Source organism: Streptosporangium sp. NPDC050148, assembly GCF_055586505.1.
On record NZ_JBVJIA010000031.1, the window covers coordinates 1 to 44888 of the forward strand.

Sequence of the window (44888 nt, forward strand, 5' to 3'; positions counted from 1 at the left end):
CCGCCCGATCGCCGGCACCACATACGCCTCGGCCGTGGACACATCCCCCGCCAGATCGGCACCCTCCATCGCCGGACTGCCCAGCACCCGCTCCAACAACTCGGGCACCGGCGCCAGCGCGGCACCGGAGAACACCCCCGCACGCATCGCACCCCGCTCCCGCAAGTGCCGCGTCAACGCCCGGGTGCCCGCCATCGCGATACCCACCACCCCTTGGTCACGCAGGTAGTCGTCCAGCGACCGCGTCGAGCGCCAGCTGGAGGCCACCCGGGCCGGCTCACGCACCACATACCCCGCCACCCACACCCGCCCCGATTCGGGGTCTTCGTCGTTGACACCGGTGTTGCCGATGTGCGGCGCGGTCATCGCGACGATCTGACGGTGATACGACGGGTCGGTCAGCGTCTCCTGATAGCCGGTCATCCCCGTGTTGAACACCATCTCACCGAAGGTCTCCCCCTCGGCTCCGTAGGGGGTCCCGTGGAAGACACGTCCGTCCTCCAGCACCAATACCGCGGTCATTCACCCACCCCGATCATCTCGGTAACAACACCACAAAGTATGAAATATCCGGCACGCTGGGGAGTGGTCCGTCCGCCATGCGGGACGCTCCCGGATCCCGGCCGGGCGTGCGGGGGCCTCCGGCGCGCCGCGCGGCCGGTCACGGACGCGTGGCGGGCGGCGGGCAGGGCGATCCTCACGTGAGCTTCCCGTCCAGGACGGTGGGCCTGCCGCGCAGGAAGGTCGCCACCACGCGGCCGGGCAGGGTCAGCCCCTCGTACGGCGTGTTGCGGCTCTTGGAGGCGTAACCCGCGGGGTCGACCGCGTCGCGCACCGACGGGTCGTAGAGGGTGATGTTGGCCGGTTCGCCGGCCTCGATCGGCCTGCCGTGCCCGGCGAGGCGGCCGATCCTGGCGGGCGTGCGGGACATGCGCTCGGCGACGCCGGCCCAGTCCAGCAGCCCGGTCTCCACCATCGCCTCCTGCACCACCGCGAGCGCCGTCTCCAGACCGATCATGCCCATCGCCGCGGCGGCCCACTCGGTCTCCTTGTCCTCGACCGGGTGGGGGGCGTGGTCGGTGGCGACGCAGTCGATCGTGCCGTCGGCCAGGGCCTCGCGCAGCGCCATGACGTCCGCGCGGGTGCGCAGCGGCGGGTTCACCTTGTAGATCGGGTTGTAGGAGCCGACCGGGGAGTCCTCGACCAGGTCGTCGGTCAGCAGCAGGTGGTGCGGGGTCACCTCGGCGGTGACGTCCCACCCCTTGGACTTGGCCCAGCGGATGATCTCCACCGAACCGGCGGTGGAGACGTGGCAGATGTGCAGGCGCGAGCCGACGTGGGCGGCCAGCAGACAGTCGCGGGAGATGATCGCCTCCTCGGCGACCGCGGGCCACCCGGTCAGGCCGAGCCTGCCGGAGACCGCGCCCTCGTTCATCTGGGCGCCCGCGGTCAGCCTCGGCTCCTGGGCGTGCTGGGCCACGACGCCGTCGAACGCCTTGACGTACTCCAGCGCGCGGCGCATGAGCACCGCGTCCGAGACGCACTTGCCGTCGTCGGAGAAGACCCGCACCCGCGCGGCGGAGTCGGCCATGGCGCCGAGCTCGGCCAGGCGCTCGCCCTGCAGGCCGACGGTGACGGCGCCCACGGGCCGCACGTCGCAGCGGCCCGACTCCTGGCCCAGGCGCCAGACCTGCTCGACGACGCCCGCGGTGTCGGCGACCGGGTCGGTGTTGGCCATGGCGTGCACGGCGGTGTAGCCGCCCAGGGCCGCGGCCCTGGTGCCGGTCTCCACGGTCTCGGCGTCCTCGCGGCCGGGCTCGCGCAGGTGGGTGTGCAGGTCCACCAGGCCGGGCAGGGCGATCAGCCCCGCGGCCTCGACGATCTCGACGGGTTCCAGGCCCGGACGGCCCTCCAGGTCGCGGCCGACCTCGGCCACCAGCCCGTCGCGGACGAGGATGTCGGCGGGCTCGCCGCCGAGGATCCTGGCGCCCCTGATGAGGAGGCTCTCGCCGCCGGTGCCGTTACGCTCGTCCATCTACTTCTCTCCCCCGAGGTCGGCGCCGCTGAGCAGCAGGTACAGGACGGCCATGCGCGCGGTCACACCGTTGGCGACCTGCTCGACGATCGTCGAGCGCGTCGAGTCGGCCACCTCCGCGGCGATCTCCATTCCCCGGTTCATCGGCCCGGGGTGCATCACGATGGCGTGGTCGGGCATCTTGGCGACGCGGTCGCGGTCGAGCCCGTAGCGGCGGCTGTACTCCCGCTCGGTGGGGAAGAACGCCGCGTTCATCCGCTCGCGCTGCACGCGCAGCATCATCACCACGTCGGACTTGGGCAGCACCCCGTCCAGGTCGTAGGAGACCTCGCACGGCCAGGTGTCGACGTTGACCGGGAACAGGGTCGGCGGGGCGACCAGGGTCACCTGGGCGCCGAGGGTGGCCAGCAGCAGCACGTTGGAGCGGGCCACCCGGCTGTGCAGCACGTCGCCGACGATGGTGACCCTGCGTCCCTCCAGCGGGCCGAGGCGGCGGCGCATGGTGAAGGCGTCCAGGATGGCCTGGGTGGGGTGCTCGTGGGTGCCGTCCCCGGCGTTGACGACGCTGCCGCGCACCCAGCCGGCCAGCCGGTGCGGCGCGCCCGAGGCGCCGTGCCTGATGACGACGGCGTCGGCGCCCATCGCCTCCAGGGTCAGGGCGGTGTCCTTGAGGGACTCGCCCTTGGAGACGCTGGAGCCCTTGGCCGAGAAGTTGATGACGTCGGCCGACAGGCGCTTGGCCGCCGCCTCGAAGGAGATCCTGGTGCGGGTGGAGTCCTCGAAGAAGAGGTTCACCACGGTGCGCCCGCGCAGGGTGGGGAGCTTCTTGATGGACCGTTCCGAGATCTTCGCCATCTCGTCGGCGGTGTCCAGGATGAGGAGCGCGTCGTCGCGGGTCAGGTCGGCCGCGGAGATCAGGTGCCGCTTCACTGCTCGTCCCCCTTCAGCAGCAGGACCGCGTCGCGGCCGTCGTTCTCCTCCAGGTAGACCTTGACGCTCTCGGACTTGGAGGTCGGCAGGTTCTTGCCCACGTAGTCGGGGCGGATGGGCAGCTCGCGGTGGCCCCGGTCGACCAGGGCGGCCAGCTGCACGGCCTGCGGGCGGCCCAGGTCGTTGAGGGCGTCCAGGGCGGCGCGGACGGTGCGGCCCGAGTACAGGACGTCGTCGACCAGGACGATCAGGCGGCCGTCGATGCCGTCCGCGGGCAGCTCGGTGCGGCCCAGCGCGCGGGCCGGTCGCAGCCGCAGGTCGTCGCGGTACATGGTGACGTCGAGGGAGCCGACGGGGACGGCACGGCCCTCGAACTGCCTGATGTGGGCTGCCAGCCGGCGGGCCAGGTGGACGCCGCGGGTGGGGATGCCCAGCAGGACGACGTTCTCGCCGCCCTTGGTGCGTTCGAGGATCTCGTGGGAGATGCGGACGAGGGCCCGGTTGATGTCGGGCTCCTCCAGAACTGCGCGGGCGCCACTGGGCGCACGCGAAACGGCCTCGGCCAAGGGGTGACACCACCTTTCCCGCCTCACGGGACGGGTCTTAAAGGAAGTCGATGCCCTCACGCTACCAGCCGGGTCCCGGTTCGCCCCGGGCGGGGGCGAGGCCCGGGACGGGCCCGACGAGGACACGGGACGAGCCCGGCCGCGGCGGCCCGGTGGGGCCTACCTCTCCGAACCTCCCTCAAAAGTGAACAAATATCCCAATATTCCCTGACTCTCAGTTGCCCGGATGGGTATGCGCCTTACACCCGCCCCACGGCGAAGCACGTCCGGGCGCCCGGGTGATCCCCGGCGACGCCCTTCCGACGCTCTCGTCACCAGCCGAGAAGGAACACACATGACCTTTCACGTCGACTCCGAGGTCGGCCGGCTCCACCAGGTCCTGCTGCACAGGCCCGAGCTCGCCCTGAAACGGCTCACACCGTCGAACAAGGACGACTTCCTCTTCGACGACGTGCTCTGGGTGCAGCGCGCCGTGGAGGAGCACGAGGAGTGGCAGAAGCTCCTGGTCGACCAGGGGGTGACCGTCCACATGCTCTCCGACCTGCTGCGCGAGACGGTGGAGATCCCCGAGGCGCGCAAGCACATCCTGGACGGCGTCACCGACGAGCGCTTCTTCGGCCCGATGGCCGTCGACGCCGTCCGCAACACGCTGGACTCGATGGATTCCCCGACGCTGCAGCGCTACCTCACCGGCGGCATCACCAAGCGCGAGATGGTCGAGATGGGCACCGACCCCAAGAGCCTGGCCTTCCACACCCTGGGCCCGGACGACTTCGTCCTGCCCCCGCTGCCCAACCACCTGTTCACCCGCGACACCTCCTGCTGGATCTACGACGGCGTCTCCATCAACCCGATGAGGAAGAAGGCGCGCCGCCGCGAGACCGTCAACATGGAGGCGGTCTACCGCTACCACCCGACGTTCGCCCCCGGCTACGACCGGCCCGGCGAGGGCGGCTACAACGTCTGGATGGCCGGCACCCCCTCGGCGCCCGCCACCGTCGAGGGCGGCGACGTCCTCGTCCTGGGCGGGGGCGTGGTGCTGGTGGGGATCAGCGAGCGCACCCAGCCGCAGGCGGTGGAGATGCTGGCGCGGAGCCTGTTCGCGCGGAAGGCGGCCACGAAGATCGTCGCGCTGAACATGCCGAAGGCGCGGGCGTTCATGCACCTGGACACGGTCATGACCAACGTGGACGTCGGCGTGTTCACCAAGTTCGCCGGGCTGGGCATGCTGCCCTCCTACACGGTCGAGCCCGGGGACAACGAGAAGGAACTCAAGATCACCGATCATCCCGCCGAGGACATGCACCGGGCCATCGCGCGGGCGCTGGACCTGGACGACATCAAGGTCCTGACCGCCGTCCAGGACGTGTACGCCTCCGAGCGCGAGCAGTGGGACGACGGCTGCAACGTGCTGGCCCTGCGGCCGGGCGTGGTCGTGGCCTACGAGCGCAACACCACCACCAACAACCACCTGCGCGCCAACGGGATCGAGGTGATCACGATCCGGGGCAGCGAGCTGGGTCGGGGCCGCGGCGGCCCGCGCTGCATGAGCTGCCCGCTGGAGCGCGAGGGCGTCTGAGCGAGGGCGTCCGAGCGACGGCCCGGCCACTCCCGGGACACGGCGGATCACCCCGCGACGGCACAGCGAAGCGAAGGAAAGAGAGGACACATGGCTTCGGTAGCCCGCCGGCTGTTGCGCACCAAGCCCACCGAGGAGATCGTCGCCGAGGGCGGCCACGGCGAGGGCGGTGAGCTGCGCAGGACCATGACGCTGTGGCAGCTCACCCTGTTCAGCATCGGCGCCACGCTCGGCACCGGAATCTTCGTGATCCTCGGCCAGGCCGTGCCCAAGGCGGGTCCGGCGGTGGTGGTCGCCTTCCTGCTGGCCGCGGTGACCGCCCTGTTCTCCGCGCTCTCCTACGCCGAGCTGGCGGGCACGATCCCGGTGGCCGGGTCGTCGTACTCCTACGCGTACGCGACCCTGGGCGAGCTGGTGGCGTGGGTGTGCGGCTGGTGCCTGATGCTGGAGTACGCCGTCTCGGTGGCCGCGGTCGCGGTCGGCTGGGGGGAGTACCTCAACGCCTTCCTGAACGACCTGTTCGGCTGGACGCTGCCCGCGGCCCTGACCCACTCCCCCGGCGACCAGGGCGGTGTGATCAACCTCACCGCGATCCTGATCGTCCTGCTGGCCACCTGGCTGCTGCTGCGCGGCGCCTCGGAGAGCGCCAGCGCCAACGCGGTCTTCGTGCTCATCAAGATCGTGGTGCTGGTGTTCTTCTGCGTCGTGGCGTTCACCGCGTTCGAGGCGGGCAACCTGGCGCCGTTCGCGCCGATGGGGATCGCGGGCATCACCGCCGCGGCCTCGCAGGTGTTCTTCTCCTACATCGGCTTCGACGCGGCCTCCACGGCCGGTGAGGAGGCCAGGAACCCCAAGCGGGACCTCCCTCTGGCGATCATGCTCTCGCTGGGCGTCGTCACGCTCGTCTACGTGCTGGTCGCGCTGGCCGCCGTCGGCGCCATGCCCTGGCAGGAGTTCGACCCGGAGAGCACCGAGGCCGGCCTGTCACTGATCGCCAAGCAGGCGGCCGGCGCCACCTGGCCGGGGCTGATCATCTCCTTCGGCGCGGCCATCGCCATCGCCAGCGTGGTCCTCACCGTGCTGTACGGCCAGACCCGCATCCTGTTCGCCATGTCCCGCGACGGGCTGATCCCGAAGATCTTCCAGAGGGTGAGCCCGCGCCGCCGGGTACCGGTCGCCAACACGCTCATCGTGGCCCTCTTCGTCTCGGTGCTGGCCGGGTTCATCCCGCTGGGCCAGCTCGCCGAGGCCACCAGCATCGGCACCCTGTTCGCCTTCGCGATCGTCAACCTGGGCGTGCTCGTGCTGCGCCGCACCCGTCCGGACCTGCCGCGCGGCTTCAGGACCCCGTTCTTCCCGGTCACCCCGATCCTCGGGGTCGTCTTCTGCATCGTGGTGATGGCCGGCCTGGCCGGTGTCACCTGGCTGGCCTTCGGGATCTGGATGGTGGTCGGCCTGCTCGCCTACTTCCTCTACGGCTACCGCCACTCGCGTCTCAACGGGAGCGACCGATGAAGATCGAACACGTGCTCGCCGGGTTCGTCCCCGGGTCGCGGGGCCGGGACGGGCTGGCCCTGGCCCTGCTGCTGGCCCGGCAGGCCGGCGCAAGGCTGACCGTCGCCCACGTGCACGTGCCGGCCTGGACCACACCGGGCCCCGGCAAGGTCGACGCCGAGTGGCGGGCCTACGTCGCCCGGCAGGCCGCCCACACGCTCTCCCAGGCGCGGGAGCTGCTCTCGGACGTACGGGACGTGGAGATCGACCTCCTCTCGCACGGCCACCGCGGCAGCGGGCGCGGCCTGGCCGAGCTCGCCTGCCGGATCGGGGCCGACGTGGTGGCCGTCGGCCCGGCACCGCGCGGCGCGCGCGGGCGCATCAGCCTGGGCAGCACCGCCGACCAGCTGCTGCACGGCTCACCGGTGCCGGTGGCGCTGTCCCCCCACGGGTACGCCGTCACGGCCCCGGACCGGCTGGCCCGGCTGGCGGTGGCCTACCGGCGCGGTCCCGCCTGCGCCGAGATCGTCCGGCAGGCCGCCACGGCCGCGGCCGGGATGGGCCTGCCGCTGCGCCTGATCACCCTGGTGACGGGCGGCGGGCGGCGGACCGGGATCGGCCGGGAGATGCTCGACCGGCTGCGCGAGCAGGTCGCGGCCGACCTGGAGGCCGCGGCCCTGGCGCAGGGGGGGCCGGGGGACGCCACCGGCGTGGAGGTGGAGGTGCTGGAGGGCGGGGACGTGGCGGCGGCGCTGAGGAGCTCCGGCTGGCACGAGGACGCGGTGCTGATCTGTGCCTCCAGCCGGACGGGACCGTTGCGCCGGGTATTCCTCGGCGACATGTCCCTGAAGATCATACGCGCCTCGCCGAGCCCTGTGATCATGTTGACCCGGCTCCCGCGGACGGCGCGGGAGGCGGCCCGGAACCCCCGAAAAACCTGATGTTTCGCGCGACCGCAGGGGACGATTGCGGCGTTTGAGGCGGACCCCACCGGACCGGATTCGACATCTTTTTTCCAATCAGCTTGACCTTAGGCGCCCACCGCTTTACCGTCACTGTCCGTAACCACACCTCGGAGCGTTATCGGATGAACCCTGACGCACCGGTCACCACAGGTGCCTGCCCCGGGCGCCAACCCGGTGACTGGGGCATAAGTTGCGAGGTAGCACAATCAAGTTGAGAGCAGTACATAGAGAGCCGGGGGGCCACACCATGCCGTCTGAGTACGCCAAGTCACTGGGTGCAAGACTTCGTGCCATCCGCACCCAGCAGGGCCTTTCCCTGCACGGGGTCGAGGAGAAGTCCCGTGGGCGCTGGAAGGCGGTGGTCGTCGGTTCCTACGAGCGTGGCGACCGGGCCGTCACGGTGCAGAAGCTTGCCGAGCTTGCCGATTTCTACGGGGTGCCGGTCTCGGAACTGCTGCCCGGAGGGGCCGCTCCCAGCCCTCTCGGCCCGACACCGAAGCTTGTCATCGACCTTGAGCGCCTTGCCCAGCTCCCCAAGGAGAAGGCCGGCGCGCTCGCCCGCTACGCGGCCACCATCCAGAGCCAGCGTGGTGACTACAACGGCAAAGTGCTGTCCATCCGCCAGGAGGACCTGCGCTCCCTCGCCGTGATATACGACAAGTCCCCCAGTGAGCTCACCGAGGAACTGATCGGCTGGGGCGTCCTGGACCCCGAGGCTCGCCGAGCCGTCGAGTCCTTCTGACGGCCTGACCGGTCGTGGGTGCGCCGGATCCGGCGTGCCCACCCCGCCGCCGATAATCCCGCTCTCAGCTGAAGACGTCTTTCCTCCCGCCCCGCCGTCGGCCACTGTGGTAGGAAAAGGCAGACATGCCCTCGGCGAGATGTGGTGGAGATGGCTCCGGGAGACGATCGGCCCGATCGTTCTCGATCGCGCCCTGAAAGCCGCCTTCGCGCCCTCATGGCCTCACTGGGCTCGACCAGGACGCGGGCCTTCCTGCGGTTGCTGACCTCGATCGGCACCACCAGGACGCAGGACACCCTCAAGCTGCTGCCGTTCGTCGTGATGGCCGTCGTGGCTTTGATCGACTTCGGCTCGGGCCCCACCTCCGGCCTCCTGCCGCTGCTCGCCCTGGGCCCGGCCTTCGCCAGCGTGGCGTGCGGGCTGACCCGCACCACCGTGGTCGGGGTGGTCGCCTTCGCCCTGTGCATCATGCTGGGCCTCTACAACGACATCCTCTGGATGCCCCGCACGAACATCACCATGGTCGCCATCCTCGGCGTCACCGTGGCCAGCGTGCTGGCCAGCGCCGGGCGGCTGCGCCACGAGAATCAGCTCGCCGACGTGCGCTCGGTGGCCGAGGCCGCCCAGCGGGTGCTGCTGCGCCCGGTCCCGCGCCGGGCCGGCCCCGGCATCGGCGTGGCCGTCTCGTACACCTCCGCCACCGCCGAGGCCAGGATCGGCGGCGACCTGTACGAGGTCGTCAGCACCCCGCACGGGGTCCGGATCATCGTGGGGGACGTCCAGGGCAAGGGGCTGGAGGCGGTGGAGACCGCGGCCGTGGTGCTCGGCGCCTTCCGGGAGGCGGCCCACGACGAGGGAACGCTCCAAGGCGTGGTGGCCCGCCTGGAGAACGCCCTGACCAGGGAGCTGTCGGGCGAGCAGTTCGTGACCGCCGTACTGGCCGAGATCGGCGGCGGGTCCGCCATCACCGTCGTCAACTGCGGCCACCCGCCGCCCATGGTGCTCGGCGGTGACGGCGGGATCTGGTTCGCCGATCCGCCGGACGAGGCGCTCCCCCTGGGCATGAGCTCACTGGAGACCAGCAGGCCGCAGCCCTACCGCGTCCCGTTCGAACCGGGTGACCAGGTCCTCTTCTACACCGACGGGGTCATCGAGGCCCGCGACGGGGCCGGGGAGTTCTACCCGCTGGCCGAGCGGGCGCACCTGCTGGACGGCGCCGACCCCCAGGGATCGCTGGACGCCCTCCGCGCCGACCTGCTGCGCCACGTGGGCCGGCCGCTGGGCGACGACGCGGCCATGCTGCTCCTGCGCCACCGCGCCGCCCACCGCACCTCCTCGACCTCCTCGGCCGCCTGAGACCGGGCGGGCCCGCCCCGCCGGGGAGCGTGAGCCGATCGGGGATCAAGGCCGGGAATCGCGAGCCGGCCGGTCAGGGGAACGGGGAGCGGCTCGCCTGGCGGAGAGGCGGCCTGCCGGAAGACGCGGCCCGCCGGGAAGGTGTGACCGGCCGGCGGGAAGGCGTGACCGGCCGAGGGGTATGGCCCGCTGAGGGAGTGCGGCCGGGAAGGTGTGACCGGCCGAGAGGGGTATGGCCCGCTGAGGGGGGTGCGGCCGGGGAGCGTGGGCTACCGGCCGGGAAAGGCCATGCCGGGGGTGGACTACCCGGCCAGGGGCACACGGCCGGGGAGCATGGGCTGCGTCGGCACGCCGAGCAGGTCCTCCACCGCGTTGACGAAGCGCTCCGCCTCCGAGATGAGCTCCTCGGCGTCCCTCGACGACACGACGCGGGTCATCCCCGCCTCGGCCGAGGCGCGCTTGGCGGCGCTCATCTCGAAGTAGGGCGCCCAGTCGGCCAGCCGGGGCTCTGCCTCGGGCAGCAACTCCCAGGCACTGCGGAGCCGGCGCCTGCGGCCCTGCATGGGACGGGGGCGCGCGGCCAGGACGGCGGCCGCCGCCCTCAGCGCCGCGAGGTGCGCCGCGACATAACGTGTGGCGGACGTCCGGGCGGCGGCTGCCTCTTCGAGGCAGTCACGCGCGTCTGTGAGGTGCGCCCGCACCGTGGGGGACAACCGGGGCCCGCCGGAATCGCTGAGCCGAGGGGTCATGCGCTTCAGCCTCCTTGGTCGCAAGCGGCTCCCGACGTTTTCGCCGGTGGATACCACACTTTCAGACCCCACCGACAAATTCGCCGGACGGCCGGACGAGGAGCTTCCCCTCTCCCCGCCCGTCCCGACCGGGCCCGATCGTCTCCGCCGACGACGTGGGCCCGCCCGACCGCCCTGGACACGGGCCGCAAGGCGCCGCGTCATTACCATCGAACATAAATTCGACCACTCGCACTGTCAAGTAGAACGGCGAACAAAAGTTCGATCTTCGGTATCCGTTCACGCGCACGAGAAGGCCCCGGGAGGAGGAGAACGGACCTCCCGGGGCCTTCGAAGAGCGGTACCGGATCGAACCGGCGAGCCCTGAGCGCGTCATGGGCCGCGCACCACGAGCGGCAGATCATGAACGGCGGGTCGCGAAAGGCTCGCGATGAGGGATACGTCACAGTCGGCACGTCACCGCGAACCCATCGCGACATGAGTGTCACCACGGGCGCGTCGCCGCGGGCGTGTCACGCGGCCGGCGGGTCAGGGCCGGCCGCGCCGTCCGCTAGCGGACGAACCTGCCGCGTACGTGAACCGGCACCCCCGTGCCGAGCAGGCCGGGCAGGACCTCCGCCACGTGCATCGGCAGCCGGACGCAGCCGTGGGAGGCGGGCGCCAGCGGCACCGACAGCGCGCCGTGGAAGGCGATGCCGCCGTTGAAGAAGATCGGGTTGTAGAGCTGTCCCAGGTAGGAGACGTGCCAGCCGTCGCGGCGCCAGGTGGTCTTGTAGTCGCCGGTGGGCGTGCGGGCGTTCCCGCAGAACCGCTGGGTCCTGCCCTGCCAGGTGGCCGTCTCGCAGTAGGCGATCCCGCTGCCCGAGGAGATGTGGCTGACCAGCTTCACCGCTCCGCCAGCGTAGAGGACCATCACCTGCTTGGTGAGGTCGACCTCCACCCGGGTCGGCTTCCCCCTGGTGACCAGCACCCTGGGCGCCCGGGGCGCCTCCAGCGCGGTCCAGGTCCTGCGTGCCACCGTGCTGGTCGGCCGGATGCCGTTCACCTTCTGGAAGGCCCAGACCGCCGCCAGGGTCGCCCCGCCGTAGCGGCCGTCGATCCTGCCCGGCAGGTAGCCGAGCGCGGCCAGCCTGCTCTGCAGCGTCTTCACCGCGGCGCCCTTGGCGCCGAGCTTGAGCGTCTTACCGGGCGCGGCGAAGCCGGACCCGGCGGACGCCGTCCCGGGCGTCACGGCCGTTCCGGACACCCCGGAGATCCCCGGCACGGCCGAGGTCCCGGACGTCGCCGTCGTCACGGCCACCGCCGAGGCCGCGGCCGGAGCCGTGGCGGCGACCGCCCAGGACGCGGAGGACGCGGAGGACACCGACACCGAGGAGAAGAGCACGGCTCCCGCCGTCGTCAGCGCGGCCGTTCTCAGCCGCCGTCCAACCCCCATTTTCCACCAACTCCTCATATCACTATCGATCGGGTCAAGGGACCATAGCGCACGCCTTCCCCGTGCACGTGGAGCGTCATGTGGCGGCGATGGGCCGTCGATCTGTTTAGAGTGTCCGCGTGTCAGAAAAGTTGCATCCGAACGTCGAGAAGGTCGCCGCGGCACTGCGCGAGCACGGCGTCCCCGGCGAGATCGTCTTCTTCGCCGAAGCCACCCCGACCGCCGCCACCGCGGCCGCGCAGCTCGGCTGCGAGGTCGGGGCCATCGCCAACAGCCTCGTGTTCGACGCCGACGGCGAGCCCCTCCTGGTGCTGACCAGCGGCGCCCACCGGGTGGACACCGCCCTGGTCGCCGGGAGGATCGGCGCGGCGAGGGTACGGCGCGCCGATGCCGCCTTCGTCCGGGCGGCCACCGGCCAGGCCATCGGCGGGGTCGCCCCGATCGGTCACCCCGCGCCGATCAGGACCCTGGTCGACACCTGGCTCGGCCGGCACGAGGTCGTCTGGGCCGCCGCGGGCCACCCGCACACCGTTTTCCCGACCTCGTTCGACGAGCTCGTCCGCATCACCGGCGGCGTCCCCGCCGAGGTCGAGTGAGGGATCGCGCGCGCCCGGCCGGTCGTGGCCGAGCCCGTCCGGCGCGGCGGCTCGGCGCCGCGACCGCCCTGCTAGGGTGCGACGCGTGACCGGACTGCGACGGATCGGCCCCGACGAGTTCACGCTCCGGCTGGACGCGGTCCTCGACGTCTACACCAGGGCGATGAACCCACCGGCCGACCAGCTCCCGGGGCGCAGGGCGATCATGCGCAACCATGCCGCCCACCCCGCCTTCACCTGCCTGTTCGCCGAGGACGAGACCGGTACCCCGGTGGGCGTGGCGTACGGCTTCCACGGGGTCCCGGGCCAGTGGTGGCACGACGTGGTGCGCCGCGCCCTCGTCGAGCGGCACGGCGAGGACCACGCCCGGCAGTGGCTGGGGGACGCGCTGGAGCTCGCCGAGATCCACGTCCACCCCGACCACCAGGGCAAGGGCATCGGGCGGACGCTGGTGGTCGGCATGTGCGCGGGCCGCCTGGAGCGCACCGCCGTGCTCTCCACCCGCGACGGGGGGCCCACGGCCGCCCTGCACCTGTACCGGAGCGTCGGTTTCGTGGACCTGCTCACCCGGTTCGTCTTCCCGGGCGGGCACGAGCGTTACGCGATCCTCGGCGCGGCCCTCCCCCTGGGCGGCTGACCCCGGGGTCCTAAGCACCCGCCGGCCCGGGGCCCCACCGGGCCGAAGCACCCCGCACCGGCCCGCGGCCCCGTCGGCACGGAGCGCTGCCGGCCCGAGGCACCGCGTCGGTCCCCCGGTCCGAGACGCCGCGCGGGCACCCGGGCCTCCCGGGACGGACCTTCCCCGGAAGAACCGGCGACCGGCCGCCGGCCCGGAGGATCCGTGACCGCGGGCTCAGACCTTCGCGGGGACGGCCTGCGAGGTGTGGTCGAGGGCCTGGAAGACCTCGCGGGTCGCGCTGGAGCGGTTGAAGGTGATGAAGTGGATGCCGGGCGCGCCCTCGTCGAGCAGGGTCTGGCAGAGCTCGGCGGCGTGCTCGATGCCCAGGGCGCGCACGGCGGCCGGGTCGTGGGCGACGGCCGCGAACCGCTCGGCCACCTCGGGCGGGAACGGCGCCCCGGAGAGCTGCTCGGACCTGGCGATGGTGCTGATCTGCGTGACGGGCATGATGCCGGGGATGATCGGCGTGTCGCAGCCCGCCGCCGCCACCCGGTCGCGCAGCCGCAGGTAGTCCTCGGCGCGGAAGAACATCTGCGTGATCGCGTAGTCGGCCCCCGCCCGGCACTTGCGGACGAAGTACTCGGTGTCGGTCTCGATCGACGCCGACCGGGGGTGCTTGTACGGGAAGGCGGCCACGCCGACGCAGAAGTCACCCGACTGGCGGATGAGGCGGACCAGCTCCTCCGCGTACAGGACGCCCTCGGGGTGGCGCACCCACTCGCCCGTGACGTCGCCGGGCGGGTCGCCACGGACGGCGAGGATGTTGCGCACCCCCGCGCCGGCGAACCGGCCGATCAGGTGACGAAGCTCACGGACGGAGTGGTTGACCGCGGTGAAGTGGGCGACCGGGGTGAGCGTGGTCTCGTGCGCGATCCGCTCGACGATGTCGACGGTGCGGTCACGGGTGCTGCCGCCGGCGCCGTAGGTGACGGAGACGAAGGTGGGGTGCAGCGACTCCAGCTCGCGGACGGCGCGCCAGAGCTGGCGCTCCCCCTCGTCGGTCTTCGGGGGGGAGAACTCGAAGGAGAACGAGCGGGCACCGGAGGCGAGGAGCTCGCGGACGGTGGCGGCGCGATCGGGAAGAACAGACGGGCGACCCAGAGCCATGGGGCAAGGATACTTGCCCGGCCCGCGGTACGCCCGGTCAGATGATCGACTCGGCACTTGAGAAGATGATGGGAAACAGCCGTATCTCTAGATCGAAATACCCTCTTGGGCGGTTAATCTCGTTATTTGAGCTTCTCCTGCGATCCGAGCCGGGGATTTTCGACCGCCCCAGATCAGGTCCTCATCGGGCCCGGTTGCAGATGTCCCGAGGTGTCATGCCGTACCGCGGTTCCACAGGTGTCCCGACTCTCCGCCGTCCCGATGGGGGAAATCGTGTCGATCATGCGTACGGTGGTCGGAGTGTCACCGTCGCCGGGCGGATCGTCACGGCGCCCGGCACCGCACCGCGCCTTCCCCCCGGAGCCGTAGCCAAGGGTCTCCACACTGGAGGTATTCGATGACCACTTCCGTGGCCGCGCTGGACACGATCCGCTCCGAAGTGGATCGTGCTCTCCGGTGGTTCGTGGATCGGCAGCGCCCCCAGGTCGGTGCTCCGGAGCTGGTCCCCCTGATCTCCGCGGCCGAGGACTTCCTGGCCGGTGGCAAGCGGCTGCGGCCCGCCTTCTGCTACTGGGGCTGGCGCGGCGCGGGCGGGGGCGACGACCCGGCGGTCTTCACCGCCGCCGCCTCGCTGGAGCTGCTGCAGGCCAGCGCCCTCGTGCACGACGACGTGATGGACGCCAGCGACCGGCGCCGGGGCATGCCCTCGGCGCACCGCAGGTTCGAGACGCTGCACCGCGAGGCGGGCTGGCACGGCTCGGCCGAGCAGTTCGGCGAGGGCGCGGCCATCCTGCTGGGCAACCTGCTGCTCATCTGGTCCGGTGAGATGTGGCGGAACAGCGGCCTGCCGGCCGCCTCCCTGGCGGCGGCCCAGCAGGTCCACGACGACATGCGCACCGAGCTGATGTGCGGCCAGTACTTCGACCTGCTGGAGCAGGCGCACGGCGAGGGCACCTTCGACAGCGCGCTGCGGGTCGCCCTGTTCAAGAGCGGGAAGTACTCCGTGGAGCAGCCGCTCCGGCTCGGCCTGGTGCTGGCGGCGCAGGGCAGGCAGCCGTGGATAGACCGGCTCTGCGAGGAGTACGGGCGGTCGGTGGGCATCGCCTTCCAGCTGCGCGACGACATCCTCGGCGTCTTCGGCGACCCGGACGAGACCGGCAAACCGGCGGGCGACGATCTCCGTGAGGGCAAGCGGACGATGCTGGTGGCCCGTACGCTCGCCGCCGCCTCCGAGGCGCAGGCCCGTGTGGTACGTGCCAGACTGGGCGCCCCGGACCTGGACGCGGACGGGGTGGACCTGCTCCGCGAGATCATCGAGGAGACCGGCGCCCTGGTGGCGTGCGAGGACCTGATCAAGGGCTACCTGGAGAACGCGCTCGGCTCGCTGGAGGGCGCCCCGATCCGCCCCGAGGCCCGTACGGCCCTGGCCGACCTGGCGGTGGCCGCCACCGCCAGGCGCACCTGAGCGACCACCGGCCCCGGACCGGGGCCGTTCGGGCGTCCCGGCCCGGCACCTCGCCCGTGGCCCGTTCACGACACCGCCCCGGGGACGTCCGGACGCGGGCCGTTCAGGCGTGGGCGGTCAGCCTCCGCTTGAACTCCGCGGCCGCCGCCTTGGGGTCGTCGGCCTCGGTGATCGCGCGGACGACCACGACGCGGCGCACGCCGTAGGACATGACCTCGTCCAGGTTGTCCAGGTCGATGCCGCCGATGCCGAACCAGGGCCGGTCGGTCCCCAGGGCCGCGGCACGGGTGAGCAGGCCGGGGCCCGGAGCGTGCCTGCCGGGCTTGGTGGGCGTCGGCCAGATCGGGCCGCAGCAGAAGTAGTCGACGCCGGGCTCGACGGCCGCGGCGGCGGCCTCCTCGGGGGCGTGAGTGGAACGCCCGATGAGGATGTCGTCGCCGAGCAGCTCGCGGGCCACCGGCACCGGCAGGTCGCCCTGGCCGAGGTGGAGCACGTCGGGGCGGCACGCGTAGGCGATGTCGGCCCTGTCGTTCACGGCCAGGAGCGTCCCGTGCCGGTCGCAGGCCTCGCGGAAGACGGCCAGGAGGTCGAGCTCCTCGCGCGCCTCCAGGCCCTTCTCGCGCAGCTGCACGATGTCGACCCCGCCCGCGAGGGCGGCGTCGAGGAAGTCCGCGAGGTCCCCCCGGTCACGCCGCCCGTCGGTGCACAGGTACAGCCGGGCGTCAGAAACCGAGCGCCTGGGCACGTCTCTTCACTTCGGTGTGCCGGCCCGCGACGATCGCGTCGACCGGCGACCCCGGCAGGGTGTCGTCGGGCGTGAAGAGCCAGCGGAGCGATTCGACGTCGTCGTACCCGGCGTCGAGGAGGACGGTGAGGGTGCCCGAGAGGCCCTTGACGACCTCCGTGCCGGCGAGGAAGGCGGCCGGGACCTGCGGCTCGCCGCCTCCCCTGCGCACCCCGATGAGCTTGCGGTCCTTGAGAAGTTGCTTGGCGCGACCGGCGCTCAGGTTGAGCCTTCTGGCGACCTCGGTCAGGGTGAGCCACTCGCCCACCAGCTGGTCGGTCTCCCGGTCGATCTGCGCAACAGAAAGCGTCACGAATCCACCACTACCACATCGAGCCCTTCGCCAAACACCCCGCGGCGAGGTTACGCCGCCGTACAGTCGCGCAACGCTATCGCAGGGTCGGCCAGGCGCCCGACGTCCAGGCGCTGCCCGCCCTCGATGAGGCGGCGCCCCTGGACGAGGTCGCGGGGGCGGTTCACCGACAGGACCGCGACGAGCCGGTCCCCGGCGTCCACCCAGCACGTTCCCCACCGGGGTTTTCCCGGGGCGGAGGGGTCGCCGCGCCGGATCGGCCGGGCCCCGTCGTGGTGCCCGGCGTACTGGACCATGTGGCCGAACTGCTCGGACCAGAAGTAGGGCACCGGGTCGTAGACGGCGGCGTCCCCGACCAGCGTGGCCGCGGCCACGTCCGGGGCGCCCAGGGCGGTGTCCCAGTGCTCGACGCGCAGCCTCAGGCCGTAGCGGCGCGACCACCAGGCCGCGCAGTCGCCCACGGCGACCACTCCGGGCAGCGAGGTGTTCAGGTGCTCGTCGGTGACCACGCCGTCGTCGAGCCTGATGCCGGAACCGGCCAGCCACTCGACGGCCGGCCGTACGCCCACGCCGGTGACCACGACGTCGGCCTCGATCGCCGAGCCGTCGGCCAGGGTGAGCCCGCCGTGGTCGACCGAGGCGACCATGGTGCCCAGGCGGAGATCCACTCCCGCCTCGGCGTACCAGGGGACGGTGTGCGCGCCGATCTCGCCGAGCGCGGCGGCCAGCGGGGTGGCGGCGGCCTCGACCACGGTCACCGCGCAGCCGGCCCGGCGGGCGGCGGTGGCCACCTCGGCCCCGATCCAGCCCGCGCCGACGACGGCGACCCGCCTGCCGGGCCCGAGCAGCGAGCGCAGGCCCAGCGCGTCGTCGATGGTGCGCAGCACGTGCTGGGGGCCGTCGCCGCGCAGCCGGATCGGACGGGCCCCGGTGGCCACGACCAGGCCGTCGTAGTCCAGCTCGCCCTCGGTGGTCTCGACCACCCCGGGGTGCAGCCCCTTGGCGGCCACGCCCGCGCGGAAGTCGACCTCCAGCGCGTCGAGGTCGGAGTCGACCACCGTGGAGTCGGTCCCGCCGAGCAGCACCGCCTTGGACAGGGGCGGCCGGTCGTAGGGCCGGTGCCGCTCCTCTCCGATCATGGTGATCCTGCCGCCGAACCCTCGGGCCCGTAACGCCTCGACGCTGCGTACACCGGCCAGGCCGGCACCAACCACCACGACATGATTCACACTTCCTGACCATAAGCGTCAGCACCGCCCTCCTACCAACGGTCGTTGGTAACGAAAGCGGGATTTACCTCACATCTGACGCGCTAAGGATGTTGCCGCAACCCTTAGGGTGGAGGAGAAGACGCGCGGGAGCCCGGAACGCACCGGGCTGAGAGGAGGGCAGCGGGGCGAGGCAGGGCCTTCGTGAGCCACGTGACGTGCGAGGAGGTACCGCTCCGGCGGTGCGGCCCGGCACCCGCGGGGCGGGAGGGACCCACCGGGCGACCGCGAGCGGGCCCTCGACCGCCAGGAACCTGATCCGGGTCATGCCGGCGAAGGGAGCGGAGCACGTATGCCCGACCTTTTCGACCTCGTCGTCGTCGGCGGTGGCGTCATCGGCCTGTCGGTGGCCTGGCGGGCCACCGGCCGGGGGCTGAGGGTGGCCGTGGTCGACCCCGCGCCCGCCGCCTCGCACGCCGCCGCCTCGCACGCGGCCGCGGGCATGCTGGCACCGGTCAGCGAGGTCACCTACACCGAGGAGCCGCTGCTCCGGCTGGGCCTGGCCTCCCTGGAGCGCTGGCCGGCCTTCGCCGCCGAGCTGTCCCGGGCGAGCGGGCACGACCTCGACTACCGCGCCGACGGCACGCTCGACGTGGCCTTCGGAGCCGACGACCTGGCCGCGCTGGACGACCTCGCCGCCTTCACGGCCTCGCTGGGGCTGCCGGCCGAACGGCTCACCGGGCGCGAGTGCCGCCGCCTGGAGCCCATGCTGGCCCCCTCCGTCCGCGGTGGCCTGCTGGCCGGCGGGGACGCCTGGGTGGACCCCAGAAGGGTCACCGCGGCGCTCCTGGCGGCCCTGGGGCGGACGGGCGCCACCCTGGTGCCCGGCCGGGCGACCGGGCTGCTCACGGCCTCGGGCGCGGCCAGCGGCGTACGGCTGGAGAGCGGCGGGCACCTGGACGCGGGCCGGGTGGTCCTGGCCGCCGGCGCCTGGTCGGGTTCCCTGGAGGGGGTGCCGCCCGAGGCGCTCCCCCCGGTGCGGCCGGTCAAGGGCCAGATCATGCGGCTGCGCTCCCCCGAACCGGTGCTGAGCCGCTGCGTGCGCGGCGTCGTGCACGGCTCCCACGTCTACCTGGTGCCGCGCGGCGACGGCGAGCTGGTGGTCGGCGCCACCCAGGAGGAGCTCGGCTTCGACACCCGCGTCACCGCCGGGGGGCTCTGGGAGCTGCTGCGCGACGCGCGCGAGCTCGTCCCCGGCGTGACCGAGCTGGAGGTCACCGAGACGATCGCCGGGCTGCGTCCCGGCACCCCGGACAACCTGCCGCTGGTCGGTCCCACGATCGTGCCGGGCCTCGACCTCGCCACCGGCCACCACCGGGGCGGGGTCCTGCTGGCCCCGCTCACCGCCGACCTGTGCGCCGGCGAGGACACCGGGTCCGTACGGCCCGCGGAGCTGGCGGAGCTCGCGGAGCTCGCGGGGCTGTGCTCCCCGCTCCGCTTCGCGCGGGGCGCCCCGCGGGCGCCCTCACCGCCCGCGCCCGCGCCGGGGCCGTCCCGGCTGCGGGAAGGCGGCCTCGCGGCACGGGAACGCGACCTCACGGAGAACACGACGCGGGAGCATCGATGAACGTGACCATCAACGGCGCCGCCCACGAGCTGCCCGCCGGGGCCACCGTGGCGCAGGCCGTACGGCGGCTGACCGACGCCCCGGGCGGGGTGGCGGTCGCGGTGAACGACGAGGTCGTCCCGCGCGGCGCCTGGGAGTCCACCGCGCTCGGCGAGGCCGACCGCGTCGAGGTGCTGACCGCGGTTCAGGGAGGGTGAACGTGGACGACATGACGGACGACCTGCTCATCGGGGGCGAGAAGTTCTCCTCCCGCCTCATCATGGGCACCGGGGGCGCCCCGTCCCTGGAGATCCTCGACCGGGCGCTCGCCGCCTCGGGGACCGAGCTGACCACGGTCGCGATGCGGCGGCTCGACCCCGCCTCCCGCGGGTCGGTGCTCGACGTGCTGCGCGGGCGCGACATCAAGGTGCTGCCGAACACCGCGGGCTGCTTCACCGCGGGGGAGGCCGTGCTGACCGCCAGGCTGGCCAGGGAGGCGCTGGAGACGAACTGGGTCAAGCTGGAGGTCATCGCCGACGAGCGCACCCTGCTGCCCGACCCCATCGAGACCTTCGACGCGGCCGAGCGGCTGGTCGCCGACGGGTTCACGGTGCTGCCCTACATCGGCGACGACCCGGTGCTGGCCCGCAGGCTGGAGCAGGCGGGCTGCGCCGCGGTGATGCCGCTGGGCGCGCCGATCGGCTCCGGGCTGGGCATCCGCAACCCGCACAACATCGAGCTGATCGTGGAGTTCGCGAACGTGCCGGTGATCCTGGACGCCGGGATCGGCACCGCCAGCGACGCGGCGCTGGCCATGGAGCTGGGCTGCGACGCGGTGCTGCTGGCCACCGCGGTCACCCGGGCGCAGCGGCCGGACCTGATGGCGCGGGCGATGCGCTCGGCCGTGGAGGCGGGCAGGGCCGCGCGCCTGGCCGGGCGGATACCCCGGCGTCGCTACGCGGAGGCATCCTCCCCTCTTCATCGCTAGAAAACGACCACGTCTCGGCATCGGTTTGGGATTCGGGGACCCTGTCGGCGCCAAATCGCCCGTAAACTCGGCCTCGTGGACACGACGCTTACGGATCCCCTGGTCGGGAAACTCCTCGACGGTCGATACCGCGTCGAGTCCCGGATCGCCCGGGGGGGTATGGCGACCGTCTATCTGGCCCTGGACATCCGGCTCGACCGTACGGTCGCCGTGAAGGTGATGCACCGATCCCTGGCCGAGGACCCCGCCTTCGTGCGGCGCTTCATCGGCGAGGCCAAGTCGGTGGCGAGCCTGTCGCACCCCAACGTGGTGCACGTCTTCGACCAGGGGACCGACGGCGACAACGTCTACCTCTCCATGGAGTACGTGCCGGGACGGACCCTGCGCGACGTGCTCCGCGCCCGCGGCAGGCTGCCCGCCCGCGAGGCGCTGGAGGTCATGATCCCGGTTCTCGCCGCGCTGGGCGCCGCCCACCAGTCGGGGCTGGTCCACCGGGACGTCAAGCCGGAGAACGTGCTGCTCGCCGACGACGGCAGGGTCAAGGTCGTGGACTTCGGCCTGGCCCGCGCGATCGAGGCGACCAACCAGACGCGCACCGGCGTCATGATCGGCACCATCGGCTACATGTCGCCCGAGCAGGTGACCGCCGGCGCGACCGACGCCCGCAGCGACGTCTACGCGGCCGGGATCATGCTGTTCGAGCTGCTGACCGGCCGCCAGCCGTACGAGGGCGAGACGCCGATGTCGGTGGCCTACCGGCACGTTCACGACACCGTGCCGGTGCCCTCGGCGGTGCTGCCCGGCTCTCCCCCGCTGCTCGACAACCTGGTGGCCGCGGCGACGGCCCGCGACCCCGCCAACCGGCCGGCGGACGCGACCGCCCTGCTGGTCGCCGCGGTCGAGGCGCACCGGATGCTGCCCCGCGACAGCGTCCCGCATCCGTCCGTGCCGATCGGCGCGCCGCACGCCCACGCCTCCGTGGCGCCCGAGCCGCCCGCCCCGGTCAACCACACGCTGATCCAGCCGCGCACCGACCTGCTCACCGGCCCGGCGGCCGGGACGGGGACGCCCCCGCCCGCCGTTCCCCGGCCGCGCCGTTCGGCGGGCGCCCGCTGGTTCCTCGTCGGGCTGGCCGTGGTCATGGTGATCGCGGTGGGGGTGACCGGCTGGCTGTTCTCGCAGAACACCTCCATCGTCGTGCCCGCCACCCTGGTCGGCAAGAACATCACGGCCGCCACCGACGAGGCCGAGCAGCGGGGCTTCGTCGTCGAGCGGGGCAAGCCCGAGCACGACGAGAAGGCCCCCAAGGGCACCGTGCTCCGTACCGACCCGGTGGCGGGGACCGAGCGCGAGCCGGGCAGCAGGCTGGTCCTCATCGCCTCGGCCGGGCCCAAGAGGGTCGCCGTGCCCAACGTCGTCGGCATGAGCGAGCCGGAGGCCAGGAGCAGGCTCGCCGAGGTCCTGATCACCGTGGACGACGTCAGGAAGCAGGCCAGCGAGACCGTGCCGCGCGGTCAGGTGATGCGGACCGTCCCGGCCGTGGGCAACCTGGTCAAGGAGAACAGCAGGATCGACCTGGTGGTGAGCGCCGGGCTGCTCATGCCGGACGTCAGGGGCATGCCCCGCGACCAGGCCGACGGGGTGCTGCGCGGCGCCGGGTTCACCCCCGAGTTCGTCGAGCAGACCGACAGCGCCCAGCCGTGCACCGTCATCGCCCAGGACCCGCTGCCCAAGGCCGAGATCGACAGGGGCGCCGTGGTCCGGCTGACCCTGTCGCAGTGCAACGGCGAATGGCAGTGGCCGTGGGAGCGGGATCGGCAGCGGGAGGGCGAGCAGCCCGGTGGTGAGGAGGGCGACAACGTCGTGGTCATCCCGAACATCGTGTTCAAGGACTTCAGGGCCGCCCGGGACGAGCTGCGCGCCGCCGGGGTGCGGGTCAAGATGAAGCGCACCCTGGGACGGGGCAGGGTGGTGGCCCAGCTCCCGCCGGGCGGGCAGTCGGTCCCCCCGGGCACCGAGGTCACCATCTGGTACTGACCCGCCGGTGCGGCTCAGGAGCGGCTCGGAGGCCGTGGACGCGGCTCAGGATCGCACGCGGCTCAGGATCGCACGCGGCCTCAGGGCCGGTCGGTGGCGAGGAAGCCGTGCAGGCGGACCCTGGCGAGGCCGCCGTCGGGATGGATGTCCACCCTGGCGTACGCGGCCACGGGCGCGTCCGCGATGCGGAAGCGGTGCCGGGTGTCCGGCAGCAGGCGGGTCCTGGGCAGCAGCGGGAACCAGGTCTCGCCGTCCGCGGTGCCGGTGATCCCGGCCTCGGCGGGGGCGTTGAAGACCAGGTTGGCGGTGTCGATCTCGGCGAGCCTGACGACCCCCGGACCGGCCAGGCGGATCACCATCCAGTCGTTGCCGCCGTCACGCCGTCGGGCGGTCTCCCAGCCCTCGGCCTGGTGGCGGGCGAGCCCCGGTGAGATCGCGTTGTTCGGCGAGGAGTAGAACTCGTCGGAGCAGGCCGTGACCAGGGCGCCGTTCTCCAGCGCGGCCAGGTCCAGGCCGAGCCCGTCGTACACCGACAGGTCGCACCTGACCTCGCCGTGCACCCGGAGCCGGGCGACGCCCCCGTCGGGGAGGATGCTCAGCCGCACGTGCGTGTACCGGCGCTCGTCGGACACCTCGAAGAAGTGCTCGGCGTCCCCCGTCAGAGGGCTGACGGGCACCACCTCCACCCAGTCGGCGGCCTCCAGCTCGGCGGGCGCCGGGTAACCCTCGACCTCGGCGGCCTCCACGCGTGCGCGGGGCGGGTAGTTGCCCTTGAACCAGGCGGTGTCGATCACGACGCCGTGGATCACGCCGGGCATGCCGAGCCGCACCAGGGCCCAGTCGTGGCCGGGCTCGCGCCGCCTGCGGGTCTCCCAGCCGTCGTACACCTGCCCCTTGGCACCGAAGGTGTGCGGCCTGAAGGCGGGACGGCCCGGCCTGATCAGGTTCTCCCGCTCGGCGAAGGACTCGTCGTTGGCCGCGACGACCGAGCCGCCGAGGCTGCGCAGGGCCAGGTCGGGCAGTGCGGTGAACTCGGTCAAGGAAGAGCCTCTCACGTCGGACGGACAGGTGATCGGACGATGCGGGCGGACGGGCGATCCGTAGGAGCGACCGGACGGGCCGAGCGGAGCGGACGAGGTCAGTGGAGTGGGCGGAGTCGGCGGGCGGGTCGGGGCGGGTTCTCCGCAACGCGGCGGGCCCCCTACAACAGGGTGCCCCGGGGTTCCTTCCCCACCTCTCGGCCGCGCAGCCAGGTGGTGCGCACCTCGCCCCTCTGCGTCCTGCCGTGGTAGGGGGTGACCGGGTTGCGGTGGTGCAGCGCGGCGGCGTCCACGGTGTGCACGGCGTCGGCGTCGAAGGCGACCAGGTCGGCGTCACCGCCCACGACGATGGCCCCCTTGCCGCGCAGTCCGGCCAGCGCGGCCGGGTTCCCGGCCATCCAGCGGACGACGTCCTCCAGGCCGTGCCCGCGCCGCGCCGCCTCGGTCCAGACGGCGGTCAGGCCGACCTGGAGGGAGGAGATCCCGCCCCAGGCCGCGGCGAAGTCGGGCACCTTGAGGTCGGGGGTGGACGGCGAGTGGTCGGAGACGACGCAGCCGAGCACGCCGTCGGCGAGACCGCGCCAGAGCTCGTCGCGGTTGGCCGCGGACCGGATCGGCGGGCAGCACTTGAACCGGGTGGCGCCCTCGGGCACCTCCTCGGCCGTCAGCGTGAGGTAGTGCGGGCAGGTCTCGGCACTGAGCCTGACACCCTCCCGCACGGCCCTGGCCAGCGGTTCCAGGCAGAGCGCGGACGAGACGTGCAGGATGTGCGCGCGCACCCCGGTCTCCCCGGCCAGCTCGGCGACCCGCTCGACGGCCCGGCGCTCGGACTCCCCCGGCCGCGAGCCGAGGAACTCGGCGTACCCCGGCCCCGACGGGTCGGCGAGCAGCGCGGGATCCTCGGCGTGCACGATCAGCAGCCCGTCGAACGAGGCGATCTCCTCCATGGCGGCCCGCAGCCCGCCGGTGTCCAGCGGCGGGAACTCCTCCACGCCCGACGGGGACAGGAAGCACTTGAAGCCGCGCACGCCCGCCTCGTGCAGTGCCCGCAACTCGCCGGTGTTACCGGGGATCGCCCCGCCCCAGAAGGCGACGTCCACCGCGCACTGCCCGGCCGCGGCCCTCCGCTTGACGGCCAGGGCGTCGGCGTTCACGGTCGGCGGCAGCGAGTTGAGCGGCATGTCCACGATCGTGGTGACCCCGCCCGCCGCGGCGGCCCTGGTGGCCGTGGCGAACCCCTCCCAGTGGGTACGGCCGGGCTCGTTGACGTGCACGTGGGTGTCGACGAGGCCGGGCAGCAGCGCGACGTCGCCGAGGTCGACCCGCTCGGCGACGTCGAGACCCGCGTAGGGGTCGGCGTCGCGGCCGGTGTCGCGGCCGGTGTCGCGGCCGGTGTCGCGGCCGGTGTCGCGGCCGGTGTCGCGGCCGGTGTCGCGGGGGTGGACCGCGACGATCCTCCCGTCCCGTACGGCGACCGTCGCCGGTCCCTCCCCGGAGGGCAGCACGACCCGGCGCGACCGGATGACCAGATCCGGCCGCTCGCCGGCGCCCGCGCTCATCGCGATTCCCCCGTGAGCCCTCGCCGCACGCGAGCGGTCGACGCCACGGCGGTCACGACGGCCGTCGCAGTGACCGTCGCGGCGGCCATCACGACGGCGGTCGCAGTGGCCGTCGCGATGGAGGCCGCGGTGGCGGTCGCATTGGCCGTCGCGGTGGAGGTCGCGGTAGAGGTCGCAGTCGCGGTGGAGGTCGCGGTGGCCGTCACAGGTGCCGCTCCGCGACCGTGCGGGCCAGCCGCTCCAGCAGCGGCCCGGCCTGGGCCATGCAGACGGCCGGGTCCGGTTCCAGGTCGGTGAGTGCGTAGGCGGCCGTGATGCCCGCCGCCCTCAGCTCCTCGTCCCCCAGGGTGCGGCGCCCGCAGACCGCGACGACCGGCACCCCCGCCTCGGCCGCGGCGTCCGCGACCCCCGCGGGCGCCTTGCCGCGCAGCGTCTGCTCGTCGAGCGACCCCTCGCCGGTGATGACGAGGCGCGCACCGGCGAGGTGGTCGCGGAAGCCGAGCAGGTCCAGGAGGTAGTCGATGCCGGGCCGGAACTCGGCCCCCAGGAAGGCGAGCGCGGCGAACCCGACCCCGCCCGCGGCGCCCGCGCCCGGCTGTCCGGCCACCCCCATCGAGCGGACGATCCCGTCGTGCTCGGCGGCTCCGACCAGGCCGTGGGTGTGCGCGGCGACCGCGGCGAGACGGGCGAGGGCGGCGTCGAGCAGCTTCACCTCGTCCGGGTTCGCGCCCTTCTGCGGGGCGTAGACGGCGGCGGCGCCGTACGGGCCGAGCAGCGGGTTGTCCACGTCCCCCGCCACCACGAACTCCACCTGGTCGATCGCGACGAGACCGGACATGTCGATCTTGTCCAGGTCGGCCAGGGCGGCTCCTCCGGGCGGGAGATCCCGGCCCTCGGCGTCCAGGAAGCGGACGCCGAGGGCCCGCATCATGCCCGTGCCCCCGTCGGTGCAGGCGCTGCCCCCCAGGCCGAGGACGATCCGCCGGGCACCGCGCCGTACGGCGTGGGCGATCAGCTCGCCGGTGCCCTGGCTGGTCGCGGTGAGCGGGGCCGTCTCGACGCCCTCGTGCGCGACCGATCCGGGATCCCGGGCGACCGGCCCGGAGGAGAGGGGCAGCCGCCGCAGGCCGGACGCCTCGGCCAGCTCGACGACCGCCGTCGGCACGTCCGCGGCGACCGGGGAGCCGGAAGCAGCCGGAGAGACGGAAGGAGCCGAGGCACCGGAAGGAGCCGGGGAGCCGGAAAGGGCCGGGGCATCGGAAGCGTCCGGGGAGGAGCCGTCCCGCGCCCCTCCCGGGCGGGCGTCGCGCCAGGCGTAGGAGGCGAGGACCGGAACGCCCACGGGCCCGGTGACCTCCACCTCGACGCGGGTGAACCCGCAGGCCACCACCGCGTCCACGGTGCCGTCACCGCCGTCGGCCACCGGCAGCGCGACCGTGGTGACGCCCGGCCCCAGGCCCGCGGCGACCCGCGCGGCGACCTCGGCCCCGGTCAGCGACCCCTTGAACTTGTCCGGGGCGATCACGACGTGTCCCGACGACTCAGACAACCCTGCTCCCTGCTGGCGAAGGGGACGGCACGCGTTCCCGGCCGGTACGAGCGGACGGGAGGCGGACACCGGACCCGATGAGACGGAGGACCATCTTGGCATCCGTCCCCGCGCGCCCCGACGCCCGGCCCTTTCCCGCCGTCCCGGCTGCCGGGACGCTCATCTTCCCGCCGTCCCGGCTGCCGGGACGCTCATCCGAGCCGCCGTCCCGGCCCCACGCCACGACGCTCACGCGAGCCGTCGTCCCGGCCACCGGAGCGTTCACGCGAGCCCGGCGACGTGCTCGGGGCGGAGCGGCACCCGGTTCAGCGCAAGGCCGGTGGCGTCGCGGACGGCCGCCACGATCGCGGGCGTCGAGGAGAGCGTGGGCGGCTCCCCGGCACCGCGCAGCCCGTACGGGGCACGCGGGTCGGGGTTCTCCAGGATGTCCAGCCGCATCGGCGGCATGTCCAGGATCGTGGGGATCAGGTAGTCGGTGAACGAGGGGTTGAGCACCAGCCCGTCGCGGACCTGGATCTCCTCCATCAGCGCCAGCCCCAGCCCCTGCGCGGTGCCGCCGTGGATCTGCCCCTCCAGCGAGACGCGGTTGAGGATCCTGCCCACGTCCTGCACGGCCGCCAGCTCCACCACCTTGACCAGGCCCAGCTCCACGTCCACGTCCACCACGGCGCGGTGCACGCAGAGCGCGAGCTGGGTGTGCGAGGCGCCCTGCCCGGTGAGCGGGTCCATCCGCTCGGTGGGCGCGTGGTGGTACTCGCGGGTCTCCTCGATCACGGCGTCGCCCAGCACGTCCTCGACGGCGACGCCCGCGCCGCCACCGGCCGGGACGACCTCGCCACCGGCCAGGCAGAGGCCGCCGGGCGCGGTGCCGAGCCGTGCCGCGGCCAGGGTCAGCACCCGGTCCCGCACCGCCCGGCAGGCGGTCATCACCGCGCCTCCCGACATGTACGACTGGCGGGAGGCCGAGCTGGAGCCCGCGTCGCCGACCCGGTTGTCGGCCGGTTGGATGACGACCCGCTCGACGCCCAGTTCGGTGCGGGCGATCTGCGCCTGGACGGTGACCAGTCCCTGGCCGACCTCGGCGGCGGCGGTGTGCACCAGCACGGTGGCCCGGCCGCCGATCACCTCCAGCCGGACGCGGGCGGTGGAGAAGTCGTCGAAGCCCTCGGAGAAGCAGATGTTCTTCAGGCCCACGCCGTAGCCGACGCCGCGCCGCACCCCCTCCCCGCGGGTGGTCTGCGAGGCGCCACCGGGCAGGCCGAGCGGGTCGGCCGTGTCCAGCGGGGCGGGCATCGGCAGCTCGCGGACCCGTTCGAGCATCTCGGCCATGGGCAGCGGGGCGGCGACCACCTGCCCGGTGGCCAGCACGCCCCCCTCGGACAACGCGTTGACCTGCCGTACCGTGAGGGGGTCGAGCCCGCAGGCGTCGGCCAGCCGGTCCATCATCGACTCGTAGGCGAAGCACGCCTGCACCGCGCCGAAACCGCGCATCGCGCCGCACGGCGGGTTGTTGGTGTAGACCCCGTACGCGTCGATCCTGATGTTCGGGATCGTGTAGGGGCCGACGCCGAGCGAGGCCGCGTTGCCGACCACGGCCATCGTCGAGGAGGTGTAGGCGCCGCCGTCGAGGAGGATCTCCACGTCGGCGTACAGGAGCCTGCCGTCGCGGGTGGCGCCGTACTCGTAGCGCATCTCGGCCGGGTGCCGGTGGACGTGCCCGAAGAACGACTCCTGCCGGTTGTAGACCATCTTGACGGGCCGGCCGGTGCGGAGCGCGAGCATGGAGGCGTGGATCTGCATCGACAGGTCCTCGCGCCCGCCGAAGGCGCCGCCGACGCCCGAGAGCGTCATCCGGATCCGCTCCTCGGGCAGGCCGAGGCAGGGGGCGATCTGCTTGATGTCGTTGTGCACCCACTGGGTGGCGACGTAGAGGTCGACGCCGCCGTCCTCGGCGGGCACGGCCAGTCCGGACTCCGGGCCGAGGAACGCCTGGTCCTGGATGCCGACCCGGTACTCGCCGGAGACCACCACCTCGGCCCGCGTCCTGGCCTCGTCGACGTCGCCGACCCTGACGGGCTGGTGGCGGACGAGGTTGCCGCGCGGCTGCACCGGCGGGCAGGACGGGTCGAAGGCCGCCCTGCGGGCGTCGGTCAGCGGCTCCACCACCTCGTAGTCGACCCTGATCATCTCCAGCGCCCTGCGCGCGGTCTCCGGGTGGTCGGCCGCGACCAGCGCGACCGGCTCGCCCTGGTGGCGCACCTCGTCGAAGGCGAGCACCGGCTGGTCCGGGATGTGGTCCAGGCCGAAGTGCTTGCTGCCGGGCACGTCCTCGTGGGTGAGGACGGCCGCCACCCCGGGGTGCGCGAGGGCCTCGGAGACGTCGACGGCGACGATCCGGGCGCGCGGGTGCGGGCTGCGCAGGGTGGCGCCCCACAGCATGCCGTCCATCCACAGGTCGGAGGAGTAGGCGAACTCCCCCCTGACCTTGAGCGTCCCGTCGGGCCGCGGCGGGCTGTCGCCCACTCCTCCGGAGCCGGGGGCCGCGATCTCGCGCGGCGCCCGCGCGGGGGCGGTGCGGGCCCGCGCGGCCGTTCCCGTACCCGTTCCGGCGCGCGTCCCCGTGCCCGGGACCGGTGCGGGCCCGTTCATCGCCCGACCTCCCGGTCGGCGGAGAAGCCCCGCTCGTCGGCCAGCCGGATGAGGCGGCGGTGCGCCTCGGCTCCGGCGCGGCCCAGCTCGTCCTGGGCGACGGTACGCAGCTCGTCGTCCTCGACGACGGTCCTGCCGCCCACCAGCAGCCGGGCCAGCTCCGGCTGCCGGGTGCCGAAGACCAGGGCGCAGACCGGGTCGTCGACCGCGGAGGCGAAGGCCCCGGTCCGCCACAGCGCGATGTCGGCCAGTTTCCCCGCCTCCAGGGAGCCGAGCTCCTCCTGCCGTCCCAGGTTCCTCGCCCCGCCGAGGGTGGCGAGCTCCAGAGCCTGGCGGGCGGTGAGCGCGGTCGGCCCGTACCGGGCCCGCTGGAACAGCAGGGCCTGGCGCATCTCCCCCGACAGCGAGGTCAGCTCGGCCGAGGCGCTGCCGTCCACCCCCAGGCCGACGTTCGCCCCCCTGCGCAGCATCTCGGAGACGCGGGCGATCCCGGCGCCGAGGCGGCCGTTGGAGGTGGGGCAGTGCGCCGAGCCGGTACCGGTCTGGGCGAAGACGTCGATGTCGTCGTCGCTGAGGTGGACGGCGTGCGCGAACCACACGTCCGGGCCGAGCCAGCCGAGCTTCTCCATGTACGCGACCGGACGCTGCCCGACCTGCTCCAGGCAGTGCTCCTCCTCGTCCAGGGTCTCGGCGAGGTGGGTGTGCAGGCGTACCCCCTTGGACCTGGCCAGCGCGGCGGACTCGACCATCAGGTCGGCGCTGACCGAGAACGGCGAGCAGGGGGCGACCGCGACGCGGAGCATGGAGGAGAAGGACGGGTCGTGGTAGGTGTCGACGGCCTCGGCGGTCGCCTCCAGGATGTCGTCCAGCCGCTCGACCACCACGTCCGGCGGCAGGCCGCCCTGCGACCGTCCCCGGTCCATCGAGCCGCGGGCCGGGTGGAAGCGGACGCCGACCCGCCGGGCCGCCTCGATCTCGGCGGCGAACAGGTCCCCGCGCCCGGAGGGGAAGATGTAGTGGTGGTCGCTGGAGGTCGTGCAGCCCGACAGCGCCAGGTGCCCCAGCCCCGCGCCGGCCGCGCCCGCGACCACCTCGGCGTCCATCGCGGCCCACACCTGGTAGAGCGCGGTCAGCCACTCGAACAGGGTGGCGTCCTGGGCGAGCCCCTGGGAGGCCCACTGGTAGAGGTGGTGGTGGGTGTTGACCAGGCCCGGCGTGGCCAGGCAGCCGGTCCCGTCGATCCGGACGGCACCGTCCGCCTCCGGGGCGGGCCCCGCGCCGAGGGCCGCGATCCGGTCGCCCTCGACGTGGAGGTACCCCGACGCGATCTCCGGGCCGACGACCGGGGCGATGTGGACGTTCTCGATCAGGACGGTGCTCATCGGCGCTCCTCGGGCGTGGGGGTGCCGCCGTACGGCACGGGATCGTCTCCGGCCCTGCGCGCCGCGGCGACGCGCACGGCGTCGAGGATCTTCTCGTACCCGGTGCAGCGGCACAGGTTGCCCGCCAGGGCCTCGCGGATCTCCGCGTCGGACGGCCGCGGCACCCGTTCGATCAGGTCGTGCGCCTGCACGACGAGACCGGGGGTGCAGAAGCCGCACTGGACGGCACCGCACTCGGCGAACGCCTCCTGGACCGGGTCGAGCCGGTCGCCGTCGGCCAGCCCCTCGACCGTGCGGACCGTCCGGCCCTCGGCCTGCCCGGCCGCGACCAGGCACGCGCAGACCGGCAGGCCGTCCAGGTAGACCGTGCACGAGCCGCACTCGCCCTGCTCGCAGGCGTTCTTGGAACCGGGCAGGCCGACCCGCTCGCGCAGCACGTACAGCAGGCTCTCGCCCTCCCAGACGTCGTCGGCGGTCTCACTGCGGCCGTTGACGGTGAAGGTGACGCGCATCAGCCGGCCCTCCTCTCGAAGTGCCCGGAGCGCAGCTCGTTCCACGCCCAGGTGAGGGTGCGCCGCGCCATCACCGCGACGGCGTGGCGCCGGTAGGAGGCGGTGCCGCGCACGTCGTCGATCGGCGAGGCGGCCTCGGCGGCCAGCTCGCCGAAGCGCGCGAGCACCCCGGGGTCGAGCCGGGCCTCCCAGTCGAGCTCGGCGGCCAGGAACTCCTCGGCGGCGACGGCGCGGCGCGGCGTCGGGGCGGCCGAGCCGATGCCCGTGCCGACCCGGCGCTCGCCGGGGTGCAGCGCGATCGCGAACGAGCAGACCGCGATCACCATCGCGTTGCGGGTGCCGACCTTGGAGAAGTACTGCGGGCCGGTCGCCGGAACGATCCAGAACGCCCGGATCAGCTCGTCGGCCTCCAGCGCGCTGTGCTTGACCCCCAGGTAGAAGCCGTCGGCCGTGATCATCCGGGTGCCCCGGGCCGCGGACTCGACCTCGACGACCGCTCCGGCGGCCAGCAGCGGCGGGTGGGAGTCCCCGGCGGGCGAGGCCGCGCCGAGGTTGCCTCCCACGGTGGCCCGGTTGCGGATCTGCGGAGAGCCGACCGTGCGGGAGGCCTGCGCCAGGCCGGGCAGCCGGTCGCCCAGCTCGGCGATGAGCCGCGCGTACGTCACGCCCGCCCCGACCCTGAGCCGGCCGTCGGGCTCCTCGCTCCAGTCGGCCAGACCGGCGACCCCGGTCAGGTCGAGCAGCCCCTCCGGGCGCCGCGTGTCGAAGTTGAGCTCGACCATCATGTCGGTGCCGCCCTGGATGGGCGCCAGCCCGGGCCGCTCCGCCTTGGCGGCCAGGGCCTCCGCCCACGTGGCGGGTCGCAGGAAGTCCATGCGTCACTCCCAGCTGAAGCGGGCCTCGGGGGCGTCGTCGCGCAGTACGGCCCCCTCGATCAGCCCGTAGGGACGGTCGGCGGCGTGGAACACCTCGTTGGGGTTGTCCATCCCGAACGGGGTGAGGTCCACCGTGAAGTGGTGCCTGTTCGGCAGGGCCAGGCGCACCTCGCAGATCTCGTCACGGGCGTTCAGCACCCGCTCGCCCATCGCGTAGAGCGTCTGCTGCAGCGACAGGCTGTAGGTCCCGGCGAACGCCTCGACCAGGTGGCGGCGCACCTCGTCGTAGGACTCACCGTACGACGCCGCCCTTCCCGGCCCTGCGGGCAGGTGCCGCCAGCGGGCCGAGACCTCGGTGGCCAGGACGCGGTCCGCGGTGGGCCGCAGGGTGGTGTACTCGTCCTCGGCGAACCCGGAGAACTCCGAGTCGGTCGAGTTGAGCACCACCAGGTCCTTGAGCCCGGAGACGACCGTGGTCGTGCCGTCGGCGTCGTGGTGGACCAGGCAGGTGCGGGTCTCCCGTCCCGAGCGGACGAAGGAGTGGCGCCGGTCGCCCGCCCCCGGGCCCGCGGCCGAGGCCGGCACCGGGATGCGGTCCCAGAAGTGCTCCTCGACCGACACCCGGGCGTGGTGGACGGCCGGCTGGGACCCCACGTAGTGGCGGGCCAGCAGGATCGCGAAGTCCTCGATCTCGGCCACGCCGTGCTTCCTGGCGAAGGCGTACACGGTGTTCTTCTGGGTGTCGGTGGGCAGCACCGCGGTGTTGTCGCCGGTGAGGTGGACGGCCTCCATGTCGCCGGACAGGGCCGTGGAGACCGTGAGGTCCTTGAGGTGGTGGACCCCGCCGTCCCTGACGACGCGGACCAGGCGGACCTCGGCCTTGCCGTAGCGGTTGGGACCGAGAACGACGCGCACGCTAGCTCCCCCGGTACGTCGAGTAGGCGAACGGGCTGAGCAGCAGGGGCACGTGGTGGTGCTCCCCCGGGTCGGCCACGGTGAAGTCGATCGAGACCCGCGGGTAGAAGGCGTCCACCGCGCGGGAGGCGAAGTAGCCGCCGGTGTCGAAGACCAGCCGGTGGGCGCCCGCACCGCACGTCCACCCGGTGATCCGGCCGTCGGCGTCGGTGACCCCCTCGGCGAGCACCTCGCCGTCCCGTTCCAGGCGGACCGCGACCCCGGCCGCGGGCCTGCCGAGGGCGGCGTCCAGCACGTGCGTGGACAGGCTCACGCGGCCTCCCCGGAGAACGGGCCGCTCACGGGGTCTCCCCGATGGGACGGGGTCACGGGGTCCTCCCGCAAAGGCGGGTTCACGGGGTCTCCTCCGGAGCCGGGGTGGTCCCGAGGAGCCTGGCCAGCCTCAGGCGGGTGATCGCGGCGAGTTCGGTCCTGACCACGTCCTGCTCGGCCTCCTCGTCGTTGCCGAGCCGCCTCGTGAGGCGTTCCAGCATCTCCTCGGCCGACAGGCCGGTGGCGCAGACCAGGTAGACGTGGCCGAACCGCCGCTCGTAGGCGCGGTTGCCCTCGGCCAGGCCCTCCAGCAGCTCGGGCCCGGCCGCGCCGACCCCCGACTGTTCCCGGCGGGACCAGGCCGACTCCCGTCCGGTGTCCTGGGGGCCGGGCGCCTGCCCGATCCTGGGGTGGGCCGCCAGCGCCTCCAGCACGTCCGGCCAGTCCAGTTCCCGTACGGCGGCCTCTGCCGCGCCGGCCAGCCGGTCCGCGTCGGGGTAGGGGCGTGCCGCGGCCACCCGCCGGGCGAAGGCCCTGCTCGCGCAGCAGGTCAGCAGCTCGGCCTCGGCCTCGCCGGCGTCCAGCGCGTTGAACGCGGCGAGCCCGTCGGGCGGCGGGGCGGGGTTCACCGTGGACATGTCAGCCAGTACACACACCGTGAGCGCCCGCGGTCCACCGGCAGGACGTCCGAACCGTGGCAAGGGTCCGCCATGAGTTTTCGTAACATGCTCCGAACCTGCCGGTGCCCGGGGCTCGGTTACCCTCACGACATGCGGCTGAGCGCACTGCTGGAGACGACCGGGCTGGGCCTGTCGCTGGTGTCCGGCCGCGACGAGCCCGACCCGGTGCTGCGCTGGGTCGTCACCACCGACCTGCTCGACCCCGGCCGCTACCTCGCCGGGGGCGAGCTGGTCCTCACCGGGCTGGTCTGGCGCCAGGACGCGGCCGACAGCGAGACGTTCGTCCGGTGCCTGGCCGAGGCCGGGGTGTCGGCGCTGGGGGCGGGCGACCCCGACCGCGACGAGCTCCCGCCCGACCTGGTGCGGGCCTGCCTGCGGCACCGGATCCCGCTGCTGCACGTACCGGCCGCGCTCTCCTTCGCCGAACTGACCGAGCACGTCGTACGGCGCCTGTCGTCGGGCAGGGTCTCGGACATCAGCGCCGTCCTCGACCGGCACCGGCGGCTCGTCGCCGGGGTCACCGCGGGCGCGGGCCTGGGCCCGGTGCTCCGCCTGGTCGGCCACGACCTGGGCATGCCCTGCTGGGTGCTGACCCCGGCCGGGCGGGTGGTGGCGGGCTCGCACCCGCTCCCCGAGGGCGCGGCCAGGCCGCTGGCCAGGGGTTTCCTGACGGCCAAGCGGATGCCGTACGTCCCTCCCGGCGCGGAGCGCTACTCCGTGCTCGCGGTGGACGAGCAGTCGACGCCCCGGGTCGCCGACTGGTTCCTGGCCTTCGAGGGCGCCTGGCAGGACTGGTCGCCGGAACGGCGGGCGCTGGCCTCGGAGCTGGCCGCGGTGGTCGCGCTGGAGCGCGCCCGCCTGGACGACCGGCTGACCCCGGAGGGGCGGACGGCCCAGGAGCTGGTCGGGCTCGTCCTGTCCGGGGGCAGGCCGGACGACTTCCTGCCCCGGCTGCGGGCCACCGGCCTGCTGTCCGAACGCGGCTACGTGGCGGTGTCGGCGACCGCGCGCGGGGACCTGCGGCCGGGCGAGCTCCGCGTCGTGGTCAAGGAGATCCTGCACCCGATGTGCGCCGTCCCCGCGGTCGGGGTGGCCGGGGGCGGCGGGGGCGCCGGGGACGAGATCATCGCGCTTCTTCCCGCCCCGGGACCGGGCGGCGCGGGAGAGGGCGCCGCGGGGACCGACGTCACCGCCATGGTGCGCGAGGCCGTACGGGACCTCGCGCCCGGTCTCGGCAGCGGCGGGCTCACCGCCGGGGTCAGCGGCGTCGTCCCGGTGGAGGGGCTGCTCGGCGCGGTCGAGGAGGCCCGGCACGCCCGGCGGATGGCCGAGGACCGCCCGCAGCCGGACGCGGTCGTGGGCCACGACGAGCTGGCCACCCACCTGCTGCTGCTCGCCTCCGTCCCCGACGACGTGCGGCGGGTGTTCCGGGCCCGGCTGCTGGACCCGCTGCACGACTACGACCGCGCGCACCGCGCCGACCTGGTGGGCACGCTGGAGGCGTTCCTGCGGGTCTCGGGCTCGTGGACCAGGTGCGCCGAGATCCTGCACGTGCACGTCAACACGCTGCGTTACCGGATCCAGCGCATCGAGGAGCTGACCGGCCGCGACCTGTCCGGCCTGGAGGACCGCGTGGACTTCTTCCTGGCCCTGCGGCTGGGATGACCGCGTCCTCCGGCCCGGACGACTGACCGATGATCGCGCCCCCCGGCCGGGATGATCCGCCGATGACCGTGTCCCCGGGTCCGGACGATCCGCCGATGACCGTGTCCCGGCGGCCCGGACGACCCGCCGGAGGTCGTCCCCGGACGGGAGACCGCGGACGGGCACGGCGCGGGAACGGTGCCCCGGTGGGGAGAGCGCCTAAAATGGCCTCACCATGACTCCTCTCTCCCCCATCGGCGGACACGTCTCCGTCACCGGCGGCCTCGCCAAGGGCGGGCTGAAGTACGCGGCCGACATCGGCGCCGAGATGATCCAGGTGTTCGTCACCAACCCCCGGGGCTGGGCGCTCGCCGCGGGCGATCCCGCCCAGGACGCCAAGCTGCGCGACTCGGGCGTGCTCTCCTTCGTGCACGCGCCGTACCTCGTCAACCTGGGGTCCCCCAGCCCGGACACCCTGGACAAGTCCCTGGCCACGGTGCGGCACGGCCTGCTGCGCGCCCACGCGATCGGTGCGAAGGGGCTGGTCGTCCACACCGGGTCGGCGGTGAGCCAGTCCCGCGACGACGCCATGCGCCAGCTGCACGAGCGGCTCCTGCCGCTCCTGGAGGAGATCCCCGACGACGGGCCCGATCTGCTGCTGGAGTCGATGGCCGGACAGGCCGGGATGCTCTGCAGGACCGTCCAGGATCTGGAGCCCTACCTGGAGGCCCTCGAATGGCACCCCAAGGCGGGCGTCTGCTTCGACACCTGTCACTCCTTCTCCGCCGGTCACGACCTGTCGACGTCCGAGGGCGTCAAGGAGACCCTCGACGCCCTGCAGGCGATCGCCCCCGGGCGGCTCAAGCTGATCCACGCCAACGACTCCAAGGACGAGTGCGGCTCCTCGCGGGACCGGCACACGAACTTCGGCGCCGGTCACATCGGCGTCCTGCCCTTCATGGACATGCTGCGCCATCCGGTGGCCGCGGGGGTGCCGTTCTGCATCGAGACCCCGGGAGGGGCCGAGAAGCACCGCGCGGACATCGAGGTGCTCAAGAAGCTGCGTGAGGGCGAGATCCCCGACCTCACGACCGTCACCGTCGAGGTCGACAGCGTCGAGGTCAGCAGCGTCGAGGTGGAGGAGACCGAGGTCCGCCAGACCCCGGCACGGAAGACCAGGGTCCGCAAGACCAAGGTGCGGAAGACCGAGGTCCACAGCGTCGAGATCCGCGAGACCGAGGTCGGCGGCGCCGAGGTCCGCGAGACCGAGGTCACCGAGGTCCGCGGTGCCGAGGTGAGCAGCGTCGAGGTGCACGACGTCGAGGTCGAAGCCGTCGAGATCCCGGCCTCCCGCCCCGAGGCGTCGATCCCCCAGCCGTCGACGCCGGCCCGCTGAGATCGCACCCGGCTCCCCGGAACCGCGTGCGATGCCGGTGGCCGGGTGAAGGCCACGGGGCCGGACGGCGGGCCCGTCCCCGGCGAGGACCGCAGGATCGAGCGGGACGCCCGTCCCCGGACGAAGGTCATCGAGCAGGACGGCGGGCCCGTCCCCGGCGAAGAGCGTGGAATCGGACGGGACGCCCGTCCCCGTGATCCGGCCGCCCCCGTGTGGCCGGATCACGGACAGGTCCCCTGCGCGGGCGTCCCGTCGTATCGGAGATCGGCGGCCCCTTCCCCCCGGTAAGGACCCGGCGGCCGATGACCGGACCTCGCCGGTTACCGGCGATCGCCCGGTGCCCGCGCATCAGGTCTTGTGCGAGCCTCGCGGCTCTGTCCCCCCTGATGCGGCGGGTCTCGCTCTCCGATGAGGGAACACTAAAGGCGCGTCCGGACGGACGAGATGCGCTTGACGCCCAGCGCGATTAACGGCGTGTAGTTGTCGATGTGCGGAGGGCACCGGCACGACGAGCGGCGGACGGCGGACGACGAGCGGTCGATCCGGGGCCCATGGGGCCGGTGGGGACCCGCCGGGGCGTGGAATCGCCGTCGCGGTGCGACCGGCTCACGGCACGCTCGACCGGCCGGTACGCGATCGCCGCAAGGGCACGCCGGACGGTCCCGGGGCGGCCCGGGACGAAGACCCGAAGGAAATGGCGAAGGGCGAGCCCGGGCGGCCGGAGTCCTGCGAACGACGCCGGACCACGGCCACGACCTCCTACGAGGGGCAGGAGCGGCCCGAGAACGCCGTCAACGGCTCCGCGGGCGGCCGCGGAGCCTTCAGACGGTCACCGCAGGGCGGCGGAGGGCACGGGCCTGTTCTGGACCGCGCGCGACGCGGCGGCCACCCCCGGCGCGCTCGAAGCCCTCGGAGCACTCGAAGAACCGGAGGTGCTCGAAGAACCGGAAGTACTCGAAGAGCCGGAAGCAGCCGGAGCACCGGAGACCCTCCGGGAGCCCGGAGCATCCGAGACATCGAGGGCGCTCGAAGCCACCGGGGCACCCAGCACACCCGGCGTACCCGACGGGCCCCGCACACCCGACGGGCCCGAGGCACCCGACGCCCCCGGGGCGCCCGGCACCGCGGGCCCCCCGGGCTCGCCCGCCGTGTCGCCCATGTCCGGCATCCCGGCGGCGACACCGGTGATGCCCGGCACGTCCGGCCGGTCGCGGAACTGGCGGACGAGCCGCTCGCGGACCTGGCGGGTGTGGCGGCGGCTGACCGGGAGCGTCTCGGTGCCCACCCGGAGCGTCACCCGGCCGGCGTCGAAGCGCAGCTCGCTCACGTGCCGTACCGAGACCAGCGTGCTGCGGTGCACCCGGATGAACCCCGAGCCGGCCCAGCGCCGTTCCAGGGCGGCCAGCGACATGCGCACCAGGTAGCCGCCCTCCTCGGTGTGCAGGCGGACGTAGTCGCCCTTGGCCTCGGCGTACCAGACCGCCTGCTGGGGGACGAACCTCGTCCGCCCGGCCAGCTCCACCGGGATGACGTCCTCGGCCACCGGTTCCGTGGCCGCGGAGGACGCGTACTCCAGGCGCCGTACGGCCTCGGCCAGCCGGTCGGCCCTGACCGGCTTGAGGAGGTAGTCGACCGCCTCCAGCTCGAACGCCTGCACCGCGCAGTTCTCGTGGGCGGTGACGAAGACCAGCCGGGGCGGGTTCGGGAAGCCCGCGATGAGCCTGGCCAGGTCCAGGCCGTCGAGGCCGGGCATCCGGATGTCGAGGAAGACCCCGTCCAGCCGCTCGCCCGTGCCGATCATCTGGACCATGTCCTGGAGTGCGGTGACGCCGCCGACCGCCGTGGAGACATGCTCGATCCGGGGGTCCTGGCGGAGAAGATATGCGATCTCCTCAAGGGCGGGGACCTCGTCGTCAACGGCCAGGACTCGCAACATGACCCTACGCTGTCCCTTCCAGCACACTCACCGCAACCCGCATGGCAACTTCGGGTAATAGTTTGACTACAAATAGCTATCACCGGAGGGGGGCTTGGGGACGCGCAGCCGCACCCGGGTGCCCGCTCCCGGAGCGCTCTGCACGGCCAGCCCGTAGTCCTCCCCGTACAGCTGGCGCAGCCGCACGTCGACGCCCGCCAGCCCGCCCCCCTCGTCCTCCCCGGGCGCCGCGGAGCCGCCGAGCAGGAGGCGGACCTGCTCGGCGGGCATGCCGGGGCCGTCGTCCTCCACGCTGATGTGCGCCTCGGACCCGGCGTCGGAGACCACCACGCGCACCTCGCACGAGCGGCCGGTGGCGGCCACGCCGTGCTTGACGGCGTTCTCCACCAGCGGCTGGAGGCACAGGAACGGCACCGAGAGCGAGAGCACCTCGGGCGCGACCCGCAGGGCGAAGCCGAGCCGGTCGCCGAATCTGGCACGTTCCAGGAGCAGGTAGCGGTCCACGCAGTGCAGCTCCTCGGCGAGGGTGGCGAGGTCGCGGGCCCGGCGCAGCGCGTACCGGTTGAAGTCGGCGAACTCCACCAGCAGCTCCCTGGCCCGGTCGGGGTCGGTGCGGACGAACGAGGCGATGGTGGTGAGCGCGTTGTACACGAAGTGCGGGGACATCTGGGCGCGCAGCGAACGCATCTCGACCTCCATGGCGCGCCGCCGCGAGGAGTCCAGCTCGGCCAGTTCCAGCTGGCCCGAGGCCCAGCGGGCGACCTCGGTGACGGTCCGCACCAGCCCCGCCCCCACCACGGTGTCGTACGCGGCCAGCGCCCCGACCGCCCGCCCGTCGACGGTGAGCGGCACCACGATCCCGTCCCCGGCCGCGGCGCACCCTGGTGTGTCGCAGCCGGAGGCGTCCCGGGAGACCAGGTGCGGGCGCGCCGAGGCCAGGACGGGCCGGGCGTGCTCGCGGGCGTGGTCGTACCTGCAGGCCGGTGCGCCGTCCCAGGCGAGCAGTCCCTCGGGGCCGGTGACCGCGACCGCGCCGGTGCCCAGCAGCGCGCGCAGGTGGCCGACGGCCTTGCGGGCGGAGTCACGGGTGAGACCGGACCGCAGCGAGGGGGCCGCCATGGCCGCGATGTGCAGGGTGACGAAGGTGGCCTCCTCGGTCGGCCCGCCCGCCCGGCCCGGGGACCGCCGCCGGCGCGGGAGGACGAATCCGATGAGGACGCTCAAGGCGCAGAGAAGCACCCAGCCGGTGGTCGACATGCGGGAAACCGTAGTCAACCCGCCCCTGTGATCAGGGGCGAACGCCGATCACGGCGGGCCTTCGCCCGCTTCCTCCTGGTACGAGTACCGCTGCTCACGCCAGGGGTCGGCGATGTTGTGGTAACCGCGCTCCTCCCAGAAGCCGCGTTTGTCCTCCAGCAGGTACTCCACGGCGCGCACCCACTTGACGCTCTTCCAGGCGTACAGGTGCGGGACGACCATCCGCACCGGGAACCCCCGCTCCGGGGAGATGGGCTTCTCGTCGAGCTCCAGCGCGAACATGGTCTGGGCGCGGGTGAAGTCGCCCAGCCGCACGTTGGCGCTGTAGCCGTACTCGCCCCAGATCATGACGTGCCGCACGCCGGGTGCGGGCGGGACGAGCTCCATGAGCGTCGCCGTGGAGACCCCGCTCCACTCGTTGCCCATGATCGAGAACTTGGTGACGCAGTGGAAGTCGGCCAGGACCGTGGTGCGCGGCAGCCCGGAGAACTCCGGCCAGCTGAAGCCGTGCTGCTCCCCCGAGGCGGTCGCCCCCATGACGTGCAATCGCCAGGTCTCCGGGCGGAACGTGGGCACCCGGCCGTAGTGCATCACCGGCCGGCCCCGGGGGACGTACTGCCCCGGTGGCAGGCGGGGCTCCTCGGGCGGTTCGGGCTGCTCCACCATCACTCCCCTCGCCGTTTCCCCGATGGCACGGGGTAATCCTGCCATCGAGGGTTTTCCACCGGCTCGGCGGCCACCGGATAACGCCCCCGGGACGCGGGAGCCGCCGATCCGCCCGGGGCCCGGGGCGCGGGGCGTCAGGCGTCGAGCCGGTACTCCTGCAGGGACCCGGCCAGCCGGGTGGCGAGCTCCTCGACGTCGAGCCGCCGCTCGATCTTCTTCAGGTCGGCGATCCTCGCGGCCGTCTCGGCCTTGCGGGGGGCCAGCAGCGTGCAGCAGTCCTCGTCCGGCAGCTCGGAGATCGTCAGGGTGCCGATGCGGCGGGCCTCGGCCATGATCTCGGTCTTGTCCAGGCCGATCAGGGGACGCAGGATCGGCATGTCGACCGCGTCGTCCTGGGCGGTGATGTTCTGCAGGGTCTGGGAGGAGACCTGGCCCAGGGAGTCACCGGTGACCAGGGCCCCGGCGCGCAGCCGCCGGGCGACCTCCTCGCCGGTCTTGAGCATCAGGCGGCGCTGGGTGATGACCGCCAGGCGGTCCTGGCCGGAGGCCTTGATGGACTGCTGGGCCTTGCCGAAGGGCACGACCCACAGCCGGGACCCGCCCTGGAACCTGTCCAGCGCCCGGACCAGCGCGTACGCCTTGTAGATGGACTCGGAGGTGGTGAAGGGGATACCGGAGAAGTGCAGGAAGTCCACGCGCAGGCCGCGGCGCATCATCCGGTAGGCGGCCACCGGGGAGTCGATGCCGCCGGACATCAGGACCAGGCCCCGGCCGCTGGTGCCGACCGGCAGCCCGCCCTGGCCCGGCTGCCCGCCGGTGAAGACGAACGCCTCGTCGCGGTCGACCTCGATGGAGACCACCAGCTCGGGCCTCTTGAGGTCGACGGGCAGGCCGTAGATGTCGTTGAGCTCGCCGCCGACCGAGCGGTCCAGCTGCATCGAGGTGAGCGGGAAGCGCTTGTCGCGGCGGCGGGAGCGGACCGCGAAGGAGACGCCGCGCCTGACGTCCTCGCGGTCGGCCAGCAGCTCGATCGCGGCCTTGGTGATCGCCGAGGGGTCCTTGGCCACCCGCCAGGCGCGGTGGACCCAGACCAGCCCGGGGACGTAGGAGACGCGCTCGGCGACCGCGTCGGCGACCGCGGCGTCGCTGCCGTCGGGCAGGAAGAGCGCGATCACGCCGTGGCGCTGCCGCACGTCGACCTTGACGCCGACGTCCTTGAGGGCGGCCTTGATGTTGGCCTGCAACCTGCGCTCGAAGAGCTCGCGGTTGTTGCCCTTGAGGACGACCTCGCCCAGTTTGAGCAGAACGCAGGGCTCGCCCAAGGCGGACATGGTCATGGTGCGACCTCCGGTGGAGCTTCGAGGGGAACGGGGGTTACGGGGGGTGCGGGGGCGACGGGGATGCGGGGAAGTGCACGGGCTTCGGGACGTGCGGGGGCTCACGGGCCGGCGCGGGGCCCGGCGGGACCCACGCGACCCCGCCGGGCCCCGACGAGACCCTGCCGGGACTCACGCGGACCCCGCCGTGAGCCTCCGGGGAGGCTCGGCGGGCCCGGCCACGAGACGCCGCGTTTTTCGGGAGGTTTCAGGGGATGGGGGAAGTTTAACGGCGAACGAACGATGGGGCTTCGTCAAGTCTCTCGCGCGTCCGCGTAAAGGCAACCTCTCGACCTTGTCACCTTAGTCGTGCCTATGACTCGTCGAGTCCTTGCTCGATGGCGTACCGGACGAGCTCCACCCGGTTGTGGAGCTGGAGCTTGTTCAGGGTGTTCTGGACGTGGTTCTGCACGGTCCGGTGGGAGAGCACCAGCCGCTCGGCGATCTGCCGGTACGACAGGCCCTTGGCGACCAGGCGGAGCACCTCGGTCTCGCGGTCGGTCAGGCGCGGGGTCGCCTCGGGCGCGGGCCGGGCGGCCAGCCTGCGGTACTCCCCCAGCACGAGCCCGGCCAGGCCGGGGGTGAACACGGCGTCGCCCTCGGCGGTACGCCGGACCGCGTCGAGGAACTCCTCCTTGCTCGCGGACTTCAGCAGGTATCCCGAGGCACCGGCCTTGACGGCCTCCAGGACGTCCTCCTGCTCGCCGCTGGCCGAGAGGACCAGCACCCGGGGCGGCGGCTGCGCGGCGGCCAGCCCCCTGGCCACCTCGACCCCGGCCAGGTCGGGCAGGCGCAGGTCCAGCACGACCAGCTCGGGCCTGACCGCAGCGGCCACCCGGAGGGCCTGGCGCCCCTCCCCGACCGTGGCCACGACCTCGTACCCGGCCTCGGCCAGGTCCCTGGCCACCCCGTCCCTCCACATCGGGTGGTCGTCCACCACCATCACGCGCATCCGCCCACCATAGAGCGCGCGACGGTACGGGGCCCCTCCGCTCCCGCCGTACGGGCCGTCCGGCCGGGGGACGGCGGGCACGGACCAGAGCACGGGTGACCGGCCGTCCGGCCCGGGACGGCGGCACGCGACCGTGTCCCGGGGCGAAGGGCGAGGGGCACGGCGCGTCGGCCGTCCGGCCGGGGGGTGACGGGCACGCGACCGCACCCCCGGACCGGAGGGACACCGGCTATCCGGCCGGGACCGACATCTCGATCTCGGTGCCCCCGCCAGGGGCGGAGATCACGGTGACCGTGCCGCCGACGTCGGCGATGCGGCCCCGGATGGACTGCGCGACACCGAGCCGGCCGTCGGCGGCGGCCTCCTCCAGGCGTCCGGGCGCGATGCCCGGCCCCTCGTCCCTGACGGTCACGGTGACCAGCCCGTCGTCGGCCTCGGCGAAGACCCACGCGGGCGCGCGTGCCCCGCAGTGCCGGGCGACGTTGTCCAGGGCGGCCCCGACGGCGGCGGAGACCTCCGTGGCGGTGGCCGCGGGCAGGGTCAGCGGGGTCGCCGGGGCCGAGACCGTGACCGTGGCCGAGCCGTACCGGTGCAGCAGGGCGCCCAGGTCGGCGGTGCCCGCGGCGGGCGGCTCGGGCCGGAGCCTGACCAGCTCGCGCAGGGCGGCCTCCTGCTCGCCCGCCAGCCTGCCCAGTTCGGCCGCCTCGCCGCCGATCTCCTGGCCCCGCCGCTGGACCAGCGCGAGCACCTGGAGCACCGAGTCGTGGATGCCGCGGGCGAGCCGTTCGCGCTCGCGGCCGGCGGCCTCCATCTCGATCGCCCGCTGCATGCGCTCCTCGGCCGTCCTGGCCAGCCGGGCGACGTGCCCGACGACCACGCCCGCGAGGAAGAGCAGGACGGTGCCGTTGATGGGCAGCGTCTCGAACCCGCCGGGGGCGGCGCGCAGCCACAGGTCGGCCGACGAGACCACCAGCGCGGCCACGGCCCCTGCGCGCCGGCCGCCGTACACGGCCCAGGCGAGCACCGCGCCGCCGATCCAGGTGCCGGTGACCGGCAGGTCACCGGGCCGGTAGGCGCCCTGTACGGCCGGGGAGGCGAGCAGGCAGCCCACGGTCACGAGCATGTCGGCGGCGAGCAGCGGCCGGTCGCGGAACTCCTCGACGGAGTAGGCGAAGATCGTCGCCGCGGTCCACAGCGCCATGACGCCGATCACCAGCCCGCCGACGGCCGGGTGGGCGTATCCCCCCGCGCGGGCGAACAGGACCACCGCGTACGCCAGGGAGGCGACCCGGAACACCGCGACCGCGCGCCAGAACGGCCCCTCGATTCCCGCCACCCGCCGACCATACCCTTCGCCGGGAAGGCGGTGAACTGCGCTGTTCGTCCCTGAGGCGGCGGGCATCCGGGGACGGCGCGGGACGGGCACGGGGAACGCCCGGGACGACACCGGGGTACACCGGGTGGACGCATGGGAGGGGGGGGGGGGGGGGGGGGGGGGGGGGGCTGCCCCTTCTCCTATGGGGAAGCGGGGGTCCTTGTCCCCCGTGGCTGGGG

38 protein-coding genes and 2 pseudogenes are annotated in these 44888 nt (G+C 73.4%); 14 read left to right on the forward strand and 26 right to left on the reverse strand.

All coding sequences use genetic code 11. From position 1 onward, the window contains the following. The 4 genes from ACZ6RT_RS28760 to pyrR all read right to left on the reverse strand — a co-directional run. Positions 1–522: carbamoyl-phosphate synthase domain-containing protein (locus ACZ6RT_RS28760; RefSeq protein ID WP_470157163.1), on the reverse strand; the 522-nt coding region annotated here is incomplete at its 3' end. 175 nt (positions 523–697) lie between these two features. Further along, entirely contained in the window at positions 698–2035 is a 1338-nt protein-coding gene (locus ACZ6RT_RS28765) for a dihydroorotase (protein ID WP_470157164.1), read from the reverse strand. After that, positions 2036–2965 (reverse strand): aspartate carbamoyltransferase catalytic subunit, encoded by a 930-nt coding sequence (locus ACZ6RT_RS28770; protein ID WP_399193239.1) that lies wholly within the window; start codon positions 2963–2965, stop codon positions 2036–2038. Continuing rightward, a complete protein-coding gene (gene pyrR / locus ACZ6RT_RS28775) occupies positions 2962–3531 on the reverse strand; it encodes a bifunctional pyr operon transcriptional regulator/uracil phosphoribosyltransferase PyrR (protein ID WP_470157165.1) in 570 nt (189 codons plus the stop codon). Before pyrR ends, ACZ6RT_RS28770 begins: the two co-directional genes overlap by 4 nt. Before the next feature lie 334 nt (positions 3532–3865). Between pyrR and ACZ6RT_RS28780 the strand changes: the two genes are divergently transcribed. The 5 genes from ACZ6RT_RS28780 (at position 3866) to ACZ6RT_RS28800 (ending at position 9667) form a co-directional block, all read left to right on the forward strand. Continuing rightward, a complete protein-coding gene (locus ACZ6RT_RS28780; protein WP_470157166.1) occupies positions 3866–5110 on the forward strand; it encodes an arginine deiminase in 1245 nt (414 codons plus the stop codon). A gap of 90 nt (positions 5111–5200) precedes the next feature. Next, entirely contained in the window at positions 5201–6625 is a 1425-nt protein-coding gene (locus ACZ6RT_RS28785) for an amino acid permease (protein ID WP_470157167.1), read from the forward strand. Beyond that, positions 6622–7545, forward strand: coding sequence for a universal stress protein (locus ACZ6RT_RS28790; protein ID WP_399193247.1), 924 nt, complete (start codon positions 6622–6624; stop codon positions 7543–7545). The genes ACZ6RT_RS28785 and ACZ6RT_RS28790 overlap by 4 nt, the downstream gene beginning before the upstream one ends. A gap of 271 nt (positions 7546–7816) precedes the next feature. Next, positions 7817–8311 carry a transcriptional regulator BldD gene (bldD, locus tag ACZ6RT_RS28795; protein WP_030910010.1) on the forward strand — a complete coding sequence of 165 codons (495 nt, stop codon included), beginning with the start codon at positions 7817–7819 and terminating at the stop codon, positions 8309–8311. A gap of 216 nt (positions 8312–8527) precedes the next feature. Further along, positions 8528–9667: a PP2C family protein-serine/threonine phosphatase gene (locus ACZ6RT_RS28800; RefSeq protein ID WP_399193249.1), complete on the forward strand. Its 1140-nt coding sequence runs from the start codon at positions 8528–8530 to the stop codon at positions 9665–9667. 302 nt (positions 9668–9969) lie between these two features. Here ACZ6RT_RS28800 and ACZ6RT_RS28805 read toward each other — a convergent pair whose 3' ends face one another. Both ACZ6RT_RS28805 and ACZ6RT_RS28810 read right to left on the reverse strand, forming a co-directional pair. Beyond that, positions 9970–10416, reverse strand: a complete 447-nt coding sequence (locus ACZ6RT_RS28805) for an SAV_6107 family HEPN domain-containing protein (protein WP_344896586.1) — start codon at positions 10414–10416, stop codon at positions 9970–9972. Between the two features lie 550 nt (positions 10417–10966). Further along, on the reverse strand, positions 10967–11851 hold the full coding sequence (locus ACZ6RT_RS28810; RefSeq protein WP_470157168.1) for a L,D-transpeptidase family protein: 885 nt from the start codon (positions 11849–11851) through the stop codon (positions 10967–10969). 119 nt (positions 11852–11970) lie between these two features. On the opposite strand from ACZ6RT_RS28810, the gene ACZ6RT_RS28815 reads away from it, so the two are divergent. Together ACZ6RT_RS28815 and ACZ6RT_RS28820 are read left to right on the forward strand one after the other, a co-directional pair. Next, entirely contained in the window at positions 11971–12447 is a 477-nt protein-coding gene (locus tag ACZ6RT_RS28815) for a YbaK/EbsC family protein (protein WP_399193253.1), read from the forward strand. An 85-nt stretch (positions 12448–12532) separates the two neighbouring features. Beyond that, positions 12533–13084, forward strand: a complete 552-nt coding sequence (locus ACZ6RT_RS28820; RefSeq protein WP_470157169.1) for a GNAT family N-acetyltransferase — start codon at positions 12533–12535, stop codon at positions 13082–13084. Positions 13085–13300: 216 nt separating this feature from the next. Here ACZ6RT_RS28820 and metF read toward each other — a convergent pair whose 3' ends face one another. Continuing rightward, the gene (gene metF, locus ACZ6RT_RS28825; protein WP_399193257.1) at positions 13301–14233 is read right to left on the reverse strand and encodes a methylenetetrahydrofolate reductase [NAD(P)H]; all 933 of its coding nucleotides are present in this window, start codon (positions 14231–14233) and stop codon (positions 13301–13303) included. 397 nt (positions 14234–14630) lie between these two features. Here metF and ACZ6RT_RS28830 point away from each other — a divergent pair, with 397 nt between their 5' ends. Beyond that, complete coding sequence (locus ACZ6RT_RS28830; protein ID WP_399193259.1) at positions 14631–15698, forward strand: polyprenyl synthetase family protein; 1068 nt, start codon at positions 14631–14633, stop codon at positions 15696–15698. A gap of 103 nt (positions 15699–15801) precedes the next feature. On the opposite strand, the gene thiE is transcribed toward ACZ6RT_RS28830, so the two are convergent. From thiE to ACZ6RT_RS28845, 3 genes are read right to left on the reverse strand one after another with little or no spacing between them, the layout of a single operon-like run. Beyond that, a complete protein-coding gene (gene thiE, locus ACZ6RT_RS28835) occupies positions 15802–16443 on the reverse strand; it encodes a thiamine phosphate synthase (protein ID WP_470157170.1) in 642 nt (213 codons plus the stop codon). Continuing rightward, entirely contained in the window at positions 16421–16795 is a 375-nt protein-coding gene (locus ACZ6RT_RS28840) for an Rv2175c family DNA-binding protein (protein ID WP_344896565.1), read from the reverse strand. The genes thiE and ACZ6RT_RS28840 overlap by 23 nt, the downstream gene beginning before the upstream one ends. Positions 16796–16845: 50 nt before the next feature. Continuing rightward, a complete protein-coding gene (locus ACZ6RT_RS28845; RefSeq protein WP_399193264.1) occupies positions 16846–18024 on the reverse strand; it encodes an NAD(P)/FAD-dependent oxidoreductase in 1179 nt (392 codons plus the stop codon). A 331-nt stretch (positions 18025–18355) separates the two neighbouring features. On the opposite strand from ACZ6RT_RS28845, the gene thiO reads away from it, so the two are divergent. The 4 genes from thiO (at position 18356) to pknB (ending at position 22634) form a co-directional block, all read left to right on the forward strand. Then, the gene (thiO, locus tag ACZ6RT_RS28850) at positions 18356–19630 is read left to right on the forward strand and encodes a glycine oxidase ThiO (protein ID WP_470157171.1); all 1275 of its coding nucleotides are present in this window, start codon (positions 18356–18358) and stop codon (positions 19628–19630) included. Beyond that, the gene (gene thiS, locus ACZ6RT_RS28855; protein ID WP_399193267.1) at positions 19627–19827 is read left to right on the forward strand and encodes a sulfur carrier protein ThiS; all 201 of its coding nucleotides are present in this window, start codon (positions 19627–19629) and stop codon (positions 19825–19827) included. The genes thiO and thiS overlap by 4 nt, the downstream gene beginning before the upstream one ends. A gap of 11 nt (positions 19828–19838) precedes the next feature. Continuing rightward, positions 19839–20597, forward strand: a complete 759-nt coding sequence (locus tag ACZ6RT_RS28860; protein WP_470157203.1) for a thiazole synthase — start codon at positions 19839–19841, stop codon at positions 20595–20597. Between the two features lie 75 nt (positions 20598–20672). After that, positions 20673–22634 carry a Stk1 family PASTA domain-containing Ser/Thr kinase gene (pknB, locus tag ACZ6RT_RS28865; protein WP_470157172.1) on the forward strand — a complete coding sequence of 654 codons (1962 nt, stop codon included), beginning with the start codon at positions 20673–20675 and terminating at the stop codon, positions 22632–22634. 80 nt (positions 22635–22714) lie between these two features. Here pknB and alc read toward each other — a convergent pair whose 3' ends face one another. From alc to uraD, 10 genes are all read right to left on the reverse strand, one after another. Further along, on the reverse strand, positions 22715–23674 hold the full coding sequence (alc, locus tag ACZ6RT_RS28870; RefSeq protein WP_470157173.1) for an allantoicase: 960 nt from the start codon (positions 23672–23674) through the stop codon (positions 22715–22717). A gap of 161 nt (positions 23675–23835) precedes the next feature. Next, complete coding sequence (gene allB / locus ACZ6RT_RS28875; RefSeq protein WP_470157174.1) at positions 23836–25233, reverse strand: allantoinase AllB; 1398 nt, start codon at positions 25231–25233, stop codon at positions 23836–23838. Positions 25234–25435: 202 nt separating this feature from the next. Beyond that, positions 25436–26782, reverse strand: a complete 1347-nt coding sequence (locus tag ACZ6RT_RS28880) for a glycerate kinase (RefSeq protein WP_470157175.1) — start codon at positions 26780–26782, stop codon at positions 25436–25438. A gap of 261 nt (positions 26783–27043) precedes the next feature. Then, the gene (gene pucD, locus ACZ6RT_RS28885; RefSeq protein WP_470157176.1) at positions 27044–29431 is read right to left on the reverse strand and encodes a xanthine dehydrogenase subunit D; all 2388 of its coding nucleotides are present in this window, start codon (positions 29429–29431) and stop codon (positions 27044–27046) included. Next, positions 29428–30813 (reverse strand): 8-oxoguanine deaminase, encoded by a 1386-nt coding sequence (locus ACZ6RT_RS28890; RefSeq protein ID WP_470157177.1) that lies wholly within the window; start codon positions 30811–30813, stop codon positions 29428–29430. Before ACZ6RT_RS28890 ends, pucD begins: the two co-directional genes overlap by 4 nt. After that, positions 30810–31325: a (2Fe-2S)-binding protein gene (locus ACZ6RT_RS28895; protein WP_470157178.1), complete on the reverse strand. Its 516-nt coding sequence runs from the start codon at positions 31323–31325 to the stop codon at positions 30810–30812. Before ACZ6RT_RS28895 ends, ACZ6RT_RS28890 begins: the two co-directional genes overlap by 4 nt. Further along, positions 31325–32200: an FAD binding domain-containing protein gene (locus tag ACZ6RT_RS28900; protein ID WP_470157179.1), complete on the reverse strand. Its 876-nt coding sequence runs from the start codon at positions 32198–32200 to the stop codon at positions 31325–31327. Before ACZ6RT_RS28900 ends, ACZ6RT_RS28895 begins: the two co-directional genes overlap by 1 nt. 3 nt (positions 32201–32203) lie before the next feature. Continuing rightward, positions 32204–33115: a factor-independent urate hydroxylase gene (gene pucL, locus ACZ6RT_RS28905; protein WP_399193284.1), complete on the reverse strand. Its 912-nt coding sequence runs from the start codon at positions 33113–33115 to the stop codon at positions 32204–32206. Between the two features lies 1 nt (position 33116). Continuing rightward, a complete protein-coding gene (gene uraH, locus ACZ6RT_RS28910) occupies positions 33117–33428 on the reverse strand; it encodes a hydroxyisourate hydrolase (protein ID WP_344896529.1) in 312 nt (103 codons plus the stop codon). Between the two features lie 79 nt (positions 33429–33507). Continuing rightward, complete coding sequence (gene uraD, locus ACZ6RT_RS28915) at positions 33508–34065, reverse strand: 2-oxo-4-hydroxy-4-carboxy-5-ureidoimidazoline decarboxylase (protein WP_470157180.1); 558 nt, start codon at positions 34063–34065, stop codon at positions 33508–33510. A 132-nt stretch (positions 34066–34197) separates the two neighbouring features. Between uraD and ACZ6RT_RS28920 the strand changes: the two genes are divergently transcribed. Continuing rightward, positions 34198–35772, forward strand: coding sequence for a PucR family transcriptional regulator (locus ACZ6RT_RS28920; protein ID WP_470157181.1), 1575 nt, complete (start codon positions 34198–34200; stop codon positions 35770–35772). 214 nt (positions 35773–35986) lie between these two features. After that, positions 35987–36820 (forward strand): annotated as a pseudogene (locus tag ACZ6RT_RS28925) (deoxyribonuclease IV); the annotation flags it as partial. Positions 36821–38357: 1537 nt separating this feature from the next. On the opposite strand, the pseudogene ACZ6RT_RS28930 reads toward ACZ6RT_RS28925, so the two are convergent. The 6 genes and pseudogenes from ACZ6RT_RS28930 to macS all read right to left on the reverse strand — a co-directional run. Further along, positions 38358–39083: pseudogene (locus ACZ6RT_RS28930) on the reverse strand (LytR/AlgR family response regulator transcription factor); the annotation flags it as partial. Positions 39084–39149: 66 nt separating this feature from the next. Continuing rightward, a complete protein-coding gene (locus ACZ6RT_RS28935) occupies positions 39150–40340 on the reverse strand; it encodes a sensor histidine kinase (protein WP_399193291.1) in 1191 nt (396 codons plus the stop codon). A gap of 48 nt (positions 40341–40388) precedes the next feature. Beyond that, complete coding sequence (locus tag ACZ6RT_RS28940; protein ID WP_399193293.1) at positions 40389–41006, reverse strand: molybdopterin-dependent oxidoreductase; 618 nt, start codon at positions 41004–41006, stop codon at positions 40389–40391. Between the two features lie 134 nt (positions 41007–41140). Then, a complete protein-coding gene (gene thiI / locus ACZ6RT_RS28945) occupies positions 41141–42343 on the reverse strand; it encodes a tRNA uracil 4-sulfurtransferase ThiI (RefSeq protein ID WP_399193295.1) in 1203 nt (400 codons plus the stop codon). Between the two features lie 352 nt (positions 42344–42695). Then, positions 42696–43334 (reverse strand): response regulator, encoded by a 639-nt coding sequence (locus ACZ6RT_RS28950; protein WP_399193297.1) that lies wholly within the window; start codon positions 43332–43334, stop codon positions 42696–42698. Positions 43335–43563: 229 nt separating this feature from the next. Next, on the reverse strand, positions 43564–44670 hold the full coding sequence (gene macS / locus ACZ6RT_RS28955) for a MacS family sensor histidine kinase (RefSeq protein WP_470157182.1): 1107 nt from the start codon (positions 44668–44670) through the stop codon (positions 43564–43566). Positions 44671–44888 lie beyond the last annotated feature (218 nt).

Excerpts from the sequence above, each read along its gene's own strand:
- ACZ6RT_RS28765 (WP_470157164.1), bottom strand. The coding sequence starts at position 2,035 with ATGGACGAGCGTAACGGCACCGGCGGCGAGAGCCTCCTCATCAGGGGC.
- ACZ6RT_RS28780 (WP_470157166.1), top strand. The coding sequence starts at position 3,866 with ATGACCTTTCACGTCGACTCCGAGGTCGGCCGGCTCCACCAGGTCCTG.
- ACZ6RT_RS28785 (WP_470157167.1), top strand. The coding sequence starts at position 5,201 with ATGGCTTCGGTAGCCCGCCGGCTGTTGCGCACCAAGCCCACCGAGGAG.
- ACZ6RT_RS28790 (WP_399193247.1), top strand. The coding sequence starts at position 6,622 with ATGAAGATCGAACACGTGCTCGCCGGGTTCGTCCCCGGGTCGCGGGGC.
- bldD (WP_030910010.1), top strand. The coding sequence starts at position 7,817 with ATGCCGTCTGAGTACGCCAAGTCACTGGGTGCAAGACTTCGTGCCATC.
- ACZ6RT_RS28800 (WP_399193249.1), top strand. The coding sequence starts at position 8,528 with ATGGCCTCACTGGGCTCGACCAGGACGCGGGCCTTCCTGCGGTTGCTG.
- ACZ6RT_RS28805 (WP_344896586.1), bottom strand. The coding sequence starts at position 10,416 with ATGACCCCTCGGCTCAGCGATTCCGGCGGGCCCCGGTTGTCCCCCACG.
- ACZ6RT_RS28810 (WP_470157168.1), bottom strand. The coding sequence starts at position 11,851 with ATGGGGGTTGGACGGCGGCTGAGAACGGCCGCGCTGACGACGGCGGGA.
- metF (WP_399193257.1), bottom strand. The coding sequence starts at position 14,233 with ATGGCTCTGGGTCGCCCGTCTGTTCTTCCCGATCGCGCCGCCACCGTC.
- ACZ6RT_RS28830 (WP_399193259.1), top strand. The coding sequence starts at position 14,631 with ATGACCACTTCCGTGGCCGCGCTGGACACGATCCGCTCCGAAGTGGAT.
- thiO (WP_470157171.1), top strand. The coding sequence starts at position 18,356 with ATGCCCGACCTTTTCGACCTCGTCGTCGTCGGCGGTGGCGTCATCGGC.
- thiS (WP_399193267.1), top strand. The coding sequence starts at position 19,627 with ATGAACGTGACCATCAACGGCGCCGCCCACGAGCTGCCCGCCGGGGCC.
- ACZ6RT_RS28860 (WP_470157203.1), top strand. The coding sequence starts at position 19,839 with ATGACGGACGACCTGCTCATCGGGGGCGAGAAGTTCTCCTCCCGCCTC.
- allB (WP_470157174.1), bottom strand. The coding sequence starts at position 25,233 with ATGAGCGCGGGCGCCGGCGAGCGGCCGGATCTGGTCATCCGGTCGCGC.
- pucD (WP_470157176.1), bottom strand. The coding sequence starts at position 29,431 with ATGAACGGGCCCGCACCGGTCCCGGGCACGGGGACGCGCGCCGGAACG.
- ACZ6RT_RS28890 (WP_470157177.1), bottom strand. The coding sequence starts at position 30,813 with ATGAGCACCGTCCTGATCGAGAACGTCCACATCGCCCCGGTCGTCGGC.
- ACZ6RT_RS28895 (WP_470157178.1), bottom strand. The coding sequence starts at position 31,325 with ATGCGCGTCACCTTCACCGTCAACGGCCGCAGTGAGACCGCCGACGAC.
- ACZ6RT_RS28900 (WP_470157179.1), bottom strand. The coding sequence starts at position 32,200 with ATGGACTTCCTGCGACCCGCCACGTGGGCGGAGGCCCTGGCCGCCAAG.
- uraD (WP_470157180.1), bottom strand. The coding sequence starts at position 34,065 with ATGTCCACGGTGAACCCCGCCCCGCCGCCCGACGGGCTCGCCGCGTTC.
- ACZ6RT_RS28920 (WP_470157181.1), top strand. The coding sequence starts at position 34,198 with ATGCGGCTGAGCGCACTGCTGGAGACGACCGGGCTGGGCCTGTCGCTG.
- ACZ6RT_RS28935 (WP_399193291.1), bottom strand. The coding sequence starts at position 40,340 with ATGTCGACCACCGGCTGGGTGCTTCTCTGCGCCTTGAGCGTCCTCATC.
- ACZ6RT_RS28940 (WP_399193293.1), bottom strand. The coding sequence starts at position 41,006 with ATGGTGGAGCAGCCCGAACCGCCCGAGGAGCCCCGCCTGCCACCGGGG.
- thiI (WP_399193295.1), bottom strand. The coding sequence starts at position 42,343 with ATGACCATGTCCGCCTTGGGCGAGCCCTGCGTTCTGCTCAAACTGGGC.
- ACZ6RT_RS28950 (WP_399193297.1), bottom strand. The coding sequence starts at position 43,334 with ATGCGCGTGATGGTGGTGGACGACCACCCGATGTGGAGGGACGGGGTG.